Origin of the sequence: Thalassovita mediterranea (genome assembly GCA_019448215.1) — a bacterium.
Lineage (GTDB): Bacteria > Pseudomonadota > Alphaproteobacteria > Caulobacterales > Hyphomonadaceae > Henriciella.
In genome coordinates this window covers 511,024-568,016 of sequence record CP080408.1, presented here as the reverse complement: position 1 = coordinate 568,016, position 56,993 = coordinate 511,024, and the positions used below count along the sequence as shown (strand labels likewise).

Annotated in this window: 57 protein-coding genes (2 of these 57 only partly in view); 42 read left to right on the top strand and 15 right to left on the bottom strand. The window is 60.5% G+C overall.

All coding sequences use genetic code 11. The annotated features are described in order from the left end of the window. Together KUV46_02750 and KUV46_02745 are read right to left on the bottom strand one after the other, a co-directional pair. Positions 1-886: the 5' portion of a hypothetical protein gene (locus tag KUV46_02750; GenBank protein ID QYJ01323.1), read on the bottom strand. It extends 566 nt beyond the left edge of the window; the window shows 886 of its 1,452 coding nt (coding positions 1-886); the start codon lies at positions 884-886; its stop codon lies off the left edge, out of view. Positions 887-1,053: 167 nt separating this feature from the next. Further along, on the bottom strand, positions 1,054-2,457 hold the full coding sequence (locus KUV46_02745; protein ID QYJ01322.1) for a hypothetical protein: 1,404 nt from the start codon (positions 2,455-2,457) through the stop codon (positions 1,054-1,056). Positions 2,458-2,713: 256 nt separating this feature from the next. On the opposite strand from KUV46_02745, the gene KUV46_02740 reads away from it, so the two are divergent. Beyond that, positions 2,714-3,508, top strand: a complete 795-nt coding sequence (locus KUV46_02740; GenBank protein QYJ01321.1) for a thymidylate synthase — start codon at positions 2,714-2,716, stop codon at positions 3,506-3,508. A gap of 6 nt (positions 3,509-3,514) precedes the next feature. Here the strand turns inward: KUV46_02740 and KUV46_02735 are convergent, their stop codons facing one another. From KUV46_02735 to KUV46_02725, 3 genes are all read right to left on the bottom strand, one after another. Further along, complete coding sequence (locus tag KUV46_02735) at positions 3,515-3,865, bottom strand: carboxymuconolactone decarboxylase family protein (GenBank protein ID QYJ01320.1); 351 nt, start codon at positions 3,863-3,865, stop codon at positions 3,515-3,517. Between the two features lie 86 nt (positions 3,866-3,951). Beyond that, positions 3,952-4,737 carry an SDR family oxidoreductase gene (locus tag KUV46_02730; protein QYJ01319.1) on the bottom strand — a complete coding sequence of 262 codons (786 nt, stop codon included), beginning with the start codon at positions 4,735-4,737 and terminating at the stop codon, positions 3,952-3,954. Between the two features lie 75 nt (positions 4,738-4,812). Beyond that, on the bottom strand, positions 4,813-5,523 hold the full coding sequence (locus KUV46_02725; protein QYJ01318.1) for a VUT family protein: 711 nt from the start codon (positions 5,521-5,523) through the stop codon (positions 4,813-4,815). A gap of 114 nt (positions 5,524-5,637) precedes the next feature. On the opposite strand from KUV46_02725, the gene KUV46_02720 reads away from it, so the two are divergent. Next, positions 5,638-6,189: a dihydrofolate reductase gene (locus KUV46_02720; protein QYJ01317.1), complete on the top strand. Its 552-nt coding sequence runs from the start codon at positions 5,638-5,640 to the stop codon at positions 6,187-6,189. A 106-nt stretch (positions 6,190-6,295) separates the two neighbouring features. Next, the gene (locus KUV46_02715) at positions 6,296-7,204 is read left to right on the top strand and encodes an SMP-30/gluconolactonase/LRE family protein (GenBank protein ID QYJ01316.1); all 909 of its coding nucleotides are present in this window, start codon (positions 6,296-6,298) and stop codon (positions 7,202-7,204) included. A 22-nt stretch (positions 7,205-7,226) separates the two neighbouring features. Here the strand turns inward: KUV46_02715 and KUV46_02710 are convergent, their stop codons facing one another. Together KUV46_02710 and KUV46_02705 are read right to left on the bottom strand one after the other, a co-directional pair. Next, positions 7,227-7,682, bottom strand: coding sequence for a DUF3617 domain-containing protein (locus KUV46_02710; protein QYJ01315.1), 456 nt, complete (start codon positions 7,680-7,682; stop codon positions 7,227-7,229). Positions 7,683-7,740: 58 nt separating this feature from the next. Next, entirely contained in the window at positions 7,741-8,943 is a 1,203-nt protein-coding gene (locus KUV46_02705) for an Mrp/NBP35 family ATP-binding protein (GenBank protein QYJ01314.1), read from the bottom strand. Between the two features lie 90 nt (positions 8,944-9,033). Here KUV46_02705 and hflK point away from each other — a divergent pair, with 90 nt between their 5' ends. From hflK to KUV46_02675, 6 genes are all read left to right on the top strand, one after another. Then, on the top strand, positions 9,034-10,176 hold the full coding sequence (gene hflK / locus KUV46_02700; GenBank protein QYJ01313.1) for an FtsH protease activity modulator HflK: 1,143 nt from the start codon (positions 9,034-9,036) through the stop codon (positions 10,174-10,176). A 3-nt stretch (positions 10,177-10,179) separates the two neighbouring features. Continuing rightward, entirely contained in the window at positions 10,180-11,076 is an 897-nt protein-coding gene (locus tag KUV46_02695; protein QYJ01312.1) for a protease modulator HflC, read from the top strand. Between the two features lie 39 nt (positions 11,077-11,115). Continuing rightward, positions 11,116-11,313, top strand: a complete 198-nt coding sequence (locus KUV46_02690) for a DUF2065 domain-containing protein (GenBank protein QYJ01311.1) — start codon at positions 11,116-11,118, stop codon at positions 11,311-11,313. A gap of 72 nt (positions 11,314-11,385) precedes the next feature. Continuing rightward, positions 11,386-12,852: a Do family serine endopeptidase gene (locus KUV46_02685; GenBank protein QYJ01310.1), complete on the top strand. Its 1,467-nt coding sequence runs from the start codon at positions 11,386-11,388 to the stop codon at positions 12,850-12,852. Positions 12,853-12,958: 106 nt separating this feature from the next. Next, complete coding sequence (locus tag KUV46_02680; protein ID QYJ01309.1) at positions 12,959-13,348, top strand: MarR family transcriptional regulator; 390 nt, start codon at positions 12,959-12,961, stop codon at positions 13,346-13,348. A 70-nt stretch (positions 13,349-13,418) separates the two neighbouring features. Then, a complete protein-coding gene (locus tag KUV46_02675) occupies positions 13,419-14,213 on the top strand; it encodes a C40 family peptidase (protein QYJ01308.1) in 795 nt (264 codons plus the stop codon). A 13-nt stretch (positions 14,214-14,226) separates the two neighbouring features. Here the strand turns inward: KUV46_02675 and KUV46_02670 are convergent, their stop codons facing one another. After that, positions 14,227-15,054, bottom strand: a complete 828-nt coding sequence (locus KUV46_02670; GenBank protein QYJ01307.1) for a cytochrome c family protein — start codon at positions 15,052-15,054, stop codon at positions 14,227-14,229. Positions 15,055-15,292: 238 nt separating this feature from the next. Between KUV46_02670 and KUV46_02665 the strand changes: the two genes are divergently transcribed. Beyond that, on the top strand, positions 15,293-16,144 hold the full coding sequence (locus KUV46_02665; protein ID QYJ01306.1) for a prephenate dehydratase: 852 nt from the start codon (positions 15,293-15,295) through the stop codon (positions 16,142-16,144). Between the two features lie 15 nt (positions 16,145-16,159). Here KUV46_02665 and serB read toward each other — a convergent pair whose 3' ends face one another. Continuing rightward, positions 16,160-17,089 (bottom strand): phosphoserine phosphatase SerB, encoded by a 930-nt coding sequence (gene serB / locus KUV46_02660; protein ID QYJ01305.1) that lies wholly within the window; start codon positions 17,087-17,089, stop codon positions 16,160-16,162. A gap of 66 nt (positions 17,090-17,155) precedes the next feature. Between serB and miaA the strand changes: the two genes are divergently transcribed. The 8 genes from miaA to KUV46_02620 all read left to right on the top strand — a co-directional run bounded on the left by miaA (position 17,156) and on the right by KUV46_02620 (position 24,049). Continuing rightward, positions 17,156-18,070 carry a tRNA (adenosine(37)-N6)-dimethylallyltransferase MiaA gene (gene miaA, locus KUV46_02655; GenBank protein QYJ01304.1) on the top strand — a complete coding sequence of 305 codons (915 nt, stop codon included), beginning with the start codon at positions 17,156-17,158 and terminating at the stop codon, positions 18,068-18,070. A gap of 213 nt (positions 18,071-18,283) precedes the next feature. Beyond that, positions 18,284-20,071, top strand: coding sequence for an acetolactate synthase 3 large subunit (locus KUV46_02650; protein QYJ01303.1), 1,788 nt, complete (start codon positions 18,284-18,286; stop codon positions 20,069-20,071). Positions 20,072-20,174: 103 nt separating this feature from the next. Next, the gene (gene ilvN, locus KUV46_02645; protein ID QYJ01302.1) at positions 20,175-20,726 is read left to right on the top strand and encodes an acetolactate synthase small subunit; all 552 of its coding nucleotides are present in this window, start codon (positions 20,175-20,177) and stop codon (positions 20,724-20,726) included. Beyond that, complete coding sequence (locus KUV46_02640) at positions 20,723-21,541, top strand: hypothetical protein (protein ID QYJ01301.1); 819 nt, start codon at positions 20,723-20,725, stop codon at positions 21,539-21,541. The genes ilvN and KUV46_02640 overlap by 4 nt, the downstream gene beginning before the upstream one ends. 6 nt (positions 21,542-21,547) lie before the next feature. Further along, the gene (locus tag KUV46_02635; GenBank protein ID QYJ01300.1) at positions 21,548-22,240 is read left to right on the top strand and encodes a hypothetical protein; all 693 of its coding nucleotides are present in this window, start codon (positions 21,548-21,550) and stop codon (positions 22,238-22,240) included. Between the two features lie 6 nt (positions 22,241-22,246). After that, on the top strand, positions 22,247-23,266 hold the full coding sequence (gene ilvC / locus KUV46_02630) for a ketol-acid reductoisomerase (protein QYJ01299.1): 1,020 nt from the start codon (positions 22,247-22,249) through the stop codon (positions 23,264-23,266). Between the two features lie 2 nt (positions 23,267-23,268). Beyond that, positions 23,269-23,538 (top strand): hypothetical protein, encoded by a 270-nt coding sequence (locus KUV46_02625; GenBank protein ID QYJ01298.1) that lies wholly within the window; start codon positions 23,269-23,271, stop codon positions 23,536-23,538. Between the two features lie 88 nt (positions 23,539-23,626). Further along, positions 23,627-24,049 carry a DUF3617 domain-containing protein gene (locus KUV46_02620; protein ID QYJ01297.1) on the top strand — a complete coding sequence of 141 codons (423 nt, stop codon included), beginning with the start codon at positions 23,627-23,629 and terminating at the stop codon, positions 24,047-24,049. 33 nt (positions 24,050-24,082) lie between these two features. Here KUV46_02620 and KUV46_02615 read toward each other — a convergent pair whose 3' ends face one another. The 4 genes from KUV46_02615 to KUV46_02600 all read right to left on the bottom strand — a co-directional run bounded on the left by KUV46_02615 (position 24,083) and on the right by KUV46_02600 (position 27,608). Then, entirely contained in the window at positions 24,083-25,003 is a 921-nt protein-coding gene (locus tag KUV46_02615; protein ID QYJ01296.1) for a DMT family transporter, read from the bottom strand. Positions 25,004-25,058: 55 nt separating this feature from the next. Continuing rightward, on the bottom strand, positions 25,059-26,069 hold the full coding sequence (locus KUV46_02610) for an LLM class flavin-dependent oxidoreductase (protein ID QYJ01295.1): 1,011 nt from the start codon (positions 26,067-26,069) through the stop codon (positions 25,059-25,061). Between the two features lie 69 nt (positions 26,070-26,138). Further along, on the bottom strand, positions 26,139-26,915 hold the full coding sequence (locus tag KUV46_02605; GenBank protein QYJ01294.1) for a GGDEF domain-containing protein: 777 nt from the start codon (positions 26,913-26,915) through the stop codon (positions 26,139-26,141). Positions 26,916-27,008: 93 nt separating this feature from the next. Beyond that, the gene (locus KUV46_02600) at positions 27,009-27,608 is read right to left on the bottom strand and encodes an SEL1-like repeat protein (protein ID QYJ01293.1); all 600 of its coding nucleotides are present in this window, start codon (positions 27,606-27,608) and stop codon (positions 27,009-27,011) included. A 177-nt stretch (positions 27,609-27,785) separates the two neighbouring features. Between KUV46_02600 and KUV46_02595 the strand changes: the two genes are divergently transcribed. The 10 genes from KUV46_02595 to KUV46_02550 all read left to right on the top strand — a co-directional run bounded on the left by KUV46_02595 (position 27,786) and on the right by KUV46_02550 (position 39,114). Then, positions 27,786-28,607 carry a methyltransferase domain-containing protein gene (locus KUV46_02595; protein ID QYJ01292.1) on the top strand — a complete coding sequence of 274 codons (822 nt, stop codon included), beginning with the start codon at positions 27,786-27,788 and terminating at the stop codon, positions 28,605-28,607. 65 nt (positions 28,608-28,672) lie between these two features. Then, positions 28,673-29,416 (top strand): VTT domain-containing protein, encoded by a 744-nt coding sequence (locus tag KUV46_02590; GenBank protein ID QYJ01291.1) that lies wholly within the window; start codon positions 28,673-28,675, stop codon positions 29,414-29,416. 160 nt (positions 29,417-29,576) lie between these two features. After that, positions 29,577-31,112: a 2-isopropylmalate synthase gene (locus tag KUV46_02585; protein QYJ01290.1), complete on the top strand. Its 1,536-nt coding sequence runs from the start codon at positions 29,577-29,579 to the stop codon at positions 31,110-31,112. An 80-nt stretch (positions 31,113-31,192) separates the two neighbouring features. Beyond that, entirely contained in the window at positions 31,193-31,555 is a 363-nt protein-coding gene (locus tag KUV46_02580) for a hypothetical protein (GenBank protein QYJ01289.1), read from the top strand. A gap of 259 nt (positions 31,556-31,814) precedes the next feature. Continuing rightward, positions 31,815-32,855, top strand: a complete 1,041-nt coding sequence (locus tag KUV46_02575; GenBank protein ID QYJ01288.1) for a rod shape-determining protein — start codon at positions 31,815-31,817, stop codon at positions 32,853-32,855. A gap of 109 nt (positions 32,856-32,964) precedes the next feature. Beyond that, positions 32,965-33,894, top strand: coding sequence for a rod shape-determining protein MreC (locus KUV46_02570; GenBank protein QYJ01287.1), 930 nt, complete (start codon positions 32,965-32,967; stop codon positions 33,892-33,894). A gap of 2 nt (positions 33,895-33,896) precedes the next feature. Then, on the top strand, positions 33,897-34,457 hold the full coding sequence (locus KUV46_02565) for a hypothetical protein (protein ID QYJ01286.1): 561 nt from the start codon (positions 33,897-33,899) through the stop codon (positions 34,455-34,457). Further along, positions 34,454-36,373: a penicillin-binding protein 2 gene (mrdA, locus tag KUV46_02560; protein ID QYJ01285.1), complete on the top strand. Its 1,920-nt coding sequence runs from the start codon at positions 34,454-34,456 to the stop codon at positions 36,371-36,373. Before KUV46_02565 ends, mrdA begins: the two co-directional genes overlap by 4 nt. Then, positions 36,373-37,545: a rod shape-determining protein RodA gene (rodA, locus tag KUV46_02555; protein ID QYJ01284.1), complete on the top strand. Its 1,173-nt coding sequence runs from the start codon at positions 36,373-36,375 to the stop codon at positions 37,543-37,545. The genes mrdA and rodA overlap by 1 nt, the downstream gene beginning before the upstream one ends. Positions 37,546-37,626: 81 nt before the next feature. Further along, the gene (locus KUV46_02550; GenBank protein ID QYJ01283.1) at positions 37,627-39,114 is read left to right on the top strand and encodes a sodium-dependent transporter; all 1,488 of its coding nucleotides are present in this window, start codon (positions 37,627-37,629) and stop codon (positions 39,112-39,114) included. 89 nt (positions 39,115-39,203) lie between these two features. Here the strand turns inward: KUV46_02550 and pip are convergent, their stop codons facing one another. Beyond that, the gene (gene pip / locus KUV46_02545; protein ID QYJ01282.1) at positions 39,204-40,160 is read right to left on the bottom strand and encodes a prolyl aminopeptidase; all 957 of its coding nucleotides are present in this window, start codon (positions 40,158-40,160) and stop codon (positions 39,204-39,206) included. Positions 40,161-40,289: 129 nt separating this feature from the next. Between pip and KUV46_02540 the strand changes: the two genes are divergently transcribed. After that, positions 40,290-40,907: a hypothetical protein gene (locus KUV46_02540; GenBank protein QYJ01281.1), complete on the top strand. Its 618-nt coding sequence runs from the start codon at positions 40,290-40,292 to the stop codon at positions 40,905-40,907. 15 nt (positions 40,908-40,922) lie between these two features. Here KUV46_02540 and KUV46_02535 read toward each other — a convergent pair whose 3' ends face one another. Then, positions 40,923-42,584, bottom strand: coding sequence for a DUF262 domain-containing HNH endonuclease family protein (locus tag KUV46_02535; protein QYJ01280.1), 1,662 nt, complete (start codon positions 42,582-42,584; stop codon positions 40,923-40,925). A 119-nt stretch (positions 42,585-42,703) separates the two neighbouring features. On the opposite strand from KUV46_02535, the gene KUV46_02530 reads away from it, so the two are divergent. The 13 genes from KUV46_02530 to mutL form a co-directional block, all read left to right on the top strand. Then, positions 42,704-43,558: a fumarylacetoacetate hydrolase family protein gene (locus KUV46_02530; GenBank protein ID QYJ01279.1), complete on the top strand. Its 855-nt coding sequence runs from the start codon at positions 42,704-42,706 to the stop codon at positions 43,556-43,558. 6 nt (positions 43,559-43,564) lie between these two features. Further along, positions 43,565-44,338, top strand: coding sequence for a hypothetical protein (locus tag KUV46_02525; GenBank protein QYJ01278.1), 774 nt, complete (start codon positions 43,565-43,567; stop codon positions 44,336-44,338). A 301-nt stretch (positions 44,339-44,639) separates the two neighbouring features. Beyond that, positions 44,640-45,866, top strand: coding sequence for an EAL domain-containing protein (locus tag KUV46_02520; protein QYJ01277.1), 1,227 nt, complete (start codon positions 44,640-44,642; stop codon positions 45,864-45,866). A gap of 53 nt (positions 45,867-45,919) precedes the next feature. Next, complete coding sequence (locus KUV46_02515; protein ID QYJ01276.1) at positions 45,920-46,774, top strand: TIGR01459 family HAD-type hydrolase; 855 nt, start codon at positions 45,920-45,922, stop codon at positions 46,772-46,774. Between the two features lie 99 nt (positions 46,775-46,873). Continuing rightward, entirely contained in the window at positions 46,874-47,260 is a 387-nt protein-coding gene (locus tag KUV46_02510; GenBank protein QYJ02337.1) for a MaoC family dehydratase, read from the top strand. Between the two features lie 9 nt (positions 47,261-47,269). Then, positions 47,270-48,196, top strand: coding sequence for a riboflavin biosynthesis protein RibF (gene ribF, locus KUV46_02505; GenBank protein ID QYJ01275.1), 927 nt, complete (start codon positions 47,270-47,272; stop codon positions 48,194-48,196). A 66-nt stretch (positions 48,197-48,262) separates the two neighbouring features. Next, complete coding sequence (locus KUV46_02500; GenBank protein ID QYJ01274.1) at positions 48,263-48,721, top strand: YbjN domain-containing protein; 459 nt, start codon at positions 48,263-48,265, stop codon at positions 48,719-48,721. Positions 48,722-48,924: 203 nt separating this feature from the next. Beyond that, the gene (ileS, locus tag KUV46_02495; protein ID QYJ01273.1) at positions 48,925-51,864 is read left to right on the top strand and encodes an isoleucine--tRNA ligase; all 2,940 of its coding nucleotides are present in this window, start codon (positions 48,925-48,927) and stop codon (positions 51,862-51,864) included. Then, entirely contained in the window at positions 51,864-52,421 is a 558-nt protein-coding gene (gene lspA / locus KUV46_02490) for a signal peptidase II (protein ID QYJ01272.1), read from the top strand. Before ileS ends, lspA begins: the two co-directional genes overlap by 1 nt. Before the next feature lie 21 nt (positions 52,422-52,442). Beyond that, on the top strand, positions 52,443-52,934 hold the full coding sequence (locus KUV46_02485; GenBank protein QYJ01271.1) for a DUF3035 domain-containing protein: 492 nt from the start codon (positions 52,443-52,445) through the stop codon (positions 52,932-52,934). A gap of 48 nt (positions 52,935-52,982) precedes the next feature. Continuing rightward, complete coding sequence (locus KUV46_02480; GenBank protein ID QYJ01270.1) at positions 52,983-54,368, top strand: insulinase family protein; 1,386 nt, start codon at positions 52,983-52,985, stop codon at positions 54,366-54,368. Further along, a complete protein-coding gene (locus KUV46_02475) occupies positions 54,361-55,854 on the top strand; it encodes an insulinase family protein (protein ID QYJ01269.1) in 1,494 nt (497 codons plus the stop codon). The genes KUV46_02480 and KUV46_02475 overlap by 8 nt, the downstream gene beginning before the upstream one ends. 284 nt (positions 55,855-56,138) lie before the next feature. Further along, positions 56,139-56,993, top strand: partial view of a DNA mismatch repair endonuclease MutL gene (mutL, locus tag KUV46_02470; protein ID QYJ01268.1) — the 5' end (the start) only. The gene runs 1,056 nt beyond the window's last position; the window shows 855 of its 1,911 coding nt (coding positions 1-855); its start codon is at positions 56,139-56,141; the stop codon falls past the right edge of the window.

Below are 56,993 nucleotides of genomic sequence, written 5' to 3'. Positions count from 1 at the left end.
TGGCCCGCTTCTGGCCCGATGGGAGCGTCTTTACCAGCTGGCTTGACGTTCGCTGGGTCGGTTGGAAGTCATCGAAAGCATGTGTGCCGTCGCGTTCGTACACGCAGGTGGAGCTGACCGATTTCGTCGAGGTGAAGAGTTTCTGGACCCAGTTGCACTGGTAAACATAGACCAGGCAGAGTGAGCCGATGGAAAGGCCGCACACCCATTTACACTCCTGCACCGTGTCGGTGTAGTTGGCCGAATAGGTCCGATTGCGGTCCATGCCAGTGACGTTTTCGAAATAGCTGCCAGCATCGACCATGTGATTGTAGCCAACCATGGCGACACGCACATCGCCTACACTGGAAGACCCCGCAACCGGCATGATCATGTTCACTGCAGACGTGGCGGCGAGCTTCAGGTCAACCAGCCGCCCGAATGAGTTCATCGACCCAGAGATGTCGAAAACGAAAGCGACGTCGAGCTTGTCGGCTCCGAATATGGATGTTGCGGAAACGTCGAACGGGAGGTTTGAGCGACCTACGATGCCGCTCATGATGGTTTCCTGATAGCAGCGAACGTCCGTCTTGACTTCATTGTCTGTCGGGAATGACACGACGAGCGGGTCGCAAGTAAGCCCTGCATTGCTGCTTACAAGTGAACTGAAATAGGTCGCGGCATGTTCGCGCGCTTCAGTCTCTGAATGCGTCGTCTGGTACATCCGTCCGCCGGCGAGCGCGGCAGAGTCGATTGCCTGCTGGACGCGTTCTTTTCTGCTGGTCGCCATTTGCGTATCAAGCGCAAGGCCGACGACGGCAATTATCGGAAGTAGTGCAAAAGCCCAGATCGCGGCGACGGTGCCATATTCGTTGGCCAGTCGCCCGAAGCCTAAACGTCGGATCATGTACTCGAATTCCATAAACACATGAAAATATAAAATTTTTATGCTTCAGGAATTCCTTTCCCTCGACGAGATGGGCATATGACGGAATCGTGAAAAGTCAGTTATACTTGCATTTGAAATTGAATTCTTGCTACGCCACGGTCGGCCACGAAAGCCTGAGTCCTCGCCTAGCTCTTGATGCGAAGATCCGAGATGGATGTGGCGATCGACTGGTAGCTTGCCTTCAGCTCCGCGCCATTTGAGGCCTTGAAGGCATGCTCGGTGCTCGAAGCGCAATAGCTGAGAACGTCTTCGCCGGACTCCGGGGCCTGGAAAGCGATCGTGAAGATCACGACGCCTTTCTCCTTGATGCTGTCACAAAGCGCGCGGGCCTGCTCGGTTGAGTTACCCTGACTTCCATAGAGGTGGTTGTTGAACTCGCCATCGGTCATGATGATCATGGCCTTGGTCGTATCAGGCTCGTTGTACGGCAGCGGCTTGGCATTGCTGTCAAAAATGTCGTCCCATTCCGGCGATATCAGATACCAGCCCCAGGCAATGCCCTGATGGCCTGCCGTCCCGCCGCTGGCATAGAGGCTCTGGATGTAAAGCGCGATCTGGACGGCATTATCGTTCAGCTCCATTGGCTTAACGTTGAGGCAGTCATCGCCGAGGACGTTCCAGGAGTCGTTGGAGGAATTGTACTGGGCGTAAGCGGCTGAAAGGTAGCCGTCTACATTCTCAGCATCCGTCGTCGCGCGGCGCTGGCCCGATGGCAGGGTATCAACGAGGTCAGATGTGCGCAGAACTGTCGGCTGTTCATCATCGAAATTGTGATCGCCGTCGCGCTCATAAACGCAGGTAGAATCGACGACTTTCGTACGTGTGGTGGCTTGTTCCACCCATTCGCATTCATTCCGCCAGCTCAGGCAATAGGGGCCAATGGCAAAGCGACAAACCCATTCGCACTCTTGTACGTTTTCCATACGGGTGGCCGTATAGGTGCGCCGTTCTTTCAGGCCGGTCACGTCTTCGAAGTAAGGCCCTGCGTCGACCATGCCATTATAGGAGGCCATCGCGATGCGCACATCGCCAGCGCCCGACGCACCGGGAAGTGGCAGGAGCGTGGTGACGGCATCGGTTGCGGCGACCTTGAGGTCTGCGAGGCGGCCATAGGAGTTCATGGAGCCAGAAATGTCGAAAACAAAAGCGACATCGAGCTTGCCGACGCCATAGGTCGCCGTCGAGGAAACGTTGAACTCAAGCTGGGAGCGCCCCATGATGCCGCTGAGCGTCGTGTCCTGAAAACAGCGGACATCCGCGCGGATTTCCTCTTCTTCAGGATATGAAATCTGCACCGGCTCGCAGGTGAGGCCGGCCGTGTCGATCACGAGGGAGTCGAAATAGTCTTCAGAGTGCTTGCGCCCCTTACCCTTGGAGTTTGAGGATTGAAGCATTCTGGCGCCTGCCAGAACAGCTGAATCCAGGGCGAGCTGGACGCGGTCTTTTTTACTGAACGCGATGTGCGTATCGAGCGTGAGGCCAATGACCGCCATTATGGGCAGGAGAGCAAATGCCCAGATGACAGCCACGTTTCCGCGTCTGTCCTTAAACAGGGTTTGCTTTTGATGTGCTGACATAAGACTGCGTCCCGGCTCGGCCTGATCTTTCACAATTTAGCTTTTTACGAAGTCAGGATTAGGATGACGCTTCCGTCACCCTTCGAGTTTGCGTGCGGCCGTAAAGGTTGCGTTAAAGGTTTGGACTCCGGCAGCGACGTCGCCGATTTTTGCGAACAAGTGCCGGGCCCCTCTGGACTCACGCCGACGAGTCGTCATTGCTACGCTCATGCGCCAGTATCATGACCTGCTTACCGACGTTCTGGAGAACGGTGTCGCGCGCGGTGACCGCACCGGCACAGGGACTCTCGGCGTATTCGGACGCCAGCTCCGCTTCGACCTCGAGAACAGCTTTCCGCTGCTGACGACGAAAAAGCTGCATTTGCGCTCCATCATCATCGAGCTGCTCTGGTTTCTGAAGGGCGATACAAATATCAGGTATCTCAAGGATAATGGCGTCTCGATCTGGGATGAATGGGCCGACGAGAATGGCGATCTCGGCCCCGTCTATGGCAAGCAATGGCGCTCATGGGCCGCGCCTGATGGCCGGACCATTGACCAGATCGAATGGGTGCTGAACGAGATCAAGACCAATCCGAACTCTCGCCGGCTTGTTGTGTCTGCCTGGAACCCGGCAGACGTGAACGAGATGGCGCTGCCGCCATGTCACTGCCTGTTCCAGTTCAACGTCATGGACGGCAAGCTGAACTGCCAGCTCTATCAGCGTTCGGCCGACATCTTCCTTGGCGTGCCGTTCAACATCGCGTCCTATGCGCTGTTGACCATGATGATGGCGCGCGCGACCGGCCTCAAAGCCGGTGAGTTTGTCCACACGCTCGGCGATGCGCATCTCTATTCAAACCATATCGAGCAGGCCAAGCTTCAGCTGACGCGTGAGCCTTATGCGCCGCCGAAGATGGTTCTCAACCCCGACAAGGCTGACCTCTTCGGCTGGGAGTATGAGGATTTCGAGCTGGTGGGCTATCAGGCGCACAAGCATATCAAGGCGCCTGTAGCCGTTTGATTGAATCTAATCTGCGGTCTGCTGCCAGGCCGTCCATGTGTCGGCGGCATACATCAGGGATGGCCCGCCGCCCATATAGACGCTGACCCCGAGCATTTCGGAAACTTCCTCGTCAGTCGCGCCAAGCTTGCGAAGCGCCTGCGTGTGAAAGCCGATGCAGGCATCGCACTGTTTTGCTACACCGATGGCGAGCGCGATCAGTTCTTTTGTCTTCTTGTCGAGGGCGCCGTCCGTCATGGCGGCTTTCGATAGACCGCCAAAAGCCTTCAGCACCTCGCCGCCATGCTCGCGCAGGCCGCCGATCCCGTCATTCACCGATGAAGTGATCGCTCTGTAGTCCTTGGGTCCGCCTGCCATGTCTTGCTCCTTCTAGCTGGATTTCCAGCTTACATCGGATCGGACATGGCAGGCAGCGATAAGGAAGAATACTAGGGGCCCGGCCCCTAGCGAGGCGCCATGCGGATTGCGCCGTCGAGACGGAAATTATGGCCGTTGAGATAGGTGTTGCGAGCGATCTCAACCGCAAGAGAGCCGAACTCGTCCGGATTGCCGAGGCGTTTCGGGAAGGGCACGGAGGCGGCAAGGCTGTTGAGAACCTTGTCCGGCGCGCCCAGCATGAGCGGCGTTGCGAAGATGCCCGGCATGATGGAGTTCACGCGCACGCCCGCATCCATCATGTCGCGTGCCATTGGCAGGACGAGCCCGTTCACGCCAGCTTTGCACGAGCCATAGATGACCTGGCCGATCTGGGCGTCCTGGGCGGCGACCGACGCCGTCAGGGTGATGGAGCCGCGCTCGCCATCTTCATTTAGCGGCTCGGCATTGGCCATGCCTTCAGCGGACATGGACGCGATGCGATAGGACGAGACGAGAATACCTTGCGCGCCGCGGTCATACTGGTCCGTCGGCGTGCGCTTGTACTTCATCGTCTCCTTGTCGAAGGCCAGCGTCTTGCCGCGGCCAGACGTCATGGCGCAGTGGACGGTGATGCGTTCCTGGCCGTGTGCCTCGCGCGCCTTTGCGAAACCGGCCTCGCAGGAGGCTTCGTCAAGGATGTTCACATTGCAGAAAATGCCGCCAATGGCTTTGGCGACTTCCTCGCCTTTCTCTTCCTGAATGTCGAAGATGGCGACTTTGACGCCTTGCGCTGCGAGCGCCTCTGCGGTTGCGCGCCCGAGGCCGGATGCGCCGCCGGTCACCACGGCGGGTGTGTTGCTGCCTAGTTTCATGAGGACCTCCCTTTGGTCTGACTGTTCTGGTGCGACCATAGCGAAGCAGGAGGCGGTGAAAACAGTGTCGTGAGGTCAGGCCCCGGCAGGCTTGCTCTCCGGTGTGAAGCCGTCATCGTCATAAGGGTCGATCAGGCCCTGCTTTTCTCGCTGGCGGATATAGTAGGAGATAACCGCCGCGCCGGTCATCTTGCCAATGATGAAGACAATCCAGTTGGCGAGATGGAGCATGTTGCCGGGCTCATCTCCGAGCTGCATCTGGCGGGCGAGGTCTGCGCCATAAAGGAAGATGGTCGTATCGACTGGGGCGGCCACGGCGCTGGAGAGAAGAATGCGCGTCGACAACCGATACTTTGTGAAGGTGAAGATGAGCCAGTCGGTCAGCTCGGAAACCGCAAAGGCAATGCCTGAGGCGAGCGCAATCACTGGCCAGGCGTAGAAGAAGGACCAAGCGATGGCGAGGGCCATCACGATAAGGACCTTGTGGCCCATGCGGCGCTGCACGAAGTCACGGAAAACGAAGACGAGCCCGGTCACCACGGTGAGGGGGTGAAGCTCAATGCCGCGTGAGAAGGTTGCGCCCGGAGCTGCGATCTCAATGCTGTCGACCACGCCGAACGACCAGTTCAGGAAGGGAATCGTTGCGAAATATACGAACGCCCAGAACCGGCCATTTGCGAACCAGATAATTGCAGATGTCAGAACGAGGCCGACAAAAACCGGAAATAGTAATGACGGTTGCGAATTGGTCAGCGCCGCAACCAAGCCGTCCCAAAAAGTCGTCATGAAAAGAGCAGCTCCTTTGGCAGACCCGGCATTGAAGGTTTACGCGGTCGGCGTAAAGACGGCTCGCTGGTGCGAAGGAAGTCGCAAAGAAACGCCAGCTGCAAGAGATATTTTATGCCCATCTCACAGAATGTGAAGCTTGCCCTTATCGTTGCGCGCGACCGCAATGGCGCCATTGGAAAGAATGGGACGCTTCCGTGGTCGCTGCCCGACGACCTGCAACTGTTCAAGAAGATCACTCTGGACAAGCCTATCATCATGGGTCGCAAGACATGGGAAAGCCTGCCACGCAAGCCGCTGCCCGGACGCCAGAATGTCGTTCTGACACGCCACTGGAATTACGCCGCGCCGGGCGCGAGGGTTTATTCCAATATGAATGCAGCGCTCGCGGCTGCGCGCGCCATGGCTGAAAAAGCGGGTGTCGACGAAATCTTCGTGATCGGCGGCGAGAGCCTGTTTGAGAAGGCAATGCCGCTGGCAGACCGGCTCTACATCACAGACGTCGACGCCGACGTCGATGGCGATGTCTTCTTCTCCATCGATGAGCTGGATAAGTTTAGCCAGACGCACGAAGAGCATTTTTCCGCAGACGATCGCAATCAGTATGCCTTTACGCACCGCGTCTATGAGCGCGAAGCCGAAGAGGCCGTTCGCCCGGGCGAGTAGCCTCGCAACAGCCGCCTAAATTCCAAGCTTCCGCGACGGTCCGTCTTGATGCGTCCCGCGCCCCGCGACACTGTCTGCTACACAGATAGAATGCGGGAGAAGCGCCATGGATTATGAAGTGATTGCAGAGGGCCTCCGTTTTCCGGAAGGCCCGGTCGTGATGTCCGACGGCTCGGTCATCGTCGTCGAGATTGAGAGCAAGAAGATCACGCGCTGCTGGCCAGACGGCAAGCGCGAGACGGTGGCAGAGCCGGGCGGTGGACCGAATGGTCTCGCTATCGGCCCTGATGGCAAGCTCTGGTGCACCAATAATGGTGGCTTCATCTATCATGAGCGCGACGGGCTGCTGATCCCGGGCCATTGCCCGCCAGACTATTCAGGTGGCCGGATCGAGCGCATCGATCTTGAGACCGGCAAGGTAGAGGTCGTCGCAACCGAATGCGAAGGCCGCCCGCTCAAGGGGCCGAATGACCTCGTCTTCGACAAGGCGGGCAATCTCTATTTCACCGACCTTGGCAAGTCCTATCCGACACACCGCGACACGGGCGGGCTGTATTATCTGGCCGCGGGGTCCGACAAGGTGCAGGAACTCGATTACAACCACATCTCGCCCAATGGCATTGGTCTCTCACCTGATGAGAAGACGGTCTACTTTGCAGATACGATGTCGGCGCGCGTCTGGGCCTATGACCTTGAGAGCCCCGGTGTGGCAAAGCAGGCCTCACCTTTCTCAAAGGGGCGGGTCGTCGCTGGCATGCCGGACCTTCGCTACTTCGACAGCCTTGCTATCTCGGCGGCTGGTAATGTCTGCGTCGCGACCATCCTGCAGGGCGGCATCACGACGGTGAAGCCGGACGGCAACCACTCCCACATTGCTTTCCCGGACCCATTCGTGACGAACATCGCCTTTGGCGGCGACGATATGAAAGACGCCTACATCACGCTTTCGGGAACAGGCCAGCTGATCAAGTGCCGCTGGCCAGAGGCGGGGCTGAAGCTGAACTTCAACGCCTGAGTTCAGGTGCTACGGCAGGCGACTATTCGTCTGCCGTGCAGTCACCGATGCGGCGTCCATATAGGTAGAACGTCGTCATCGCTTCGATGCCGTCATAGTCTTCGACGCGTGTAGAAAGTGTCGCGCGGGCACCGAAGGCGTCGCCGTCATTGAAGATCCGAGTGTCTATGTGGCCGTCGAGCGGTGTGCCGTCGGCATAGCAGGTCATCATGGCCGAGGCGCCTGTTTCATCCGCGAGGACGCCTTGTATTGTGCATTGGCCGGGCGCCAGCTCCTGAATGAAGAAGCTCGCCTCTTCTTCCGTGTCGATGCAATCTTGCGTCGTGTCTTCGATATTGAGGTCGTAGCCTTCACCCGACAGCGTGATGAGTGTGGTCTCAATCTCCCAGAGGCCAAGATTATGTGTGATCGCGGTTTGCGCGTGCATGGCAGGGGCCGACAGGCCAGCAATCATCAGCATTGAGAAAAGACGGGACATCGCACCCTCCAGGTTTCGTTTCATCGAATCCTAGCCGGCGCGCCAGAGCTTTGTAAGCCTAGTCCTCAAAGATGATTTTCGGTGGGGCCTTGGTCTGCAGACTATCGAGGTTAAGCGCGACGGATCTGGACAACTCGTGGAAGAGTGTCGCCGAGGTCCCGTCGCCAGTTGCGGCGGGTTTGCCCGTATCGCCGCCTTCGCGGATCTCGTTGAGGATGGGCAGCTGAGCGAGAAGCGGCAGGCCAAGCGCATCGGCGATCGCCTTGCCGCCGCCTTCGCCCATGAGGTGGTGACGATTGCCGGCAGGGTCTTCGAACCAGCTCATCGTCTCAACGATGCCAAGAACGGGGACCGCCGTCTTGGCGAACATGGCCGCGCCCCGGCGAACATCGGCGAGGGCGACTTCCTGCGGTGTAGTGACGAGAACTGCGGCGGTGACCGGAACTTTCTGGGCGATGGCAAGCTGCGCGTCGCCGGTGCCGGGTGGGGTGTCGATGATGAGGAGATCGAGCGGATCCTCAGGAGTGCCCCATGCTGCGTCATTCAGCATTTGCGTGATGGCCGACATCACGATCGGGCCACGCCAGATCATTGGTGCATCGGGGTCTGACAGATAGCCTATGGAGAGCGAATGGATGCCATGCGCCTCAACCGGGATGAGCTTGCCTGCTGCGTCCGTCTCAGGCGAAGCCTCGCCCGTGCCGAGCATGGTCGGCGCGCTCGGCCCGTAAATGTCGGCATCGAGCAGGCCGGTCTTGAGGCCGAGTTTTGCGAAGGCGGCGGCAAGGTTCACCGCCACTGTGGACTTGCCTACGCCGCCCTTGGCGCTGGCTACGACGAGGATGCGCGATATGCCTGGGATGCGGTCCGTCGTCGGCTGGCCAGGCTGTCCCTGAGTGATGGCTTCGTCGGATAGCCGTGCACCTTTCGACACCCGGCGCTGACCGGGCTTTGGTGCGTTTGGCGTAGGAGAGGAGTGAGCATGTGCGGCCGGGGCAGCAGCCTGCGGTGCGCTTCCGGCCGGGCGTTCCGCCGTCAGCATGGCGCGAACCTCTGTGACATCGGCGACATTCATGGCGCGGGCCTCTGCCTCGATACGGCGGGCTTCGGAGCCTTCAAGGTCGCCGGGGTCGCCTTCGAGGATCAAGGTTACGCGCCCACCATCCTGTACTCGGACGCCCTGAAGCCAGTCCGGTGCGCCAAGCGCGGCGCGGACTCGCTCTTCGAGACTGCCAGATTGTCGCTGTTTACGCCGAAACATGCGGGCTACTCCTTGATGCACGCGATCTGGGGTGCACATATTCTCTCAGTGCCTATATGGCCATAGACGGACAGTCGTGAAGGAGGGGCGATGCCCTGGAATGATAATAAGGACGGAGAGGGTTCGTCCAAAGGCAGCAGCCCGTGGGGTTCCCAGGGCAAGAAGTCTGATTCGCCCTGGTCCCGCCCTGGCGGTTCTGGCGGTGGCAATGGGTCTGGAGGCGGCGGCGGAAACAATCGCCCCGATCTGGAAGAACAGATGCGCCGCATGCAGGAACGCTTTCGCCGCGGACGCGGCGGCAATGGCGGCGGTGGACGCCGCGGCGGGGGCCAGAGTTTCGGCCCGTTCGGCTTTCTCGTCCTTGGTTTTGTCGCGCTATTGGCCTGGCTTTTCTCCGGCGTTGTTGTCGTAGACGAAGGTGAGACGGCTGCGGTCTTTCGTTTTGGCCAGTGGCAAAAGAATTTCGGGCCAGGTCTTCACGTTCACCTGCCAACGCCGATTGAGACGCATGAAATCATGCCGTCGCAGCAACAGCAGGTCACGCAGATTGGTGCCAGCGATGAAGAACGCCTGATGCTGACCGGCGACGAGAACATCGTCGACGTCCAGTACCGCGTCTTCTGGTACTATGATCAGGAAGACCCGGAAAACTTCATCCTCAACGTCGAGGATGGCGAGGACCTCGTGAAAGCGGCTGCTGAAAGTGTCATGCGTGAAGTCGTCGGCAAGTCGAACCTCGATGATGTCATCACGACAGGCCGTAACGAACTGCAGACGCAGGTGCGCGAACAGCTTCAGGCGCTGCTGCAGGACTATCGCGCCGGTGCGCAGATCCTGAACGTCGAGATCCAGGAAGCCCAAGCGCCAGCTGAAGTGCGTGCTGCTTTCATTGACGTGGTCAATGCTGGTCAGGACGCAGAGCGTGCAGTGCAGGTCGCTAACCGCTATGCGAATGACATTATCCCGCGTGCCCGTGGTGAAGCCCAGCAGATCCTGCAGGATGCCGAAGCCTATCGCGATCAGGTGATTGCGGATGCGACCGGTCAGGCCAACCGCTTCACGCAAATCCTGACCGAGTATCAGCAGGCGCCGCAGGTGACCCGCGAACGCATGTACCTTGAAACGATGGAGCGCGTCCTCAACCGCAGTGACAAGCTCATCCTCGATAATGACGCCGGTGCAGTGCCTTACCTGCCGCTCGACAGCGTCAATCGCAGAAATTCGGAGAACTAGGCCATGAAATCGATCGGTATTCTCGGGATCGTAGCGGCCGTCCTGGCAGCGATTGTCCTGTTCAATTCCTTCTTCATCGTCGACCAGCGCAAGCAGGCGCTTCTCCTGCAGGTTGGCCGCGCTGTTGAAGCGTATAACGAGCCTGGCTCTGATGAGGCTGGTCTCAAGCTGAAAATCCCGCTGCTTCAGAACGTCGTCATGTATGACCGCCGCAACCTTGGGCTCAACGTGCCGGGTATCGAGGCTTATGCGTCGAACCAGGAGCAGCTCATCGTAGACGCGTTCGTGCGCTGGCAGATCTCTGATCCGCTGGCCTTCTATCAGCGCCTCAACAATGAGCGTGATGCGCGCAGTCAGCTTCGCAACTTTACCGATGCGGCAATCCGTAACGCGCTGGCCTCGCGCCTTCCGGAGGAGATCATCTCCGGTCAGCGTTCCGAGCTGATGGATGAGATCCGCACAAACCTCGCAGGCAACATTGCAGGCCGCGGCATCGAGATCATCGATGTGCGTATCCGCCGCGCTGACCTGCCTGATGACGTGTCCGAGCGCGTCTTCCAGCGCATGGAAGCCACGCGTGAACAGGAAGCCGAGGAAATCCGCGCTGAAGGCGACGAACGGGCACAACTTGTTCGCGCAACGGCCGAGCGTGAGCGTACGGTTATCCTGGCCGAAGCGCGCCAGCAGGCTGAAGAGATCCGCGGTGAGGGCGATGCCCGCCGGAATGAAATCTACGCCAACGCTTATGAGCGTGATGCAGAATTCTTCCGCTTCTACCGCTCTCTGATCGCGTGTGAGGAAGCCTTCACCGAGGGCACCCGGATTGTCGTCGGACCAAACCAGCTTGGACTTTGCAATGACTTCATCGACCAGGCCCGCCAGAGCGGTTCACGCCGCTAGCGCGTTCGCCTGCACACCAGCACATAAACGGGACCTGTTATGAGCTGGCAGGTCCTTGTTGCTGCGGTGGGGTTATGGTTCGCGCTGGAAGGCATTCTCTATGCTGCAGCGCCAGAGACGATGCGCCGGATGGCAGCCTGGCTGTCGGCCCTGCCGCTGGACGCGGTCCGCAGCGGCGGCATCTGGTCTGCGATACTGGGCCTGATCCTGTTCTATTGCGCGGTGCGGTTTGGATGACGCGTTGCGTTCTGCCTGCGAACGGCCATAGTTCTGAAGTAACAAGAATGCGTGTGTGATGGAGTACAGAGTATGAGACGTTTTGCGATGTCGGCCCTGGCCGGGCTTGCTGGCGCTGCCTTGCTGGCGGGTCCAGCAGGTGCGCAGCGATCGCAAGGCGGGGATCGTGGCTCTCTCTCCGACACTGTCAGCGTTATCGACCAGCAGCGCGCGCCGGACTCCTTCTCGGCTCTCGCACGCCGCCTGATGCCATCGGTCGTCAATATAACGACCAGCCAGACTGTTGCGCCAAATGGGATGCCGGAATTCCCGGACGGATCTCCGCTCGAGCGGTTTAATGAGTTCTTTGGCCGCGATCCTGAGGGCTTTCGGCGCGAAGGCTCGCTTGGGTCCGGTTTCGTCGTATCGGCTGATGGTGTCATCATCACCAACAATCACGTCATCGAGAATGCCGACGAGATCAATGTCATCTTCGCCTCTGGCCGCACGCTGCAGGCCGAACTGATCGGTACCGATGTCGAGACGGATATCGCCGTGCTGAAAGTCGAGAGCGAGACGCCGCTGCCTTTCGTCGAGTTTGCCGATAGCGACGCAGCAGAAGTCGGCGACTGGGTCATGGCCATCGGTAACCCGTTCGGCTTTGGCGGCTCGGTGTCGGCAGGCATCATCTCTGCACGCAACCGCGATATCCAGTCAGGTCGCTATGACGATTTCATCCAGACCGATGCGGCCATTAACCGGGGCAATTCGGGCGGTCCGCTCTTCAATCTGAACGGCGAAGTCGTGGGCGTGAACACGGCCATCATCTCGCCAACGGGCGGGTCGGTCGGTCTTGGTTTCTCCATCCCGGCCAATCTGGTCGAGCAGGTTTCTGCGCAGATCATTGAGTATGGCAAACCGCGCCGCGGCTGGTTTGGCGTCAATGTGCAGGGCATCGATGAAGGTCTCGCCGACGCCTATGGCCTCGACAGTGCCGATGGTGTGATCATCACGAATATCGAGGATGAAGGACCAGCTGCGACCGCTGATTTCGAAGTCGGCGACCTGCTTCTTACCTTTGATGGCAAGATGATCGAGAACGTCCGCGGCCTCACCCGCATCGTGGCTGAAACAGAAATCGGCAAGCGCGTGCGTGTGGATCTCATCCGTGACCGCAAACGCCGTACGGTCACCTTCGAAGTGGGTGAGCTTGCCTCCAATAATGAGTCCGAGACGCGTGAGCCGCTGCCGGAGAATGCGCTGGCGCAGAACCCGATTGGCGCCGAGCTGAAGACCATCGATGACGATGCCCGGCGCCGCTATGGCATAGCGCGCGGTGTTGACGGGGTTCTTGTGAACTCGGTGGCCGCCAATGGGCCGAGCTTCGGCAAGCTGCGCAAGGGCGACGTGATCACAGAGATGGGCTTCAAGCGTGTCGCCAATCTCGAAGACGCCTATGACGCGCTATCGCCGACGAACGCACCACCGGGCGCGCCGCTTCTGCTGCGTGTGAATCGTTCCGGCCAGAACATGTTCTTTACCATCGATACTGAGCGCTAAGACCTGTCTGAATTGATCGCCCAGTGCTTGCTTTACGCCGCCCGCAAATCACACTCCTATGTCGATGGAGGGGGCATGGCGGTCAGTCGATCAGGAGCGTGAATGCATGGCGATGAGCGAAAGAGAAGCCCTCAATCTGTGGCGCCGTGCGCTGTCGTCCTATGTGCGCACGTCTGACGGTGACCTGACCGCACGCCAGCAGGCGATCCTCATGACAGTTGCCCTGTCGGCTGGCCCGCATACGGTCCGCGGCCTTGCGACAGACCTCGAACTGGCAAAGCCCGCCGTTACGCGCGCCGTGGATGCGCTTGAAAAGCTCGGCTTCGTACGCCGCCGCCGTGATGAGCATGACCTTCGCAGCGTCATAATCGAACGCACCGTCGAGGGCATGACCTGGCTGCGTGAATTTGCAGAACTGGTCATTGCTGCAGAGGCAGGCGAGGAGCGCAAATCGCCGGCGGGCTCTAAACCACTGGACAAGAATGTCGCGGCCTGATTGAGGTGGCGCTGTGCCGTATTTTTCTGATCCTAGACTGACGCCGCCCAGACGCGGCCGTGGCCTGCGTATGCAGGTATCGGCAGGTGTTGCCGCGCTTCGTGATGCCCCGCGCCCCGACGCAGAGATGGTGACGCAGGCACTTCATGGAGAGACGCTCACCCTGTTCGGCGAAGAGGGCGAGTTTGGCTTCGTGCAGATGGAGCGCGACCGCTATGTCGGCTGGACACTTATGGATGCGCTCTCGGCACCCGTATCAGAGCCAACCCATCGGGTCAGCGCCTTGCGGACCTATGCCTACTCACAGCCACACCTGAAGTCGGCGCCCTTCGGACTGATCTCCATGGGGAGCGCGGTTACGGTGACGGGCGAAGAGAATGGCTTCTTCAAGACGACGCGGGGCGGCTGGCTGACGAAAGGGCATGTGCAGCCAATCGACAGCTTTGTGAGCGACCCTGCCGACGTGGCGCTCCGCTTCCTTCATTCGCCCTACCTATGGGGGGGTTGCGAGAGCCTGGGTCTCGATTGTACGGGGCTGACGCGGGCGGCATTTCTTGCCTGCGGGATCACCTTGCCGCGCGACAGCGATATGCAGTTTGCCTGGTGCGGAGAGGCTGTTGCTGACTGGAATGCGCCGGGCGCGCTGAAGCGCAACGACCTGGTGTTCTGGAAGGGACATGTCGGCATCATGCTGGACGACAAGATGTTGCTTCACGCCAATGGCTATCACATGGCCGTGGCGACCGAGCCGCTTCTCATGGCAGTTCCGCGGATCGCAAAAGAATACGGCGAGCCCAAAGGGGCTCGCCGCATTGATATCTCAAAGGAACGGGGCGAGGTGCCAGACTGGCTGGCTACTAACTAGCCCCGAAGAAAGCCTACTCTTCGGTTTCGCTTTCCGCTTCAGCGTCTTCGGCTTCTGGTGCCAGTTCGACTTCGCTGACATTGCCCTCAGCGACAGAGTCCTGATCGTCAACAACGTCCTGGGTTTCGATCTCGCCGGTGGCTTGCGTTGGTGCGTCTTCGACGGCCTCTGCGTCCAGCGTTGCGTCGACAGCATCGCCCTCAGTTGCTTCGCCCTCTGCAGGTGCTTCGCCTTCAGCACCTTCTTCCTCTTCAGGAAGTGGCTCCGGGAATGCCGGGGCACCTGGCGTGTTCTGAGCAAGGTAGGCAATTACGTCAGCGCGTTCATCATCACGGCGAAGACCTGCGAAGGCCATAGAGGTGCCGCGGATGTAGGACGACGGGTTCTCGAGCCAGGCGTCAATGTTCTCATAATTCCAGACTTCGCCAGAGGTTGCTTCCATGGCTGAAGAATAACCGAAGCCGGCGGCGTGGGCGTGGCTCGCGCCGATGATGGCGTACAGGTTCGGACCGGTGCCGTTGCTGCCGCCTTGGTCGATCGTGTGGCAGGTGGAGCATTTTGCCTTGAAAGAGCGCTCGCCCGAAGTCGGGTCTGCTGCTGCGAGAAGCGCGCCGAGGTCATAAACCTCTTCCTCAACTTCGCCGCCGCCGCCTGTCTCGGCAATTTCGGTGTAATAGGCAAAACGGCTTTGCGCCCATTCATTCAGGCTGTGGGCTTCCTCACCGTGATGGCCGCCTTCGCCGGAGGAGAAGACCATGCCTGACAGCGTCTGCAGGCCCATCACCACGAGCACAACAGCCAGTAGTGCACCAAATACCTTGTTCCAGAAGAGATCGCCCATCGGGATCATCCTTGTATCTTTGCCAGTCTTTGCGCGCCTTCTGGCACGCTATCGAGTCGCTGGCAATATAACCGGATGTGTTGCGGAATGCGTAGGCAAATACAGCGGCGAATAGGCGCAGGGTGCCGCTTGAGCCGCCACGCCTGTTGAAGGTGTGGGGCTTGCAAATTGCTTGCACCTCCCGCATGGCAGGCCGCTCTTTCCGACAAGAGTTGGAAAACTGGACGAGGAACAGGCAATGGACACGCGGCAAGGGCGAATAGCCTATCAGGGCGAACCGGGCGCAAACTCCCATATCGCTTGCAACGAAACCTATCCCGGCATGGAGCCGGTGGCCTGCAAGACGTTCGAGGACGTGCTGTCTCTGGTTGAGCGCGGTGACGCCGACCTCGCCATGATCCCTGTCGAGAACACGATTGCCGGGCGCGTCGGTGACATTCACCACCTGCTGCCGGGTACGACGCTCCATATTGTCGCCGAGCATTTCATGCCGATCCGATTCCAGCTGATGGCGCTGCCAGGTGTGGAGCTGTCAGAGGTGAAGCAGGCGCATTCCCATATCATGGCGCTGGGCCAGTGCCGCGCTTTCATGCGCGCACACGGGATCGAACCCATTGTCGCCGCAGACACGGCGGGTGCGGCGCGGATCGTGAAGGAGCTGGGTGAGCGGACGACGGCGGCGATCGCGCCGGAGCTTGCGGCAGACGTCTATGGCCTCAACATTCTCGCCCGCGACATCGAAGATGCCGAGCACAACACGACCCGCTTCGTGATCATGGCGCCAGAGCCGCTCGAGCATGACGATGTCGGTGAGGATGCGGTGACGTCTTTCCTCTTCCAGGTGCGCAACATTCCGGCTGCGCTCTACAAGGCGATGGGCGGATTCGCGACCAATGGCGTGAACATGACCAAGCTTGAGAGCTACCAGATCGACGGCTCATTCACGGCAACGCAGTTCTATGCCGAGATTGAAGGCCACCCCGATGAGCGCCGCGTACAGCTCGCCCTCGAAGAGCTCGGCTTCTTCTCCACCTCGCTGAAGATCATGGGCGTGTTTCCGGCCAGCGCTGCGCGTTACGCAAATCGCTAGGGCCGGCGCCTCGCCCTAGTGCTTCCAGACGATTTCGCTGTCGGTGTAGCCCTGAAAATAGAGGGCAGCGGTCAGATCCGTGACGGCAATGCTGCAATCTGAGGCGGCAGCGACCACCGGCTTTGCGCGATAGGCTATGCCGAGGCCTGCGGCTTCAATCATGGCGAGGTCATTCGCGCCGTCGCCCATGGCAAGCGTTTCTGATGCTGAAATGCCAAGCGCGGCGGCCTGCTCATTCAGCGTGGCGAGCTTTGCCTCACGCCCGAGGATCGGCTCGGCCACCTTGCCTGTTAGCGCATTGCCATCATCGAGCAGCGTATTGCCGCGATGGGTGTCGAAGCCTGCCGCCTCGCCGATGCGCGAGGTGAAGTAGGTGAACCCACCAGAGACGAGCATGGCATGCGCGCCCTTAGCCTTCATGGTCGCGACCAGCGTCTTCGCGCCCGGCATCAGCGTGATACGCTCACGGTAGCATTGGTCCAGCTTTGACAGGTCGAGCCCGGCCAGTTTGCCGACGCGCTCACGCAGTGCGCCTTCAAACTCAAGCTCGCCGCGCATCGCCCGCTCGGTGATCGCTGAGATCTCTGCCTTCAGGCCCGCAAAGTCAGCCAGCTCGTCGAGGCACTCCTGCTGGATGATGGTCGAGTCCATATCGCAGATAAGCAGCTTCTTGCGCCGGTCTTTTGTACTGGTCACACAGATATCGGCGTCGTCTTTGAAGGCTGCTTCGAGCGCCTCGCGCACCTTCCGGGCATCTGCAAAATTTCCCGCCTGTTCGACCGCCGTAAACTCACGCTCGCCGCTCAGCATGCGGACGGGTGCCTTTTCGCCCTGATCGGCCGCTGCCAACGCCTTTTCCAGCCTGTCGCCAATCTGCTGCAAGCTCTTGTCGGCGCGGGCGACAACAACCGCGACATGACTAAAATCCGTGGTTTTTCTGTCCATAGGCGCGGTCCTTACTTAACGTTCACGTCCAAAGTCCTTACGTCTAAACGCATGAAACCCGCTATCTTGATCCATGGACCGACTGCAAGTGGAAAAACGGCGCTCTCCATCGCCGTTGCTCGCAAGTATGATGGTGAGATCGTCAATGCCGATTCAATGCAGGTTTATGATCGTCTGAATGTGATTTCGGCGCGTCCGACAGAAGAAGAAATGGAAGGTGTTCCCCACCATCTGTTCGGGCATGTGCCGGTGGCAACCCGTTATTCCACCGGGGAGTGGCTGGAACAGGCACGCAAGGTCATCGAGGACATACAGAAGCGCGGCAAGACGGCTGTCGTGGTTGGCGGGACGGGGCTGTACCTTCTTTCGCTGATTGAAGGGCTGTCGGACATTCCGCCCGTTCCCGAAGATGTCCGCCACGAAGTGCTGGAGATTGCAAAGGCAGATGGGCTGCGCGGCCTCAAGATCCGCCTTCAGGTCGTCGATCCGGATGCGGCCAACCGCATCGACGACAATGACCGCCAGCGCCTGACCCGCGCGTATGAGGTGTGGCTCGCGACGGGCCGTTCGCTCACCAGCTTCCAGAACAACAAGACCAATGCCGTCCTCAACCCGGATGAGTGGCTGGGCGTAGCCCTGACGCCGCCGCGCGCAAAGCTCTATGCGCGGATCGACCGCAGGTTCGAAGGCATGCTTATGGAAGGCGCCATGGAAGAGGCACGAGAGCTGGACCGTCTTGGCCTCAACCCGGAGCTGCCTGCCATGAAGGCGCATGGCATGCCCTGGCTGACGGCCTTCATTCGCGGCGAAATCGATTCTGCGACAGCGGCTGAAAATGCAAAGCGCGATACGCGCCGTTATGCCAAGCGCCAGTTCACCTGGATCGGCCGACAGTTCCCATTCTGGCCGCGTATTCCCTCTACGGAAATCGCGACGCGCATTAGGGTGATTTCTGCCCTCTATAGAGAGGTTGACCGCTAGGCTGAGGCACGTTATTGCGGCATTACCAATTTAAGGAAACAGTTTTGCGCAATCAGGACGTCGTCGTACTTATCAGCCCGTGACCGGCATCATCAGATGTCGGCGCGGGTGCGCATGGAAGGGTCTCCAAGGAGGCCCTTTTCTTTTGCGCCCCGGGCAGAGCAGGTAGGATCGACCAAAGAGAACGCAGGACAGGCAGACAGGAACAGGTAAATGGACACGCACACACTCAGCGACCAGACCCAGTCTTCCCTTGATGGGGCGCGCATGACCGGCGCCGAAATGGTGATCACCGCGCTCCGGGAGCAGGGCGTCGACACCATGTTCGGATATCCGGGCGGCGCCGTTCTGCCGATCTATGACGCGCTCTATTCCGAGCCGTCCATCCAGCACATCCTTGTGCGTCATGAACAGGGCGCGGGTCATGCCGCCGAAGGCTATGCCCGCTCGACTGGCAAGTGCGGTGTTGCGCTAGCAACGTCCGGTCCGGGCGCCACGAACATGGTCACGCCGATCACGGACGCGATGATGGACTCCATCCCGATGGTCGTCATCACAGGCCAGGTGCCGACCCACCTCATCGGCACGGATGCGTTCCAGGAATGCGATACGGTTGGCATCACGCGCTGCTGCGCCAAGCACAATTATCTCGTCACGGATGTGGATGATCTTGCCCGCACGCTGCATGAGGCTTTCCTTATCGCCACATCCGGCCGTCCCGGCCCTGTCGTGATCGACATTCCGAAGGATGTGCAGTTTGCGACCGGCACTTATGTCGGCAAGGCGGGCGTCTATAAGCCAACCTACCAGCCAAAAACCGAACCGTCCGAACACGCCATTCGCGACGCGCTCGACATGATGGCGACCGCGCGGCGGCCTGTCTTCTATACCGGCGGCGGTGTCATCAATTCCGGCACCGAAGCGTCAAAGCTTCTGCGAGAGCTTCAGGCCGCAACCGGCTTTCCGGTTACCTCCACGCTGATGGGCCTTGGCGCTTTTCCGGCCAGCCATGAGGATTGGCTGGGCATGGTCGGCATGCACGGCGCCTATGAGGCCAACAATGCCATGCACGACTGCGATCTGATGATCTGCGTCGGTGCGCGTTTTGATGACCGGGTGACCGGCAAGATCTCGGCCTTCTCGCCGGGCTCAAGAAAGATCCACATCGATATCGACCCGTCCTCGATCAACAAGATCATCCGCGTGGATGTGCCGATCATTGCAGACAGCAAGGCGGCGCTGAAGGCGCTGCTCGAGGGGTGGAAGGCTCGCCGCCTGCCAAAGCCTGACCTCTCCGACTGGAAAGAGCAGATCGAAAAATGGCGTGCAGTGGACTGTTTTGCCTATCCGGAAAATGATGGCGCGATCCGCCCGCAATATGCGGTTGAGCGGCTCTATGAACTCACCAAGGACCGCGACACCTATATCTCGACCGAGGTCGGCCAGCACCAGATGTGGGCCGCCCAGCACTATCATTTCGAAGAGCCGAACCGCTGGATGACGAGCGGTGGCCTCGGCACGATGGGCTATGGCCTGCCAGCGGCCGTCGGCATTCAGGCGGCGCACCGCGATAGCCTCGTCATCGACATTGCGGGCGAAGCCTCGGTCCAGATGGTGATGCAGGAAGTCTCGACTGCTGTTCAGCATAAGCTGCCGATCAAGGTCTTCATTCTCAATAATGAGTGGATGGGCATGGTGCGCCAGTGGCAGGAGCTGCTGCATGGAGAGCGCTATTCGCACTCATACTCTGAAAGCCTGCCGGACTTTGTGAAGCTGGCCGAAGCCTACGGCGCGCACGGCATCCGCTGTGATGACCCGGCAGAGCTCGACGCAAAAATCATGGAAATGATCGACCATGACGGGCCGGTGATCTTTGACTGCATGGTAGAGAAGGCGGAAAACTGCCTGCCGATGATCCCGTCGGGCGCGCCGCACAATGAAATGATCCTAGGCAAGATCTCCGGCGATGAGATCGACGAAGCCGGCCGGAAAATGGTGTGACGGTGATGGAGTTTCGTTTCCCGCCACTCTCAGCTAAACGCGACCTCATCCTGAGCCTGTCGAAGGATGAAGCCGCGCAGAACGACACCGCAGGAGCCCGCGCATGAGCAAGGAACCGATCCCCGCCAGCGCCTATGACATGGACCACGCCGAAGAGGTCGAAGAGCGCCGCACGCTCGCCGTCCTCGTCGACAACGAGCCGGGCGTGCTTGGCCGCGTTGTCGGGTTGTTCTCTGCGCGCGGCTATAACATCGAAAGCCTGACCGTCGCCGAAGTGGACCGCGGCAAGCACCGCTCCCGCATCACCATCGTGACGACCGGCACGGCGCACATGCTCGAACAGATCGAGGCGCAGCTCCTGCGGCTCGTGCCCGTGGCGGCGGTGATCGACATCACCAAATCCAAACGCGGCATCGAGCGTGAGCTTGCGCTCGTGAAAGTGGCAGGGCAGGGCGATCCCCGCGTCGAGGCGCTGCGCATCGCTGAAATCTTCCGCGCGCGCGTCATCGATACGACGAATGAGAGCTTCATCTTCGAGATCACCGGCGCATCGGAAAAGATCGACCAGTTCTGCGAATTGATGGAGCCACTCGGCCTCGTCGAAGTGAGCCGCACAGGCGTCCTATCCATCCGCCGCGGCAAGGATGCGGGATGATGGCGGTGGCGGCGTATTCGTTTTTGGCGCTCACATGCGCGCCGCTGGCGCTAATGGCGGCTGGTCAATCGAATGCGGCACCGACCGTCTATGAGAAATCGGCTCTTATTCAGAGGGAGCTCGACGCTCTAAGCGCTGATCGCACTGTTCAATACCTGCTGCCAGAAAGCGGTGACGCTGACGTGTCGTTAGAGCTCGTCTTCGACCGGCATGAGCATTGGGATACGAGGACGCCGGCGACCGTTTTCAGATTCGCGCGAGACTATACAGGCTTGTGGAAGGGGCGGCGTGTCGATGGACAAATTCCTATCGGCAATAAAGGCTACTGGGCAATTGATACGCTGTCGGATGATAGGCCGGGATTTGTCTGCATCGATGACGCGTTCACGGTTTCCAGTGACGCTGCCCTGGCGCTGAATGCGCTGGTCGAACTCGATTGGGAAGCTGTTCCTCAATTTTTTGAACGCGACAGCAGCCACCCAACTATCACCGGTGTTCGCTTACATGACGACGAGCGGTTTGAGGCTAGATATCTGGAATATTTTATCTCGCTCGCTGACGTGCGTTCATCGAAGGCATCTCCCGAAATGATCGCCGATTTCGAGGCGCAATATGATGTTTTCGAGCGCCATATTGTTGCTTTAACGACCGAGCTTTTTTCCAGTCGCATCGACTGCGACCGGTCCACCAGCGTCCGCGAAGTTCCCCCCGAGCCGACGCTCGATGCGAAACATGCCGAGCAATTCGAGGATATCAGGGCGCGATTGGTCAGCGTTTCTGAAGAGATCACTAGTTTAAGAAATTCAAAGGAGTAGCAAGAATTGAAAGCTCTCATGCTCTCATTGGCGTTCTCTGCCATCATCGCTCCGGCGGCTTACTCTGATGTTCAGTTTGATGAGTATCTCGAGACTCGCATCAGCTTGGCGCAAGATATTCAACAACACTTCTGGCCGCAGCTGAACCAACAGCTCGGACCCGATGGCTTCTCGATCGTCCACGAATTCTACGGTGCCCATAGCGCGTGGGGGAGTTCCCTTTGGAAATTTACGCGCGAGGGCGACGCTTGGAGTGCCGCCTATCGGATCTTGGAACTTCCAACCAGCTCGGCGGAGGCTCTGCGCGAGAACAGTATTTGTAGCGTGGGCGAGACAGCGCTTACAGACCAAGAGTCGGGTTTGGCGGTATCGTTGTCTCAGCTCGACATGAGTGATCAAAAGCTCCCGCAGGAAGAATATGTGCTCGATGATAAAGGGGCACTGTTCACGAAGAGTGAGGACGGCGCCGCCCTTTCGACCTTCTTTCCGGATACGAGTTGGGTGATCTTTGATGATAGGCACCCGGCGGACTTCGGAATGACTTCTGCCTTCTCTTACGACCTTCAGAAATTGCTGGCCTCAATTTCGCAGCGCATCAGCGCGGACGAATTTAGCTGCGCCAATGCGCGCCCTTACCCACCCATGGCCGCAATCAGAAAATACTTCCGATTGCGGACGAATTCAAACAGTCAGGAGTAACACGCTGTGAAAGTCTATTACGAGCAGGACGCCGATCTCGGCCTCATCACCAAGAAGAAAGTTGCCGTCATTGGGTATGGCAGCCAGGGCCATGCGCATGCGCTCAACGCCCGTGACAGCGGCGTCGCTGACATCGTCGTCGGTCTTCAGGAAGGCTCCGCCAGCCGCAAGAAGGCCGAGGCTGAAGGCCTGAGAGTGATGACCCCGGCAGAGGCGACCAAGTGGGCCGATGTCGTGATGATCCTCATCCCGGACGAGAAGCAGGCTGTCCTCTGGGCAAACGAGATCGAGCCGCATGTCCGCGACGGCCAGCACATCATGTTCGGCCACGGCTTCAACATTCACTACAATCTCATCCGCCCATCCGCGAATGTCGATATTTCGCTGTCGGCGCCAAAGGGCCCTGGCCACACGCTGCGTGACCAGTATCAGCGCGGCTTCGGCCTGCCGGGCCTGATCGCGATCCATCAGGACGCGACCGGCACCGCAAAAGACGTGGCGCTCTCATACTCCAAAGCCATCGGCAATACCCGCGCGGGCGTCATCGAGACCAGCTTCCGCGAAGAGACCGAGACGGACCTCTTCGGTGAGCAGGCCGTGCTCTGCGGCGGTATCGTCGAGCTGATCAAGGCAGGCTTCGAAACGCTGGTCGAGGCAGGCTATGCGCCGGAAATGGCCTATTTTGAATGCCTCCACGAGACGAAGCTGATCGTCGACCTCATCTATGAGGGCGGCATCGCCAACATGAACTACTCGATCTCCAATACGGCCGAATTCGGTGAGTATGTCTCCGGCCCGCGCGTCATCACGTCCAAGACCAAGGCCGAGATGAAGAAGATCCTGACCGACATCCAGGACGGCACGTTCGCGCGCAACTGGGTGCTGGAAAACCAGGCTGGTGCACCGGGCTTCCACGCCAAACGCGCCCGCATGAACGATCACCTCATCGAGGAAGTCGGCGAGAAGCTGCGCGGCATGATGCAGTGGGCGCAGAATGACCGCCTTGTCGACAAGTCGCGTAACTAGGCTTGGATGAGCAATTCCTGATTGCCCTCGCAAAGCTGCCCACTGGCTATAGCCGTGGCAGCTATTGCGGGGGCAGTTGGGGTGTCACGGTCGAGCGGTCTGCGGACGGCAGGCGTGTGAAACTCTACGGCGAAGCGCTTGGCGGCGATGACCACGTCAGCTTCAACCTATACCGCGTGGCAGGTGAGCCCCGGCTGAAGCCGTGTGAGATGCCCGCTGCGAAAGTCATCGACTTTGTTCTGCGGTTTGAGCCAGCCCTGAATGATGGCTGAACACCAGATTAAATCACTTTATCTTGCCGCCCGTCGCGGGCAGGCGCATCTTCAGCGCGTAGAAAACCGACGCTGCTGAGAGGCTTCCATGACCCTTCGTATGTCCCTCCTGGCGCTTGCCTCTATTGCTGCTGCGGCGACGGCCCCGGCCTATGCCCAGTCCAACGTGGCTGAGGGTCTTTGGTCCTATCAGGCGCGCTACATGATCGGCCCCATCCCGGCAGGCGACCGCGGCCAGTATTGTGTTGGTCCGGACATGTCGCAAAGCTCCTTCGACCAGCTCTTCAACGACATCAATTCACGCTGCCGCATTACCGACAGCGAGCTGACGCCCGGTGGCTATGATTTCACGCTGCAATGCGCCGGTGGTCCTGATGGAGAGCTGGAAGGCCGTCTTCAGGTTGGCGCCGACACGGCCGTGCTCAACGCAACTGGCTGGACCGGTACAGCGAGCGAGAACGTGCCCGTCATGCTGACCGCAACGGCAGAGCGCGTGTCTTCAAGCTGCTAGCACGGGTGCAAGGAGGGGCGACACCGAAGCCGACTATTCGGGCAGGTCGCTTGCGGGCATCCTTGCGCCGCGCCGTGTCCGGAAGCGGCTTTCAAAGGCGACCAGAAGACAGCTTCCGATGATGATGACTGCGCCGATCCAGAGCGCCGGGCCCGGCCATTCATCGAAGAAGAAAAGCCCGAGCAGGGCGCTCCACACCAGTGCGGTATACTCCAATGGCGCCAGCACCTGCGCTTCGGCCTGCGCATAGGCCAGCGTCATCAGGTACCAGACCGAATAGCCAAGCAGCCCCAGCAGCAGGAAGAAGGGGATGTAGGAAAGTGATGGCCAGCCAAACAGGCCAAGCGTGACCGGCAGGAGCGCGATGGCCGGCACGATATTGGTGAAGAGGGCGATCGTCGTCGCGTCTTCATGGCGCGCCCGCATCCGCAGGAAGACCAGGACGAAGGCGTAACCGATGGTGGAGCTGAACAACGCAACATAGCCAAGCGTGCGTTCCCCGGGGGCTGTGCTCCCTTCCGGATTGGAGCCGAATACGGCGAGCGCCACACCCCCAAATCCGATCAGGGCAGCAAGTACGGCAACGCCGCTCAGCCTTTCACCAATCACCAGGCGGGCCACAGGCGCAACCATTAGTGCTGCGGTAAAGCCAAGCGCGGTGGCTTCGGCAAGGCGCAGCTGCGTTAGCGCATAGAAGAAGGTGAAGGCGCAGAAGAGCTGGAGCAGCCCTCGCATGGTGTGAAACCGTATCGCTTCATTGGAGGGGCGTGGGCGCTTCTTGGCGAGGAAGACCGCGCCGGCAATGACCCCGCCGAAAAGAAACCGCCAGGCGAGCAGATGGTGCAGGCCTGCGCCGGGTGCGACGCCTTTTACAAGCGCGTCGATGACTGCGCCCATCGCAATCGCGAAGGCGGCAATCAGCACCGGCATGGCAAGGAGGCGGGATCTAAGCATGGGCGCGCGGTCTAACGCGCCAGTGCATCTCCCGCCAGTAAATCTTTAGCGAACCCTACTCGGCTGCTTTCGATGCGCTGAGGCTTTCGCGGACTTCGGCAGCGATTTCATATGAGCGAAGCCGCGCCTTCTCGTCGAATATATGGGCCGACAGGATCAGCTCGTCAGCTCCGGTATCGGCGAGGAACGTTTCGACCTTCTCACTGACGGTTCTTGGTGAGCCAATGGCTGTGCAGGCGAGGGTCGACTCCAGCATAGTACGTTCGTGCGGCTGGATTTCCGCATCGAAGGACGGGTCAGGCGGGGCGAGGCGTGTCGGTGTGCCCCGGCGCAGATTGACGAATGTCCGGCGCAGCGACGAGGCGAGCCGGTCGGCCTCATCGTCGCTATCGGCTGCAATCATATTGTAGCCCAGCATCACATAAGGCTTCTTAAGCTGCTCTGACGGCTGGAACGTCTCGCGGTAGATCGAGATCGCCTGCTTCATCTGCTGCGGGGCAAAGTGAGAGGCGAACGCATAGGGCAGGCCGAGATAGGCCGCCAGCTGCGCGCCAAATGTCGACGAACCGAGGATCCAGAGCGGGATATTGGTATTGCCGCCGGGCACGGCCTGCACGCGCTGACCCGGCTGGACCGGGCCGAGGAAAGCCTGCAGCTCCATGACCTCCTTGGGAAAGCGATCTTCGCCGCCAACCATGGTGCGGCGCAGGGCCTGTGAAACGAGCTGGTCGCCGCCCGGTGCGCGGCCAAGGCCGAGATCGATGCGGCCGGGATAGATGGCTTCCAGCGTCCCGAACTGTTCGGCGACCATGATCGGCGCGTGGTTCGGCAACATGATGCCACCAGCACCGAGGCGGATATTCTGTGTGTCCTGCCCTGCATGGGCAATCATCACGGCCGTTGCGGCGCTCGCAATGCCGGGCATGTTGTGGTGTTCGGCCAGCCAGTAGCGATTGTAGCCGAGCCGGTCGGCATGCGTGGCAAGGCGCCGGGCACGGGCGAGCGCATCCTGCGGATTGCTGCCCTCAACGATCGGGGCGAGGTCGAGAACGGAAAATGGTATCATCACGGGCTCAATGTATGAGCCGCGATGTGGGTTCACAATAGGTTGGAGGTCGCAAGCAGGCTGCCCGCGCTAGGCGGCGCTGCGGATCCTTGGTTCGCTGCGCACGCAGTTCCGCCCGCCATTCTTGGCCTCATAAAGGAAGCCATCAGCCTTCTCGATGGAGGCCTGGAGGCCGTCTTCCGGGCGGAGTTTTGCAAGGCCGAAGCTCGCCGACACGCGCGTGGTCTTGCCGTTGAAGGTGAGGTCGGAGCCTGCAATGCGCTTGCGAAGACGTTCGCAAACGCTCTCCGCTTGCTCCTGTGTGACATCGCTCAACAGGATAATGAACTCTTCACCGCCCCAGCGCCCGAGCCGGTCAAACGGGCCGCGCAATGCAGCGTGGCTGAGATTGGCGACGGCCACGAGGACACGGTCTCCAAAAGCATGACCATGCGTGTCGTTGACGCCCTTGAAGTGGTCTAGGTCGAAGAGGGCGACGTAGACGCTGTTCTTGGTACGCTCCATACGGGCGAGTTCTTCTTCGGCCAGCGTCTTGAAGGACCGGCGATTGAGAAGGCCGGTCAGAGGGTCCGTGGACGCCATGGCTTCCAGTGTCATCTGGTAGCGATCGACCCGGTACTGGTTCTGGGCAGCAAGGCCTGCCATCGGGCTCGCAACGCAGGCGGCAATGACGATCGTCATTATCATGAAGTCGGAATCGCCCGCCGGGACGCCAAAGAACTTGATCACCAGGACAGCGAACAGGACCGAAAGCGACAGGGCGGCGGCGATCACGAACCCGAAGAAAATCAGGGCTCGTGAAACGGCGCCATTATCGGCTTCAAGGAGGCGATAGCCTTGCGTCATGCGCCGTACTTACCAACCGAAAGCAAATATTGGCGTAATCGCAGGTTTTAAATTTTATCTATCTCCAGATAGTCGCGATTTACGCTCGCCCCCCTAGAGGCCGCGCCGATCAGGAAAGCCATAACCCCGCGCGCGCTCACACGACCAGGTGTCGCCAATTTCACAGGCGCGCTGGATATAATCCTTGCCTTCTTCGCGCTGCATGATGCCGCCCTGACCGCGATAGAGCATGGAGCCATAGCCCCCGCAGCCGGTCTGGTCGCCAAGATCGCAGGCGCGCTTGTAGAGGCGGCGTGCATATTCGAGGTCTTCATTTCCATCATTGCCGGTGAAGCTGACATGCGCCTGCTCAAGGCAGCTATCTGCATCGCGGCCATCGAAGCAGGACGTATCGTAAAGCTCGCGTGCGCGTTCATAGTCCTGCTCGACGCCGAGGCCGCGGCGGTAGATGTTCCCGGCCTTGCGACAATTACGGGACCAGACTTCACGTTGCTGGCTCTTGTCTTCGCAGGCTGCAGAATAACGCTCCAACGCATCATCATACCAACCCTGTTGCATGGCGCGGTCGGCGTAGAGCTCGTCCGCATCCGGCTTGGCGATGCGCTCCGGTCCAAATTGCGCAGATGCCGTCGGCGCAAAAGCGAATGCAGAGACGCTGACCAGTCCGGCGAGTAGCAGGCTTGTGGCTTTCATCTTTCGGGACCTCACTGAAGGTTTGTAATCCTGTAACGTTTATACAACACGTCAGGAATGTGGCGGTTTCCTGTCAGTCACTGCAAGTGGGGAAGTTTCGCTTTTCCATTGTCTGCGACTGGCGAAGCGCTTATCCCACTCGTCACGATGCATCGCCTTTCGAAGGAGGATTTGAGCATGATCAAGCGTCTGACAGGACTGAGCGCGCTTCTTTTGGCAAGCGCCTGTGCCACGCAAAGCGGCGATGATCTGCCACCGGCCGAAGCGCCCCTTCCGCCGATGATGTCATCGCCAAGTGTCGATGCAGCGCGCCTTCAAAGTGCGATTGCAAGCAGCGAACGGCCTGAAACCGATGTCGAGCGCGATGAGCTGCGCCGCCCTGCCGGTGTGATCGAGTTTACGGGCCTTCAACCGGATGAAACTGTCCTCGAGCTTGAAGCAGGTGGCGGCTACTTCACCGAGATCCTGTCGCGCTATCTCAACGATGATGCGACCCTCTACATGCAGAACCCGGCGGCCTTTGATGGCTTCCTTGGGGATGCTGCCGAGATCCGGATGGATGGGCTGGATAATGTCGAATATCTGCGCGCCGACTTTGACAGCTTCCCGCTGGAAGATGAGAGCGTCGACGTTGTGACCTGGTTCCAGGGGCCGCATGAGCTCTGGTACACGCCAGAGAATGGAGAGCCGCTCGTCGCCAATCCCGATGACTCCTTCCCTGAAATCTTCCGCGTCCTGAAGCCGGGCGGCAGCTTTGTTGTTCTTGATCACACAGCCCCTGAAGGCGCTCCGGCGACCATTGGTGGTGAGACCCACCGTATCGATCCGCAGATCGTGCGGGACCTTGGCCGCGAAGCCGGCTTCGTTCTGGTTGCCGAGAGTGACCTGCTCGACAATCCTGGCGACGACCTGAATGCGAATGTCTTCGACGAGTCCGTTCGTGGTCGTACCGACCAGTTCCTCATGAAGTTCGAAAAGCCGATGAGCGCGCCGCAATAAGGCTGCAGGGCGTTCTGTGAGGATCGCTTGACCGCAGCCAGCCGCTGGAGGACAGGGAGGCGGTTATGACGACCCCGACCGACCGTATTCCCGCTGCGCGTTCGCGCAAGGCACTCTGGCTGGGCCTGGGGTTGGGCGCTGCCGTCATAACGCTTTTCCTGCTCGGCAAGACAGGCGTGCTCGGCTCGCTTGAGGCCTTCATCGCGCAGATGCAGGAAATGGCCGATACGCCATGGGCGCTCCCGGCGGTCATTGCGCTCTTCACGGGGGCGGCCTTTGTCGGACTGCCGCAGTTCGGATTGATCGGGGCGGCTGTGGTCGCCTTCGGTCCGGTGAACGGCGCGCTTTATTCATGGGTTGCGACCATGGTGTCCGGGACAGTAACGTTCTGGCTGGGCCGCTTCAGCGGTGAGGCGGCGGTGGCGCGCTTCTCCGGGCGCCGCGCGGCCCGGTTTGCCGAGTTCGTCAGCCGGAACGCGTTTGCGGCCAGCATGATCGTACGTAACGTACCGACAGGCCCCTTCCTGATCGTCAATATGGCCTTCGGTGCACTGCGCGCGAACTATCTCGCCTTTCTCGGCGGTATGGCGATCGGATCGCTTCCCAAGATCCTTCTGGTGACCTTTGCGGGCCAGAGCCTGATGTCAGCGATCACCGGCTCACCCCTCATTGCAGCCGCGCTCGCAGTGCTGGCCGCGCTGATATTTGGTGGCCTCTGGCTCTATGTCCGGCACCGTCAGAGATCGGGCAAGATCATTTCCCCGATGTCCATAAGGCCGGTTGACAGGGCAAGCGAAAAGCCGGAATAGGTCACTCATGCGCAAGAATTTGCCTCTTGAGGGACTAACGGACCTGCTACTTAGCAGCCCCTGGCTGGTGGTCGCTGGACGCTGATGGTCCGGCGCCTGGTCAGGGGATCGACTTAAACGCCCTTTCGCTGACATCTCAAAAGACCCCGCAGGCCCGTCCATGACTACCGAAAAAGACCGCATCCTGATCTTCGACACGACCATGCGCGACGGCGAGCAGTCGCCAGGCGCGTCCATGACGCATAATGAAAAGCTGGACCTTGCCGACCTCCTCGAAACGATGGGCGTCGACATTATTGAGGCGGGCTTTCCAGCCTCGTCGCAGGGTGATTTCGAAGCCGTGCGGGACATTGCCCGCCGGTCGAAGTCTTCGGTGATCACCGGACTGTCGCGTTCAAAGCTGGAAGATATCGACCGCTGCGGTGAGGCTGTGCGACACGCGGCCCGCCCGCGCATCCATACGTTCATTTCCACCAGCCCCGTGCACATGAAGCACAAGCTCCAGATGGGGCCGAATGCGGTGCTGGAGGCGGTTGGGCGCTCGGTCGCTCACGCCCGGAACCTGGTCGAAGACGTTGAGTGGTCCGCAGAGGACGCGACCCGGACAGAGTTCGACTTTCTCTGCAAGTGCATCGACGCCGCCATTGCCTCCGGTGCAACGACGATCAATGTGCCAGATACCGTAGGCTACACCCACCCCGACGAATATGGCGGCCTGATCAGGGCTCTGCGGGAAACCATCCCGAACGCGGACAAAGTGATCTGGTCGACGCACTGCCATAATGATCTCGGCCTCGCTGTCGCGAACTCCATTGCCGGGGTGCAGAACGGCGCGCGCCAGATTGAATGCACGATCAACGGCCTTGGCGAACGCGCAGGCAATGCGGCGCTCGAAGAGATCGTCATGGCGTTCAAGGTGCGCGGTGACACGCTGCCGTTCGAAACGGGCATCGACACGACAAGGCTGGCGCGCGCCAGCCAGATGGTGAGCCGGATCACGGGTTTTCCGGTCCAGTATAATAAAGCGATCGTCGGCAAGAACGCCTTCGCCCATGAAAGCGGCATCCACCAGGATGGCATGCTGAAGAATACCGAGACCTATGAGATCATGAAGCCTGAGGATGTTGGCGTGTCCAAATCCTCACTGGTGATGGGCAAACTGTCCGGCCGCAACGCCTTCCGGGACAAGCTCGCCTCGCTCGGCTATGAACTCGACCCTGATTCCTTGAACGAGGCGTTTCGCCGTTTCAAGGATCTCGCAGACCGCAAGAAGCACGTCTTCGACGATGACATTCTGGCTCTGGTCGATGATCAGTTGTCGGCGATGGGTGAACGGGTCGGGTTCGATAGTCTCCGCGTCATTGCCGGCTCCGTCGGGCCGCAGCAGGCGGATCTGTCGCTCCGTGTCGATGGAGAGCTTCTGGAAGCGAGCTGCACCGGCAACGGCCCCGTCGACGCCGTCTTCAACGCCATTCGCAAGATCGTGAACCATGAGGCCAAGCTGGACCTCTATCAGGTGCACGCTGTTACCGGCGGCACGGATGCCCAGGCTGAAGTCAGCGTCCGGCTGAACGGCGAGGGCATCATGGCTGTCGGGCGCGCGTCGGACCCGGATACGCTGGTGGCGAGCGCAAAAGCCTATATCCACGCCCTCAACAAGCTGGAAGCAAGGCGGCTCAAGCGGCTGGCCGCCTGAGAGCTGCGGTTCGCAGGAACGCAAACTTCGCGGGGGTCGTTGGTCGTGTTCATTGAACACGCCAACCGGACGACTACCCCATGAACAGAACTTTCGTGCCCAGTTTTCTTGCCGCTTCAATCATGCTTGCTGCCTGTCAGACATCGCAAGGTGACACTGTGCCGAAAGATCCCCTTGCCGCTGCAGACGCCCGTGTGGAGGCGCAGGAGAAAAACGTCGCGCGTCTCGTGCGTACGCTGGAAAAGGAGCGCGAGGACGTTCAGGACGCCCGAAAGCGTGTACGCCGCGCGGAAAGCGATCTTGAAAAAGCCGAACGCAATCAGCGAAAGGCCGAAGCAGAACTAGCCGATGCACGCCGAAAGCTGTCGCGTGCGCGCCGCAACGCCTTGGCGGTAGATCAGTCGCGCGCAGCCGATCCACTGAATGACAATTCTACGCGGTGAGCGTCGCTGCAGAAGGTAGCGGGTAAACCCATAAAGTACGGATCGTACATTTTTGAGCTTGTGATCGATCTGTAGCTTATGGGGCCGTACAGACCTATTTTGTCGAAACTTTAATAGAGTACGTCGCGTACCGATCTCGGGCAGCCTCTCACTTGCTTTCCGCAGAATAAGGCTGCATGGGGATTATGGGCTGGCAAAGAAAATTCCGCACGACTGCAGCTAATTTGGTCGTGCCTACAGTAAAGAAGCGACCTTACTCATGATCGGTAGCCTTCTCGGCATGCTCTCCACAGATATGGCGATTGACCTCGGGACAGCGAACACGCTCGTCTATGTAAAGGGTCAGGGGATCAAGCTCGATGAGCCATCCGTCGTCGCCTACATGAACCAGGGCGGCCGCAAGGTCGTGTACGCGGTTGGCAACCAGGCCAAGCAGATGCTCGGCAAGACCCCGCTCAACATGGAAGCCATCCGCCCGATGCGCGATGGCGTGATCGCTGACTTCGAAGTCGCCGAAGAAATGATCAAGCACTTCATCCGCAAAGTGCATAACCGCCGGGCTTTCGTATCCCCGTTGATCATCATCTGTGTTCCAAGCTCTGCAACGAACGTTGAGCGCCGCGCGATCCACCAGTCCGCTCTTGCGGCGGGTGCGCGCGAAGTCCAGTTGATCGAAGAGCCAATGGCAGCCGCAATTGGCGCCGGTCTTCCAATTGAGGAGCCTGCAGGCTCCATGGTCGTCGACATTGGCGGCGGCACGACAGAGGTCGCCGTCCTCTCGCTGGGCGGTATCGTCTATTCGCGCTCGGTGCGCGTTGGCGGCGACAAGATGGACCACGCCATCATGTCCTATCTGCGCAAGAACCAGCAGATCATGATCGGCGAAATGTCGTCTGAGCGGATCAAGAAAGAAATCGCGTCTGCAAAAGCGCCAGAGAGCGGCGACGGCCTGACCGTCACTGTTCGTGGTCGCGGCACCATCGACGGCGTTCCGAACGAAGTTGAAGTGAACGAGGCCATGATGGCCGAGGCGCTTGCTGACCCGGTAAATGAAATCGTTGACGCGATCCGCCTCGCGCTCGAAGCCATGGCGCCAGAGCTTGCTGCTGACATTGTAGACCGCGGCATCGTGCTGACCGGCGGCGGCGCGCTCCTGCGTAATCTCGACGTGGTGATCCGCGAACAGGCCAAGCTGCCTGTGATGATCGCTGACGACCCACTGAAGTGCGTCGCGCAGGGTTGCGGTTATGTGCTCGAGAATCTGGTGCGCATGCGCAACGTCCTGTCGCCGGAAGTCTAACCGGTCAGGAACGGGCGCGATCACGTCAGCGCCGCTGAAAACCCGGTTGCACGCGGCCGCGCTTCACTTCAGGAATAGCCCTGCCGTGGGGAGGCAATAAGGGACAACCATGGCCCGTCTGCGTGGAAAAAGACTGAAAGCCCGGCCAGTACGCCGATACGCCCTCATTGTGGCGCTCGTTGTGCTGTTTGCTGTGCTTCTGGCCCAGACGTCTCCGCGCCTGCGCGCCTGGATCGATCCGGCACGGACCGTGGCCGCTGACCAGCTTGCAAGTTCAGCCCGCCCCGGCCTCTGGGACCGTATCTCCGGCAAAGCCGCCCGCGACGAACGTATCCGAGAACTTGAAGCAGAAGTGCGCGAACTGACCCGCTATCGCTCGGTGGCAATTTCCATGGCCGCACGCCTAGAAGCCTATGAGGACATGCTGAACGTCATGGGTGAGCCGCCCGTACGCGGTGTCACGGCACGTATCACCTCAGAAACAAACGGGCCTTTCCGGGAGGCGATCCTCGTTAATGCGGGCACGCTCCAGGGGGTAGAGCCCGGCGCCTATGCCGAGAATGAGGGCGGCCTCGTCGGACGCGTCGTCCAGATCGGTGAGCGGTCTTCGCGCGTGTTGCTTGTGGCGGACTTCAACTCACGTGTCCCAGTCATGGGCGAAGCGAGCGGAATGCGCGCCATCCTGTTCGGCGACCGCGATGACCTCGGCACACTGACAGACCTTCCCGAACGCGGCAGCTTCATTCTGGGCGAGCGGGTTCTCACTTCTGGCGAAGGCGGGATCTTCCCGCGCGGCATCGTTGTCGGCGAGGTCGTTGAGCGCGGCGGTACGCTTCGTGTCGAGTTCGGCATGAATAAAGGGCGCGGCGGCTTCGTTCGTCTGATGCCCAGCATGCAGATTCCGCGGCCGGAAGAGTTTCCAGCAGAAGACCTGTCCGAAGAAGGCGAGACGGCTGTTGAAGGCGCGGCGGATGACGCGGGCGCAGAAACGGCTGCATCAGGGGCGCTGCCAGACGCTGGCGCGCCGGGAGGCGGTTGAGAATGGCAAGACGCCGCAAGTCTGAACGTCTCTCTGCCATTGCCGGTATCTGGGCCGAAACTGGCCCGACGAGCCGCTTCCTCATCGGCACGCTCATCGTCGCTGCCATTGGTCTGATCGGCCTCACCCCGAAAACGCTGTTCGATACAGAACTGGTCTGGCCGTATGCCTCTCTGGTCGCCGCCATTGGTTGGGGGCGCAGCGGTCTGGGCTTCCGGCCGATGGTAGTGCTTGTGATCTTTGGACTGGCACAGGACGTCAGCGCCTATGCCCCGCTTGGCTGTTTCGGCTTCATCAATCTGGCCGCCTATGGCGCTAGCTCTCTTATTGCGCGCAGCTTTGACCGGGAGCGCAATCCGCTGATCAGCACGGTCGCGCCGGTCGTGCTCTATGCGGTGTCATTCATACTGGTCTGGCTGTTTGCGAGCTTCTCCGGAAACCACCTTGTTCAGCTCTCTCCACTGGTGAATGTGTTTGTAGTCACGTATATTCTGCATATCCTTACAGCACCCGTCTTTGATCTTGGCCGTAGGGTCGGCCCACTCGCGGGGAGCATGTCATGAGCAGTGAACTCGACTTCGAATCCAGGCTCAACCGGCGCACCATCATCACGGGTGCGGCTGGCGGTGTCATGTTCTCCGGCCTCGTGGCCCGCCTTGTCCAGCTGCAGCTCTTCGAGGGCGAGCGCTATAAGGAAATCGCGAATGAGAACGGCGTAAAGCTCGACCTTGCCCCGCCGGTCCGCGGGGCGATCTATGACCGTTTCGGCGTGCCGCTTGCTTCCCACCGTCAGGCGGGGCGCGTCTCCATCGTTCGCGAGCAGACGGCGGATATGGATGCGACCCTTGCAGAGATTGCGCGCCATATCGACCTGCCGATGGATGAGCGCCAGCGCGTGATCCAGCAGGCCCGCAGCCAGGCCTCATTCCAGTCGACCATCGTCAAGAGTGAGCTCACCTATGAAGAGTTCGCCCGCATGACGCTGCTGGCGGCAGACATGCCCGGCGTCCGCGCTGACATGGCTGCAACGCGCTCCTATCCGCGCGGCCGCGACCTTGCGCACGTGCTGGGTTATGTGGCGAAGGCAAGCTCCGATGACCTGGCGCGGCTGACCGAAAATGCGTCGCCCGAGGAAGCCTCACTTCTGGCACGCCTCTTCCGCCACCCGGATATGCGCACGGGCCGTTCCGGCATTGAGCGGGCGGCCGAAACATGGCTGCGCGGTGAGCCGGGCTTTCGCCGGCTTGAAACCAATGCGGCGGGCCGCGTTATCCGCGAACTGGAGAGCGAGGATCTCGCGCCGACCCCGGGCCGTGATATCGGCCTTACAATTGATGCGGAGCTTCAGCGCGCCGCCATTGATCGCTTTGGTGACGAAAGCGGCGCAGCTGTCGTGCTTGATATCGAGACGGGGGCTATCCTCGCCTTCGTCTCGACCCCAGCCTTCGACCCGAACGACTTCGTGAACGGCATCTCCTATGCAGACTATAACGCGCTGCGTGAGAATGATCGTTCACCGCTTTACCACAAGGCTTATGACGGCACCTATCCGCCGGGCTCTACCTTCAAGATGGTGGTTGCAACGGCCGCGCTGGAAGCGGGTATCAATCCGGATCAGCGTGTTCACTGCAATGGCTATTACCGCTTCGGTAACCGCACCTGGCACTGCTGGAAGCGCGGCGGTCACGGCAATGTCGACATGCACTGGGCCATGAAGGGCAGCTGTGACGTCTACTTCTATGAGATTGCGCGCCGCGTTGGTGTCGAACACCTGGCTGACGTCTCGCGCCGCTTTGGTTTCGGGCAGGTCTGGGACCTTGGCCTGACGGGCGGGCGCGGCGGCACGGTGCCGGACGATGCGTGGAAGCGCGCAGCCCTCGGGGAGCCATGGTATGAAGGCGAAACGCTGAACTATGGCATCGGACAAGGCTACCTCTCCACCTCACCGCTCCAGCTGGCCCTGATGTCTGCGCGCATCGCCGCAAAGGGCAGGCTGATCGAGCCGTACATCATTGGCGAAGGCCCGCGCCCGGACAAACCAATCCCGTATGCAGAGCCGCTCGACCCCGATCACATGCAACGCATGATGGACGGTATGTACGGCGTGACCTCCGAGGCGGGCGGTACGGCCTGGCGCTCAGGCGACCTTGGCCTTGGCGGACCGCGCCTCGCTGGCAAGACAGGTACCGCGCAGGTGCGCCGTATCTCTGAAGCCGAACGCCGCTCTGGCGTTCTCAAGGGTGAGGAGATCGCCCGCCGCCTTCGCGACCACGCGCTGTTCGTCGCCTATGCGCCTGCGGACGATCCGAAATATGCGATCTCCGTCGTGGTCGAGCACGGTGAGGGCGGCTCCAGTACCGCTGCGCCTGTTGCCCGCGATATCCTCGCAACCGCCATCAAGCGCGACTCTCGCGCTGCCGCCCGCTGGCAGCAGACCGCTTCTGCACCGCGCACCGGCAATAGCGGGGGCACACCATAATGGCGCGAGCTGCGCGCGCCTCTGCCATAAGATTTGAAGACCGGACCTTTGCAGGGACGCTGGGCGAACTGCCTTGGGGCCTGGTCCTGATGCTGATCACCGTCGCCTGTATCGGCACCGCAGCGCTCTATTCCTCCACATTCACAAACCCCGAAGAAGCGGGCCTGCCGGCCCGTCATGCGGTTCGTTTCGCTATTTCGCTGGGCATCCTGTTTGTCATCGCGCTCGTGCCGATCGGCATCTGGCTCAGGGCTGCATGGCCCGCCTATTTCGTGACGCTGGCCATGCTCATTGGTGTGGAGCTGTTCGGCCTGACGCGAGGCGGGGCGACGCGGTGGCTGCAGCTCGGCCCGATCGGCGTTCAGCCGTCAGAGTTCATGAAGCTTGCGCTCACCCTCGCGCTTGCGCGCTACTACCATAATAACCTGACCTTCCAGTCGGGCAGGTTCTTCATCCACCTGCCGGCCCTTTTCATTATCATCGTCCCGGCGGCGCTGATCTTCAAACAGCCTGACTTCGGCACGACGCTGGCGCTCATCGCATCTGGCGCCGTCCTCATTTTCCTTGCAGGTCTCTACTATCGTATCATCGCAGCAGTCGTTATCGCAGGCATCGCCAGTGCGTGGCCGATCTACATGTTTGTACTGCAGGACTATCAGCGCGAGCGCGTGAACACATTCCTTGCACAGCTGACAGGTCAGTCCGTCAACGCGCTCGATGATGGCTACCAGATCGAGCAGGCAAAGATCGCTATCGGCTCAGGCGGTTGGCAGGGCAGGGGCTTCATGGAAGGCACGCAGGCCCAGCTCGACTATATTCCCGAACAGCACACCGACTTCATCCTGACCGTCATTGCGGAAGAGTTCGGCTTCCTCGGCGCGACAGGGCTTCTGCTTCTCTGGGCAGCCATTCTCGCCTGGGGGCTGGTGATCGCGGGGCGGTCGACATCCCTCTTTGGCCGCTTTGCGGCTGTTGGCTGCGTCGCGACGGTCGCCTTCTTCATCCTGTTTAATGTCGCCATGGTGCTGGGGCTGGTGCCAGTTGTCGGCGTGCCGCTGCCGCTCGTATCCTATGGTGGCACCGTGATGTTCACGACAATGGCGTGTTTCGGCATCCTCCTTTCCGTGCACCTTGGCCGCGACGAGCGGCTCAGCACGCAGGGGATGATTTGACCTCCATGTGGGCAGGTACGTTGACCTTTGTCCCGCTAAAGCTAGTGTCCGGCAAAATTCTTTTCTCGAGGGGAGCAGATAATGGAAATTGGCCGCAAGACTGAGACATGGGGGTCGAAATTCGGCTTCATCATGGCCGCCGTCGGCTCATCGGTAGGTCTCGGCAATTTCTGGAGGTTTCCGTACACCGCAGGTGAAAATGGGGGCGGTGCCTTCATTATCATCTACCTGCTCTGCGTCGCCTTTGTGGGTCTGCCGCTGCTGATGGCGGAATATTCGATGGGCCGGAAATCCGGCATGTCGGCCATTGAAGGCGTCCAGTCGCTCGCCCGCGCAGAATCAAAATCCCTGAACTGGGGCATAGTCGGCTGGGTCGGTACGATCACCGCCACCTTCATCCTCAGCTTTTATGTCGTTATTTCCGCCTGGCTCATGGCTTTCACGCTGCAGGCGCTTGGCGGCAACTTCACGGGAATGGATGCAGCCAGCTCTGGCGCAAACTTCGACAATACCATTGGCCAGGGCGAACATCCGCTCGTGTCCAAATGGTATATGCTGCTGCTACTCGCCATCTTCCTGATCGCTAATATCGCGGTCGTGGGCCGAGGCGTTAAGGGCGGTATTGAGCGCGCAGCGACCATCCTGATGCCAGCCTTCTTCATCATGCTCGTCGTGGTGGTGGGCTTTGGTCTTGCGACCGGTGATGCGGCCAGCGCGGCAGAATTCCTGCTTACTCCGAAATGGGACCAGGTTGGCTTCAACACCTTCCTCGAAGCGATCGGTCAGGCCTTCTTCTCGATTGGTATCGGCGTCGGCCTCATGATTACTTATGGTGCCTACCTGTCGCGCTCCACAAATATCCCGCGCTCGTCCGGTATCGTTGCGGGCTCGGACACCATGGTCGCGCTGGTCGCGGGTTTCGCTATCTTCCCAGTGGTGTTCGCCGCGGGTCTCGACCCTGCAGGCGGTCCAAGCCTGTTCTTCGTGTCGATGCCAGTTGCCTTTGGCTCCATTCCGGGCGGCGCAATCATCGCAGTGGTGTTCTTTGCGCTCGCTCTTTTTGCGGCGTTCACCTCGTCCATCTCGCTGCTTGAGGTCTCTGTCTCATGGCTTGAAGAGCGTCAGGGCGTGACCCGTCTCGGCGCAGCAATGGGCATGGGCTTCATCCTGTTCGTCGTCGGCGCGGCCTATGTGTTCTCGCTTGAGTATCTCGACTTTGTGGACTTCGTGACCGGCAACATCCTGCTGCCGCTTGGTGGCCTGCTCGCCGTGATCTTCGCAGGCTGGGTCCTTTCACGCGACATGATGACCAGCGAGATCGGCGAAGGCTTCACCATGAACATCTGGCGCTTCCTGATGCGCTGGTTCGTGCCGGCCTTCCTCGGCTTCGTCCTGTTCTTCGGCTTCTTCGACAAGATCCAGCAGCAATATAACGTTCAGCTGCCCGGCTTCATGACCCAGCTGCTCGGCCCGAATAATGAGCTCGCATCCGTAGAGGACGTGGATGTTCAGCCGCCGGCAGAAGAAACCGAAACCGATGCAGGCGCTGGCTCCGAGACGCCGTCCTGATCTGACGCTGCTATCGGCAGCCCGCAGTACATAAAAAAAAGGGCGCTCCTGATCAGGAGCGCCCTTTATCTTTTGGGTGGTCCGCGGCTTTAGCCGAACTTCTTGGCAAAAGCGCGCGTTGCGGTGATCAGCTGGTCCACGATACCGGGGTCGAGGCTGGAGTGGCCTGCATCCGGCACGATGTGGAGCTTGGCGTCAGGCCATGCCTTTGTCAGCTGCCACGCTGTACCGATCGGCGTCACGACATCATAGCGGCCATGGACGATGATGCCCGGCACGCCGCCAAGCTTCTCCCTGGCCTGCTTCAGCAGCCAGCCGTCCTCCGGGAAGAAGCCCTTATTGACGAAGTAGTGGCACTCAATGCGCGCAAACGCGTCTGCGAAGCTGTCTTCTTCGAACTTGGCCGGGCGTGAATCCGGGCCCTTGATCGAAATCGTCTCACCTTCCCAGCAGGCCCAGGCCTTTGCCGCCTCGATACGGGCGCGCCGGTCGCTGCCTGTCAGGCGTTTGTGGAAAGCGTTCAGCAGGTCGCCGCGTTCCTCTTCAGGAATCGGGGCGACATAGCGGTCAAAAGCGTCCGGGAAAATCCGGCTTGCGCCATCCTGGTAGAACCACTGGATCTCTGCCTCGGTGATCAGGAAGATACCGCGCAGGATCAGGCCCAGCACGCGCTCTGTGTGAGTTACCGCATAGGAGAGCGACAGGGTCGAGCCCCAAGAGCCGCCAAACACGACCCACTTGTCGATATCAAGCGCTTCGCGGATGCGCTCCATGTCGCTGACCAGCGCCCAGGTATCATTCTCTTCCAGCTCGGAATGCGGCGTGGACCGGCCACAGCCGCGCTGATCGAACAGGATGATGCGGTAGAGCTTCGGATCGAAGAAACGACGCATTTCAGGGCTGGAGCCGCCGCCCGGGCCACCATGCACACCAATGACCGGGATACCGTCGGGATTGCCCGATTCTTCCCAATAAATTTCGTGCAGGTCTGAAACCCTCAGGCGCCCTGACCTGTTAGTGTCAATAGGTGGGTAAAGTTTGAGCATCTATAAACCTTGTCTGAACGCTTACCGCTGTATGTGAACTAGATTGGCATAAGGGTCTGGACGTCAAAATTCCAACCTGTATGTGTAACCGCAGTAAAAGTATTAAGACCGCACGGGTCGTACCAGTATATGAAACCTCTTCTTTTCTGTCTTGCAACTCTGGCTCTGTCCGGCTGCACCACAGTGTCGATGGTGTCCAAACAGGCAATCGTCGAGACAGAACTGACTGAGCAGCAATCTGAAGTCCGCGAACGTGCGCAGGCCTTTGAAGCCATGGCGGCCGATAAAGGCTGGGTCAGCCAGTCAGGTGGCCTGTCTGGTCTTACGGATATGCTTTTTGGTGCTGATCCCGATGGCGACGCAGCGCCTGCCCGCACGTACGCCGAAACCATTGCAGCCTCAGTCGAAGAGCCTGCTGCCATCTATGCGACTGTAGAGGCGCATGCTTCGAAGGCTGCGCGTAGTCTTGAAGAGCTCGACCTTATCGCGACGGCCCTCCTTGAGTCCGGCGACGTCAAGCGCGCTGACCTTATCAGTTTTGAGAGCGCACTCGTGACAGCCCAGAAATGCTATCGCAGCTTTTCTGAAGCGACAGGCATTGTCGAAGGCGACGCGAGCCGTGCCCGCCGCGAGACAGAAGCGGCCCTTCGCGACCTTGCCAGCGTCATTGATGGCGCGCGTCTCTCAGCAGACCAGATGGCTGCGGCCTATGCTGGCGGTGACGCTGCAGGCGAGACGCTCAGCTAGTTCCGCCGTCCCTGATCAGCCAAGCGGATCAGGAAACCAGACCCCCATCAGAATATCGACAAGCTGCTCTGTGCGCTCACGCACATCATCCGGCGTCCAGGTTTCTCGCCCGCGAAGATCCTCTGTCAGGGCAAAGACCCTGACGCCATCAGCGAAATAGAGCTTCTTCTTTTCGCGGAACTCCAGCCGGTCCGCGATCCTGTTTACGTGGCGCGGCACGATGACAAAGTTGCCTGCCGTTTCGGCGAGTTCCCGCTGCACGGTTGCGCTCGGCCAGATGCGGTTCCAGTGGCTCTCTTCCGGTACGATGCGCGGCAGGACGTGTTCGACGCTCGCATCCTCATCAGATGAAATCTGCTGGCCATTCTCAAGCGCGGCGTTCAGGCGAAGGGCGACAGCCCGTCGCTGCATGAAATTGACGAACCGGCCCGTCAGCCGCTCGCGGATCCGGCGTTTGTCCTCACGTGAGAAATTGAGCGGTCCATTGCGATGGAAGAGCGGTTTGCCGTCGAGGATGGCCTTCGTCAGTCGCGCATACTGCTTGCGGCGGGCATCGCTGTTGGTGACGTACAGCATCATGACAAAGCCGAACCGCTCGAGCAGGCTGAAGAACTCTGCTGCTTCCGCGCCGTTCTCCCGCTCACGGTAGAGATAGGCCAGCGCAGGCACGCGCCAGAGATGGTGGTCCAGCAAGCGCAAATGGTTGATGGGGCTGCGTACCGCCTCGCTATAGGCGCCATAGTCCGGCTCACCGCGCAGGATCGCGTTGTAGGTGCTCACATAGTCCGGCAGGTGCTCGTCCAGGAATGTGCGCGCATCGACCCTGGAGAGAACCGCCTTTGAGAACTCCGCAGTGACCTTGCCCTTGGAGCTTCGCGAATAGAGCTGGCGGATATAGTTCAGCAGATCATCCAGCCCGTTCGCGCCAAGCGTCGATTCATGGTCCAGCCAGCGGCGGGCATGGGCGCTTGCCTCTTCTTCAGTGAAGTCACCGCGCTGCAGGATTTCGGTCTTGATGATGTCGTGCGTATTCGGCGCCTTGCCGCGCGTATTGAGCACGCGAAACACGTCATAGCCGCCGTCCCAGTCGGGCACGACGACGCGTACCAGCATGATCCTGTCGCGGATCGTCTCAAAGAGCTGCCTGCGCTGGCTGGCGGTCAGTTGGGAGAGGTAGCTCTCGATGAGGTCGAGATTTGTCGACATCCGCCCGTGATTGGTCGCCTGTCCCGCCTCCGCGTCCCTCTGCCGGGTCGCGCCCTCAGTCTGCACGGCTTCGCGAAAATAGGGCGTGTCTATGTGGTTCAGCGTCAGGCGCCAGGCATTGTCATCGCCGCGATTGGCGCGGTCGGGATCGCCAATCATCGTATGGGCCAGCGCCTTGTAGTGCGGGTCGGTTTCCAGATCGCGCAGAACGGCGAGGATCATGGAGAGCGTGGTGAGGCGCTGCTGGCCATCGACGACAAGGAAGCTTCGATCATCCATCTCGACCAGGACGATCGCGCCGATGAAGTGGTGTTTGCCCCGGCTTGCCGCGCGCCACAGGTCGCTCAGCAACTCGCCGACTTCGTCGCCTTGCCAGGCATAGCTTCGCTGATAGGGCGGCATCCGGAGCAGCACACCCGGAGCGAGGATAGCCGACAGGCTGCATTCGCGTGCCCTAATTCCGGATTCCATTGCACTCCCGGCAATTCATACTAGACCTGAACGCCATCGATAGAGGCGTATTGACCGGGTAGAAACCTGCTACTGGCGCAATGCACCCGATTTCCATTGAAGGGAGGCAGATAAGCCACATGAGATGGGCAAATTTTAGTCACGAAGGCGACGCCTGGTGCGGACTTGTAGAGGGCGAGAATGTCCTTGCGGCGGCGCGGGGCTGCCTCAGTCAGCACCTCGGCGACCTGCCAGCGCTTGAGAAGGCCGCGCACGCGGGCAAGAAGCTGGCGCTAGCCGATGTGAAGCTTCGCCAGCCCATTATCAGACCGGGCAAGATCCTCGCAATCGGCCTCAACTATGCCGCACACGTCGCCGAAAGCGTCAGCTTCATCTCGAACGACAAGCCGGAAGTGCAGAAGTGGTTCAACAAGCAGTCGACCGCCGCAAATGGGCCTGATGCGCCGATCCATGTGCCGAAAGTCTCCGAACAACTCGACTATGAGGCAGAGCTCGTCCTCGTCATTGGCAAGCATGGCCGCCACGTGGCGAAAGAGAAGGCGTTCGAGATCATTGCAGGCGTCAGTTGCGGCTGTGATTGCTCGGTGCGCGACTGGCAGAAGGCCAGCCCGACCATGATCATGGGCAAGGGCTTTGACACCCACGCGCCATTCGGCCCGCACCTCGTCACGCTGGATGAGTTGGGTGATCTCGGCCCGCTCGCCATTCGTGGCTACGTCAATGATGAGCTGCGTCAGGAAGCAAAGCTCTCCGACATGGTCCACACGATCGAGGAGCAGATTGCGCACCTCACCGCGGCGTTCACGCTGGAGCCGGGCGATGTGATCTTCACCGGCACGCCTGCTGGCGTTGGCGCAGGCCATACGCCGCCGAAATGGCTACAACCGGGCGACAAGGTCCGCGTCGAGATCGAGAAAGTCGGAACGCTGGAAAACCCGGTAATTGCCGAACCTGATACGATGAGGATCGGCTGACCGCCCATGCGCGCTCCTCTTATCCTTTCGGTTTCAGTTTTCCTGCTGACGGCCTGCGATGTTCGCGGCCCTGAACTGCCCGGTCGTACCGATGCGGTCAAAGAGGCCGCCGCGCCGCAGCGCGAGGTGCGCCCTGCTGATTTTGCGATAGAGGCGTGCAGCCGGTCTGCGACCTCCATCTGCCTCTTCGCGCGGGCTGGGGGCAAGCGCCTCCTCTTTGGTGCGCCGGCAGGTGTCGGCAATGAGATTGCAAGCGCAGAACTCGCTCGCCTAGACGGGCTCTTCCTCTATTCGCTCCGCCCCGAAGATATCGAAGGGCTGGACGAGGTGCGCAATCTCAGCTGGCAGGCAGGGCGACCGGGGCCGCTTTCGGTCAGCGGCCCGTCGGGCATCAGCACGGTGATCGACGGGCTGAACCGCGCCTACGAAGTCTCTGACGCGCTTATCTTCGTTGAGGACGGCGCCCCCGCGGGTGGCTTCGATGCCGCTTTGCTGGAGGCAGGCCACGAGGTGATGGAGGACACCGTCGTCTTCTATACCGGCGACCTCAAGGTCGAGGCGAGCGTCGGCATGAATGACCGCCTCAGCTACCGCGTCGATTACCGCGATGTGGATGAGAACTGGCACACGCTGGTGATCCAGCCCTGCGGCGCCCCTGATATCGCCCGAAATGACATCACCGTGGACGTCTCGCGTGTCGACATTGCCTGCATTGATGGTCAGTTCGGTGAGGCCTGGCCCTTCACGGGCACTCAGTTCCTGCACATGGATGGTAGCTAGAAAAGCAACGGGGTCCTGCTGGTGCAGGACCCCGGTCTCCCCCGAGACGCCCCCGTCCGGCCAAATTGGCCGCGGACATTCAGGCTACGGTTCACAAGTTTTAACTAAATAGAATTTGCGCCGGTCGAAAGCGAAATGTGTGGCACGCGCTGTCAATTATGAAAGCTGTGTCATGTTTGTCACGGAGCTTGTCGCCATCTCGCGCATTGGCAAGTTACGCAAATCAGTTCCTATACTACCAATTCGTTAACATTTTGGGGCTTATTGTTAAGTTTCAGCGACGACGGGGCACATCACCAGCATGACCGGAATTCTCTTCATCCTGTACATCGCTCTCGGCAGCGCGCTCGGCTTCGGGCTCGTTTCCTATGCAGGTTTGAGCATTCCTGTGGCCATTGCGCTGGGCGCTGTGACGACGGCGCTGCTTGGCCAGTTCCACCTCCTTTTCTCCCACGTCATCACGGCGGCCGACAGCTCGGACCGGATTGATGCGCTGGAGCTTTCCTATGAGGAAAACGACAAGCGCATGACGCGGATCGAAACGCGCAGCGAAGAAGTCGAAGCCTCTCTCAAGAGTGAGCTGTCAGAGCGCCGCGACGCCCTCGTCACAGAGATGCGCCAGCTCGAAGGCCTCATCGACCGCCTCGCCAGGAGCTTCGAGACCAAGCTGTCGCGCGAAACGAGTGAGCCCATCGCCCCGCAGGACGATGCACTGCTGCGCACCGTAAAGGCCGCGCTTCAGGATGGCCGCGTCGACCTTCACCTTCAGCCGATCGTGTCGCTGCCCCAGCGCCGTGTCGCTTTCTATGAAGGCTTCACCCGCCTTCGTGAGGCTGATGGCTCGATCCTGCTGCCTGCCGATTTCCTGGATGCGGCCCGCCGCGCCCGTTTGCTGGGTGTGCTCGACAACATGCTCCTGTTCCGCTGCGTGCAGATCGTTCGCCGCCTTGCAGAGCGCGACCGCCGCGTCGGTGTCTTCTGCAACATCTCGCCGAACTCGCTCACCGATCCGCAATTCTTCCCGCACTTTCTTGAATTCATGAAAGAGAACCGGGACCTCGCAGGTGCGCTGATCTTTGAAATCCCGGCAGACCGCTTCGAAAACCGCTCGCGCCAGATGCGCGACGGCATGGAAAAGCTGATTCAGCTTGGCTTCCGTTTCTCCATCGACCATGCCAGCGACCTCGCCCTCGACCTGCCTCGCCTGCAGGAGTCGGGCGTGCGTTTTGTGAAGGTGAATGGCGACACGTTGATCGAGCAGCTGCGTGACCCGTCCGGCCCGCGCCCCGTGTCCAACATCAATCGCCGTCTAGCTGGCGAGGAAGTCGCCGCCGTCTGCTCGCGCTTTGGGGTGACCCTCATTGCAGAGAAGATGGAAGAAGAAGTCAGCGTCGTCGAAATCCTCGAATACGACATTCCATTCGGTCAGGGCCACGTCTTCGGTGCGCCAAAGCCGATCAAGTCGTCCCTGATGCAGGAAACGGCCCCGCCGCAGGAATTCATCGACCGCCTGTCTGCCTTTGGCTGAGCGCGCGCACATCCGGTTTGACCGGACATGCCCTGCCATCTAACTGACCGGCCATGACGAAACCTCAGCATATTTCCGGTCTCGGTGAGATCGCCGAAAAATACGACACGATCCTCTGCGATGTTTGGGGCGTGATCCATAATGGCCGCAAGGCATTCGAGCCGGCCTGCGAAGCGCTGGTGAAGTTTCGCGAAGCCGGCGGCACAGTCGTTCTCATCACCAATGCGCCCGTGCCCAAGCAGCAGGTGATCTCCTACTTCAGGCCGATGGGCGTGCCCGATGCGGTCTTTGACGACTGCGTGTCCTCCGGCGACGCAACGCGCGACGAGCTTTCGCGCCGCCGCGATGAGAAAATCTGGCGCCTCGGCGTCGATAGCGGCTGGGAGCGGGACAAATTTCTCTATGAGGGGCTCGACCTCGATTTCGCGTCTCCTGAAGATGCCGAGACAGTTCTCTGTGTCGGCCTTGAGGATGAGAAGAAAGACGATCCTGAAGCCTACCGTGAAGAGCTGAAATTGGGCGCAAAGCGCGGCCTGCCGATGATTTGCGCCAATCCGGACATCAAGGTGCGTGTGGGCGACCAGCTCATCTGGTGCGCGGGCGCGCTCGCTGCGATCTATGAGGAAGAGGGCGGCAAGGTCATCTATCCCGGCAAGCCGCACGAGCCGATCTACCGGCTCTCTCTTGCGCGCGCCGGAGAGATTCGGGGGAAGGCGCCTGAAAGCGTCCTCTGTATCGGCGATAGTCCGGCGACGGACATGCGCGGTGCCGCAGATCAGGGCTTTGATGCCCTCTATGTTGGCACTGGCCTCGCCGAGCACGGCAATGACTTCGAAAGCGAACTCGAAGCCCTTCTGGCAGAGTATGACGCTGAGGCGCGCTGGGCCATGCCAGCCCTAAGGTGGTGACGAAACGTCCCGCCCATTGTAACAGACCGGAAAAATAGCTTCGGAGATACCCGCATGAGTGCGAAGGATGGATACAAGTTTGAGGAACTCAGCGTCGGCATGGCGCATGAGACCGTCCATACGATTACGGCTGAAGACATCGACCTCTTCGCCAAGGTGTCGGGTGACTACAACCCCATCCACATGGATGAGGAGTATGCCAAGAAGACCCCTTTCGGTCAGCGCATCGCGCATGGCGCCCTGACCGCGTCCTACATTTCCGGCATCCTCGGCAATGACCTGCCAGGCCCGGGTGCAATCTTCACTCATCTCGAAATGCGTTTCCGCCGCCCGGTTTTCATTGGCGACACGGTCACGGCGCGCGCTGAGATCACCGAGATGTTCGAGCGCGGTAACCGCGTGACGCTCAAGATTACCTGCCTCGTCAATGACAAGGCCGTGGTGGCCGGCGAGGCCAAGGTCATGGTTCCGAGCAAGGAGGCGTAAGGCGCGCTGATGGCGGTTCATGCCGACTATCGCAATCTGCCTGCCTCGGCGCGCGGCTATTCCGTGGCGCTTGGTAATTTCGACGGCGTGCATCCCGGCCACCGCGCTGTCATAGATGCCGCTCGCGTCGAGGCGCACCCGCTTGGCGTTGCGACCTTCGAGCCGCCGCCGCGTGCCTTCTTCCGCCCGAACGATCCGCCATTTCGCCTCTACCGGCCGGCCCGGCGCAATGCCCGCCTTATGGAGCTTGGCGCGAAGGCCGTGTTCGAGCTTCCGTTCAACGGCCAGATGGCGTCGATGACGGATGAAGAGTTCTGCCGCCATGTCCTGCATGACGGCCTGGGCGTCAGCCATGTCGCCGTCGGCTTTGATTTCCGTTTCGGCCGTGGCCGTATGGGGGATGCCGACAGACTGTCTTCGCTTGGCCGCTCATTCGGTTTCGATGTGACCGTGGTCGAGAAGGTCGAAGGCCCGGAGGCCATCAAGGCCTCATCCACCGCCATCCGCGAAGCGCTGATCGCGGGTGAGCCGCAACGCGCCGCAGAGATGCTCGGCCATGACTGGATTGCAGACGGCCATGTCGAAAAGGGCGAGCAGCGCGGGCGCACTATCGGCTTTCCTACGGCAAACATCCGCCTTGGCCCGCTGATCCAGCCCCGCCATGGTGTCTATGCCGTTCGCGCGCGTATCGCTGGCACAGGGGACTGGCTGGACGGCGTCGCCAATTTCGGCCGCACGCCCACAACCGGCCTGCGTGATCCGCTACTCGAAACCTACATCTTCGACTTCGATCGTGACATTTACGGCCAGTATCTGGAGGTCGCGCTCGTCCGCTTTCAGCGGCCCGAGGCGCATTTCCCGTCGCTGGACGACATGGTCGAGCAGATGCACCGCGACAAGGAAGAGGCTCGCCGCCTCCTGTCCGCAGATCGCTAGCAACTCCTGACTTTTTGTCCCGTTCGTATAATCAAGTCAGGACGTACATTCGAAGGGACCCCCAAAATGAAACCAGTCTACGCGGTTGCCGCAATGCTCACGCTCGCCGGAGCGGCCAGTGCACAGGCGACGGTCCAGTCCGTTACCCTGCAGGATCTTGAGCGCTTTGCGACAGATGCGGGCCACGAAGTCGTTGCTTTCGGTGAGACGACGGAAAACTCCCTTCGCGCCGAAACGCCAAACGGTGTCACCTACTACATGGAAGGGACCGCCTGCGACGATGGTGCCTGCCGCGGCATCATCATGAGCTCACGCTTCCAGGCGACCGATGCGGTCACGCTCGACAAGGTGAACCGGGCCAATCTGGAGCGCGCAGCGGTCAGCGTCTGGCGTCTCGAAGATTCGGTCGGGGTCTCGCGCTATGTGATCCTCGATGGCGGCATGAGCGAAGCGAACATCAAGATCAATCTCGACAATTTCCTCGCCATCGTTCCCGGCGTCGTCGAGTACTTTTTCGAGCAGTAGGGCCGTGCCCGCCTTTGGCGGGTGACACATTGCAGGCTGCCTGCTAGAGGCTTCGCCCATGATGTATGGCGTTCCCGCTTTCATAATTCGAATTAGCCGCCCGGCGGCGTGCTGATCTGCCCTTGGGCAGGTGAAGCGCGGTGCCGGGGCCTTGCTATTTCCGCTTGCAACCGACCTGCTAATTCGAGACTGACTTACCTGCTATGACCGACGACACCAAGACAGCCGCGAACGACTATCGCGACACGCTATTCCTGCCGAAAACCGAATTCCCGATGCGCGGCGGCCTGCCGAAGGCAGAGCCGAAATGGATTGAGCGCTGGGACGAAATGCGCCTCTATGACCGTATGCGCGAGGACGCAAAGGCACGCGGCGCAAAGCCCTTCATCCTGCATGACGGCCCACCCTATGCGAACGGCCCGATCCACCTTGGCACCGCGATGAACAAGATCCTCAAGGACCTTGTCGTGCGCGGCCACCAGATGCTGGGCTATGACGCCTCCTACATCCCGGGCTGGGACTGTCACGGCTTGCCGATCGAATGGAAAGTGGAAGAAGAGTTCCGCTCCAAGGGACGTGGCAAGGACGACGTGCCGGGCGACGAGTTCCGCGCCGCCTGCCGCGCCTATGCCGCCAAATGGATCGAGGTCCAGAAGCAGGGCTTCCGCCGCTGCGGGGTAGAGGGTGACTGGGACAACCCATACCTCACCATGAACTTTGAATCCGAAGCCGCTACGGTTCGCGAATTCCTCTCGGTCGCCATGTCCGGCCGCCTCGTGCGCGGCTCCAAGCCGATCATGTGGTCGCCGGTCGAGCGCACCGCCCTCGCCGAAGCCGAAGTCGAATATCACGACCGCAAGGTGCCGGTGATCTGGGTGAAGTTTCCTGTTCGGGGCGAAGACTTCTCTGTCGTCATCTGGACGACGACGCCGTGGACGATCCCTGCAAACCAGGCGGTCAGCTTCAATCCGAACATCTCCTACGGCCTTTATGAGGTCGAAACCGTGATGAGCGAGGAAGAGCTCGGCTTTGCGCCGTTCGCCGCGGCCGGCGACAAGTACATTCTGGCCGACGCCCTCGCAGAGGCCGTGATGGACAGCGCGAAAGTCTCAGGCTTCAAGCGTGTCAGCGATATCGACCCTAAAGGCTGGACGCTGTCCCACCCGCTGAACGAACTGTCCGACTTCTACAAGCACGACGTGCCCATGCTCGCCGGCGACCATGTCACCGACGATGCCGGTACGGGCTTCGTGCACACCGCGCCTGCCCACGGTGAGGACGACTTCCTCGTCTGGATTGCGAATGGCCGCACGGCCAGTGATATCCGCGACATCGTCAATGAGGACGGCGTCTATGAACACCCCGAGCTGCCAGAGGCTCTGCAGGGGCTCGATATCATCCGCACCTCCGGCAAGAAGCGCGGTGAGCAGGGCAAGGCCAATCAGGAAGTCATGCGCCTCCTGACCGAAGCGGGTAACCTCCTCTCGCGCGGCGTGACCGTGATCCGTGATGCGCACTCCTGGCGCTCCAAGGCCCCGGTCATCCGCCGGGCGACCCCGCAATGGTTCATCGCCATGGACAAGCCGGGCACGAATGGCACCGCGCCGCTGCGCGATCTGGCGCTCAAGGCGCTGGAAGACACTGGCTTCGTGCCGCCGCAGCTGCGCAACCGCATCACCTCGATGGTCGCCGACCGTCCCGACTGGCTCATCTCGCGCCAGCGCAACTGGGGCGTGCCGATCACGCTTCTCGTCAGCCCGGACGGTGAGCCGCACACCTACGCCCTGCCTGAAGACAAGGCGCTTGAGGTCAACAAGCATATCCTCGATGCCATCGCCGCTGAAGGCGTTGAGGCCTGGTTCTCGGCTGAGCCTGCCAAATTCCTCGACGGCATTGCTGATCCGGCAGGCTGGGAAAAGGTCACCGACGTGCTCGACGTCTGGTTCGACTCCGGGACCACCCACGCCTTCACCCTGCGCGATCGCGGCATCATCGATGAGAAGACCGGCCAGGCCGACGTCTATCTCGAAGGCTCTGACCAGCATCGCGGCTGGTTCCAGTCCTCGCTTCTCGAGAACTGCGCAACGCGCGGCATGGCGCCTTACAAACAGGTCGTCACCCACGGTTTCATCGTCGATTCCGAGGGCAAGAAGATGTCGAAGTCCCTCGGCAACACGGTTGAGCCGCAACAGGTCGCAGACCAGTTCGGCATCGAGATCCTGCGCCTCTGGACAGCGTCTTCTGACTTCACCGAAGACCTGCGCATCTCTGACGATATCCTGAAGACGAACGCCGAATCCTACCGCCGCCTGCGTAACACGCTGCGCTACCTTCTCGGCGCGCTCGATGGCTATGATGAGGCCGAAGCGGTCGACGCCAAGGACATGCCCGGCCTTGAGCGCTGGGTGCTGCACCGCCTGGCTGAAAGCGATGCGCTGGTTCGTAAGTCCTACGCGGCCTTCGACTTCAAGCGCGTCATGTCGGCCATGCTGAACTTCTGCGGCGTGGACCTGTCGGCGATCTATTTCGATATCCGCAAGGACAGCCTCTATTGCGATGCGCCGTCCGATATCCGGCGCCGCTCGACCCGTACGGTCATGGCGCTGGTGCTGGAGCGCCTTCTGGTCTGGCTTGCCCCGATCATGCCGTTCACGACGGAAGAAGCCTTTCTGATGAGCCATATCGCAGGCAGGGCAGACAGCGTGCACCTGCTGACCTTCCCGCAGACGCCAGACAGCTGGCTCGACGCCGGCCACGCTGCGCGTTGGGAGAGGATCTTCAAGGTCCGCCGCGTCGTCACCGGCGCGCTGGAGGTCGAGCGACGCGAAAAGCGTATCGGTGCCTCACTGGAAGCGGCCCCCGAAGTCTACATCCAGGACACCTCGCTGATCGAAGCCTTCGATGGTGAGAGCCCGGCTGACATCTTCATCACCTCCGGCGCAAAGCTGATTGAGGGGGCGGGCACACTGGCTGCCTATCACCTCGATGATACGCCGGGGGTTGCTGTGCTTCCGAAGAAGGCCGACGGCGTCAAATGCGCCCGCAGCTGGAAGTATTTCGATCCGAAAACCGCTGATCCGGCCTATCCGGACATCACACCGCGCGACGCAGAAGCCGTCCGCGAAATCAGGGAAAAGAGCTGATGAACGCTGCCGGGCATGTCTGGAGATGGGCGGCGCTGATCGCTCTGGTGATCATTGCCGACCAGCTCACCAAATGGGTGGTTCTGGAAACCCCGGCCTTCAATGCGCTCGCCTGTCTTGACCCGTCGATACGCTGCGGCCGCATCGAGCTGTCATCGGTGTTCGATCTCACCATGCTGTGGAATCGCGGCATCAGCTTTGGCACCTTCCAGTCAGCCGGCATCATGCGTTGGGTGCTTGTTCTGGTGACGATGTGTATCGCGGTCGGTTTTGCCTACTGGCTGACACGGGCAGAGCGCTGGTTCACGGCGCTTTCGCTGTCTCTCGTCATTGGCGGGGCGGTCGGGAATCTCATCGACCGGATCCGCTTCGGCGCGGTCGTCGACTTCCTCGATTTTTCAGGCCCATGGTTCGGTACCTATATCGGCGGCGTCGCTGTTGGCTTTCCGTGGGTTTTCAATATTGCTGACGCGGCAATTACTGTCGGCGCGCTCTTGCTGTTTCTCGATCAGTTTTTAATGTCGCGCTCGAAACCGGATGAACGCAATCCCGCTTGAATGGAGTGGAGAGACATGAAGATGGCGCCTAAACAATCGATCCTGACCGCGGCCGCGATGAGCATGCTGCTCGCTGCGGGTGGCTGCTCAATCCTTCCAGGTGGCGGCGGCTCGGGCAATGCTGGCCCTGATGAGTTCCGCGTCGTGACCAAGGCGCCTCTTTCGGTCCCGCCTGAATATAATCTTCGCCCGCCGCGCGCCGGCACCACCGTCCCTGCAGAAGCTGACCCGACGCGCGACTCGAGCGTCGCAGCCTTCGGCACGCAGCTTGGCCAGAATGCCAGCGCCTCTGAGCTGGCGCTTGTCGCTGCAGCTGGCGCCAACGCGGTGAACCCACGCATTCGTTCAATCGTTGACTATGAAGAGGCTGGCCTCGTCCGCAAGACGACCGACGATGCCGACCAGATCCTGTCCTATACCGGGGACGGCGCGGTTTCTGACAGCGCCACCGGCGACCAGCCTGTCTCGATCGGGCGCGGCAGCGGTGAGCGGCTCAAGCTACCGGGCACGTAAGCCAATCCCTTACCTGCCAAATACCAGACAGCTTTACGGAGGAATATGATGAAAGCTTTTCTTGCGGGGGGTCTGGCAGCAGCAAGTCTTGGCACCGGCCTCGCCTTCGCTGACACATCGGGGGCGGAATGGTCGCCAACGACATTTGAGCTCGACAATGGAATGGACGTCGTCGTCCTTCCCGACAACCGTGCGCCTGTGGTCACACATATGGTGTGGTACAAGGTCGGCGCGGTCGATGAAGACCCAGGCAAGTCCGGCATCGCGCACCTCTTTGAACACGTCATGTTCAAGGAAACCGACGATATCGGCCCAGATGAGTTCACCACCATCGTCCAGCGCAATGGCGGTCAGCTCAACGCTTTCACATCCTGGGACTACACCGCCTATTATGAGCGCGTGGAGAAAAGCCAGCTCGAGCGCATGATGGAGCTCGAGGCGGAGCGGATGACCGACCTCATCATCAATGATGATCCGGAAGGCCCCTTCATCTCTGAGCGCGACGTCGTCAAGGAAGAGCGCCGCCAGCGCATCGACAACAATCCGGGCGTCATCCTGCAGGAGCAGGTGATGACCGCGCTCTATCAGGACCACCCCTACAACATCACCGTGATTGGAAAGATGGAAGAGGTCGGCGCGCTGACCCCGCAGGACGGTCTCGACTTCTATAACAAGTGGTACACCCCATCAGAGGCGATCCTCATCGTCGCGGGCGATGTCACCCCAGAAGAGGTCCGCACTCTCGCTGAGCGCACCTATGGCCAGATCGAGTCCGCGAATACCGAGCCGCCGCAGCGCGGATGGCGTGACGTAGAGCCGCTGGCCGAAACCCAGCTCATCACCCATAGCGACCCGAAAGTCCGCCAGCCGGAATGGGAACGCTGGTATCTCTCCACTTCCTTCACGCAGGACCGCGACTTTGCCTACGCACTGAATGTGGCCCTCGACGTGCTGGGCGGTGGCCGCACCAGCCGCCTCTATCAGGCCCTCGTCGAAGACCAGAAGATCGCCAATGATGCCTCCGCAGGCGCATGGCTGTCCCTGCACGACACCGCCCCGGCGGTCCTGTCGGCTTCCCCAAGTGACGGCGTGACGCTGGATGAGCTGGAAGAAGCCTACATGGCTGTCGTGAACGACGTTCTGGCCAATGGCTTCACCGACGAAGAAGTTGAGCGTTCGCGCAATTCGCTCGCCGCCTCGGCCATCTATCAGCGCGACAGCCAGGCTGGCATGGCGAACCTTTACGGTCGCACGCTCGCTGTTGGCGGCACTGTCGAGGACGTCATGAACTATCCAGACGACATCCGCCGCGTCACGGCTGACGACGCCATTGCCGCGCTGCGCCGCGTACTCGGCGAAGACAAGAACTATATCGAGGCCCACCTGCTTCCTGAAGAAGAGCAGGCCGCTGAGGAGAGCCAGACCGATGAATAAGCTCAAACTAGCTGCGGGCAGCGCAATGGCTGCCGCCCTTTTCGCCGCTTCGCCACTTGCGCTCGCGCAGGAACAGGCGACCTCCGAAGCCTCGACCGGTATCGACGTGACCGTGCACGAAGGCGACTTCGCCACGATCCAGCAATTCACCACGCCGGGCGGCATTTCCGTCTGGCTGGTCGAGGAGCAATCCATTCCGATCATGGCGCTGCGCATGGCGTGGGAAACCGGCTCTGCGACCGACCCGGAAGGCATGGAAGGCCTCACCGACGCGGTCACCTACCTCATGAATGAGGGCGCCGGTGACATGGACTCGCTCGCCTTCGCGACACGCATGGAAGAGCTCAATATGGGCTTCAGCTGCGGCGCCGATAGCGAAACGACCTATTGCTCGGCCAACATGCTGACCGACAATGCGAACGAAGCGATGGAAATGATTGCCCTCGCACTCAATGAGCCGCGTTTCGATCAGGAGCCGTTTGAGCGTTTCCAGCGTGAAGAGCTGATCGGCATCCGCACGCGCGAAACCAATGCCGGCTTCCTTGCCGGTCAGGCGCGCGCACAGGCCCTCATGCCGGATCATCCGTTCTCGCGCATCAAGACCGCTGACAGCATCAATGCGCTCACCACACAAATGGTGGCAGAGCGCAAGGACGCGATCATGGCAGGCGACCGCCTCTATGTTACCGCTGTCGGCGCGATGACGCCTGAAGAGCTTGCCCCGCTTCTCGACAAAGCGCTGGCAGGGCTTCCGGCGACTTCTGACGTCGAGGGTATCGAAGACGTGGCGCTCAATGATCCGCTGACGGCCCCCGTCGTCGTGGACCTGCCACAGCCGCAAAGCCTCGTGACCTTCACCGCGCCAGCCATGGCACGTGACGATGACGACTTCTTCCCCGCCTATGTGCTGAACTACACCTTTGGCGGCGGGGGCTTTGAAAGCCGGCTGATGAAGGATCTGCGCGTCGAGAAGGGCCTAACCTACGGCATCTATACCGGCATCTCGACCAGCGATCATCTCAACCTCTGGACTGGCGGCGGCCAGACCAAGAATGAGAGCGCGGCCGACTTCATCGAAGGCATCACCGCCCAGATGGAAACGATCGTCGCCGAAGGCATCACCGAACAGGAACTGTCTGACGCCAAAGCCTATCTCACCGGCTCTTACCCGCTCTCCTTCGACAGCAATGCGAAGATTGCCTCCGGCCTGATGAGCGCGCGTCTGGAAGACCTCGGCGTCGACTATTTCGACCGTCGCAATGCCATGGTCGAAGCCGTGACGCTCGAAGATGTGAACCGCATCGCCGCTGAATACCTTCAGCCATCGAACTTCACCTTCATCGTCGTCGGTGAACCAGAAGGCATCGAAGAGACCGCCGACCTGCCAATGCCTGTGCTCGGCCAGATCGATGTCGACGAAGCCGGCGACATGGAAGAAAGCAATATCGACGAGACTCCGGACGCCGTCCGCGACCCGAACCGCTAGGGTTCACCTTGTCGAACAAATCGAAAAGGGCGGCTCCAACGGGTCGCCCTTTTTGTATCTACGCGCCCCCTCCGCCCTGCCGGGCACCTCCCCCGTAAACGGGGGAGGAAGGCACACCATCAGCGCTAGTCCTTCTTCCCCCGCCTGCGGGGGAAGTGGCCCGCGAATGCGGGTCGAAGGGGGCTTTCTCCTAGTTTTGTCAGCCACCATCCCGAAAATGCTTGCCACTACACCGCCATCGCCCCCTGCAGCGCGCCGCCAAAGCCTGATACACTGACCGGCTCATGCCTGATTCTGCACGCCTCGCCTCCCGGCCAACGATTCGCCAGCTTCCGCCTGATGCGGTAAACCGTATCGCGGCAGGCGAAGTCGTTGAGCGTCCGGCAGCCGCGGTCAAGGAGCTGGTTGAGAACGCACTGGACGCAGGCGCTCGCGCTATCTCTGTGACGATCGAAGGCGGCGGTCTCAAGCGTATCATTATCGAGGATGATGGCTGCGGGATGAGCGGGCCGGAAATCCTGATGGCGCTGGAGCGTCACGCGACCTCAAAGCTCGCGCCCGGCGAAGATGGCCGGATCGATCTCCTCAACATTCACACGATGGGCTTTCGCGGCGAAGCGCTGCCGTCCATCGCCAGCGTGTCGCGCATGACGCTGACCTCCAAGGCCGAAGGCGAAGATGCGTCCGAAGTGTTCGTTGAGGCAGGCCGGGTAGAAGGCCCAAAGCCCGCCGCCTGGACGGGCAGGGGAGAGACCGGCACGCGTATCGAAGTGCGCGACCTCTTCCACGCGACGCCAGCGCGCCTCAAATTCATGAAGTCGGAGCGCGCCGAGACGATGGCCGTCACCGACGCGGTTAAACGCCTCGCTATGGCGAATGCCGACGTGTCTATCTCGCTGGAAAGCAATGGCCGCAACGTCTTCCGCTATGCCGCCCATCAGGCGACCCCTGAAGGCGATCTGGAACGCCTTGGCTCCATCATGGGCCGCGAGTTCCGTGAGAACGCCCTCGCCATTGAGGCAGAGCGCGACGGCGTCACCCTGACGGGCTTTGCAGGCCTGCCGACGCTCAACCGCGGCAACGCGCAGTACCAGTTCCTGTTCGTGAACGGCCGTCCGGTGAAGGACCGCATGCTGACC

Coding starts and splice junctions, on each gene's coding strand:
- KUV46_02510 (QYJ02337.1), top strand. CDS start 46,874: ATGGCGCATGAGACCGTCCATACGATTACGGCTGAAGACATCGACCTC.
- KUV46_02590 (QYJ01291.1), top strand. CDS start 28,673: ATGACGACCCCGACCGACCGTATTCCCGCTGCGCGTTCGCGCAAGGCA.
- KUV46_02605 (QYJ01294.1), bottom strand. CDS start 26,915: ATGACGCAAGGCTATCGCCTCCTTGAAGCCGATAATGGCGCCGTTTCA.
- KUV46_02665 (QYJ01306.1), top strand. CDS start 15,293: ATGGACACGCGGCAAGGGCGAATAGCCTATCAGGGCGAACCGGGCGCA.
- KUV46_02530 (QYJ01279.1), top strand. CDS start 42,704: ATGAGATGGGCAAATTTTAGTCACGAAGGCGACGCCTGGTGCGGACTT.
- KUV46_02615 (QYJ01296.1), bottom strand. CDS start 25,003: ATGCTTAGATCCCGCCTCCTTGCCATGCCGGTGCTGATTGCCGCCTTC.
- KUV46_02690 (QYJ01311.1), top strand. CDS start 11,116: ATGAGCTGGCAGGTCCTTGTTGCTGCGGTGGGGTTATGGTTCGCGCTG.
- KUV46_02730 (QYJ01319.1), bottom strand. CDS start 4,737: ATGAAACTAGGCAGCAACACACCCGCCGTGGTGACCGGCGGCGCATCC.
- KUV46_02485 (QYJ01271.1), top strand. CDS start 52,443: ATGGCGCCTAAACAATCGATCCTGACCGCGGCCGCGATGAGCATGCTG.
- KUV46_02595 (QYJ01292.1), top strand. CDS start 27,786: ATGATCAAGCGTCTGACAGGACTGAGCGCGCTTCTTTTGGCAAGCGCC.
- KUV46_02695 (QYJ01312.1), top strand. CDS start 10,180: ATGAAATCGATCGGTATTCTCGGGATCGTAGCGGCCGTCCTGGCAGCG.
- KUV46_02610 (QYJ01295.1), bottom strand. CDS start 26,069: ATGATACCATTTTCCGTTCTCGACCTCGCCCCGATCGTTGAGGGCAGC.
- rodA (QYJ01284.1), top strand. CDS start 36,373: ATGGCGCGAGCTGCGCGCGCCTCTGCCATAAGATTTGAAGACCGGACC.
- KUV46_02600 (QYJ01293.1), bottom strand. CDS start 27,608: ATGAAAGCCACAAGCCTGCTACTCGCCGGACTGGTCAGCGTCTCTGCA.
- KUV46_02500 (QYJ01274.1), top strand. CDS start 48,263: ATGAAACCAGTCTACGCGGTTGCCGCAATGCTCACGCTCGCCGGAGCG.
- hflK (QYJ01313.1), top strand. CDS start 9,034: ATGCCCTGGAATGATAATAAGGACGGAGAGGGTTCGTCCAAAGGCAGC.
- KUV46_02565 (QYJ01286.1), top strand. CDS start 33,897: ATGGCAAGACGCCGCAAGTCTGAACGTCTCTCTGCCATTGCCGGTATC.
- pip (QYJ01282.1), bottom strand. CDS start 40,160: ATGCTCAAACTTTACCCACCTATTGACACTAACAGGTCAGGGCGCCTG.
- KUV46_02740 (QYJ01321.1), top strand. CDS start 2,714: ATGCGCCAGTATCATGACCTGCTTACCGACGTTCTGGAGAACGGTGTC.
- ribF (QYJ01275.1), top strand. CDS start 47,270: ATGGCGGTTCATGCCGACTATCGCAATCTGCCTGCCTCGGCGCGCGGC.
- mrdA (QYJ01285.1), top strand. CDS start 34,454: ATGAGCAGTGAACTCGACTTCGAATCCAGGCTCAACCGGCGCACCATC.
- KUV46_02550 (QYJ01283.1), top strand. CDS start 37,627: ATGGAAATTGGCCGCAAGACTGAGACATGGGGGTCGAAATTCGGCTTC.
- KUV46_02715 (QYJ01316.1), top strand. CDS start 6,296: ATGGATTATGAAGTGATTGCAGAGGGCCTCCGTTTTCCGGAAGGCCCG.
- KUV46_02580 (QYJ01289.1), top strand. CDS start 31,193: ATGAACAGAACTTTCGTGCCCAGTTTTCTTGCCGCTTCAATCATGCTT.
- KUV46_02515 (QYJ01276.1), top strand. CDS start 45,920: ATGACGAAACCTCAGCATATTTCCGGTCTCGGTGAGATCGCCGAAAAA.
- KUV46_02650 (QYJ01303.1), top strand. CDS start 18,284: ATGGACACGCACACACTCAGCGACCAGACCCAGTCTTCCCTTGATGGG.
- KUV46_02540 (QYJ01281.1), top strand. CDS start 40,290: ATGAAACCTCTTCTTTTCTGTCTTGCAACTCTGGCTCTGTCCGGCTGC.
- lspA (QYJ01272.1), top strand. CDS start 51,864: ATGAACGCTGCCGGGCATGTCTGGAGATGGGCGGCGCTGATCGCTCTG.
- KUV46_02570 (QYJ01287.1), top strand. CDS start 32,965: ATGGCCCGTCTGCGTGGAAAAAGACTGAAAGCCCGGCCAGTACGCCGA.
- KUV46_02475 (QYJ01269.1), top strand. CDS start 54,361: ATGAATAAGCTCAAACTAGCTGCGGGCAGCGCAATGGCTGCCGCCCTT.
- ileS (QYJ01273.1), top strand. CDS start 48,925: ATGACCGACGACACCAAGACAGCCGCGAACGACTATCGCGACACGCTA.
- KUV46_02525 (QYJ01278.1), top strand. CDS start 43,565: ATGCGCGCTCCTCTTATCCTTTCGGTTTCAGTTTTCCTGCTGACGGCC.
- KUV46_02675 (QYJ01308.1), top strand. CDS start 13,419: ATGCAGGTATCGGCAGGTGTTGCCGCGCTTCGTGATGCCCCGCGCCCC.
- KUV46_02720 (QYJ01317.1), top strand. CDS start 5,638: ATGCCCATCTCACAGAATGTGAAGCTTGCCCTTATCGTTGCGCGCGAC.
- KUV46_02520 (QYJ01277.1), top strand. CDS start 44,640: ATGACCGGAATTCTCTTCATCCTGTACATCGCTCTCGGCAGCGCGCTC.
- KUV46_02725 (QYJ01318.1), bottom strand. CDS start 5,523: ATGACGACTTTTTGGGACGGCTTGGTTGCGGCGCTGACCAATTCGCAA.
- KUV46_02670 (QYJ01307.1), bottom strand. CDS start 15,054: ATGGGCGATCTCTTCTGGAACAAGGTATTTGGTGCACTACTGGCTGTT.
- ilvN (QYJ01302.1), top strand. CDS start 20,175: ATGAGCAAGGAACCGATCCCCGCCAGCGCCTATGACATGGACCACGCC.
- KUV46_02535 (QYJ01280.1), bottom strand. CDS start 42,584: ATGGAATCCGGAATTAGGGCACGCGAATGCAGCCTGTCGGCTATCCTC.
- KUV46_02480 (QYJ01270.1), top strand. CDS start 52,983: ATGAAAGCTTTTCTTGCGGGGGGTCTGGCAGCAGCAAGTCTTGGCACC.
- KUV46_02640 (QYJ01301.1), top strand. CDS start 20,723: ATGATGGCGGTGGCGGCGTATTCGTTTTTGGCGCTCACATGCGCGCCG.
- KUV46_02735 (QYJ01320.1), bottom strand. CDS start 3,865: ATGGCAGGCGGACCCAAGGACTACAGAGCGATCACTTCATCGGTGAAT.
- KUV46_02685 (QYJ01310.1), top strand. CDS start 11,386: ATGAGACGTTTTGCGATGTCGGCCCTGGCCGGGCTTGCTGGCGCTGCC.
- KUV46_02680 (QYJ01309.1), top strand. CDS start 12,959: ATGGCGATGAGCGAAAGAGAAGCCCTCAATCTGTGGCGCCGTGCGCTG.
- KUV46_02710 (QYJ01315.1), bottom strand. CDS start 7,682: ATGTCCCGTCTTTTCTCAATGCTGATGATTGCTGGCCTGTCGGCCCCT.
- KUV46_02575 (QYJ01288.1), top strand. CDS start 31,815: ATGATCGGTAGCCTTCTCGGCATGCTCTCCACAGATATGGCGATTGAC.
- KUV46_02585 (QYJ01290.1), top strand. CDS start 29,577: ATGACTACCGAAAAAGACCGCATCCTGATCTTCGACACGACCATGCGC.
- KUV46_02620 (QYJ01297.1), top strand. CDS start 23,627: ATGACCCTTCGTATGTCCCTCCTGGCGCTTGCCTCTATTGCTGCTGCG.
- KUV46_02705 (QYJ01314.1), bottom strand. CDS start 8,943: ATGTTTCGGCGTAAACAGCGACAATCTGGCAGTCTCGAAGAGCGAGTC.
- serB (QYJ01305.1), bottom strand. CDS start 17,089: ATGGACAGAAAAACCACGGATTTTAGTCATGTCGCGGTTGTTGTCGCC.